The organism is Eisenbergiella sp. OF01-20 (assembly GCF_003478085.1).
Taxonomy (GTDB): domain Bacteria; phylum Bacillota; class Clostridia; order Lachnospirales; family Lachnospiraceae; genus Eisenbergiella.
This window is the reverse complement of the sequence record NZ_QUES01000043.1, coordinates 1-49,587: the sequence shown is the minus strand read 5'-3', so window position 1 is coordinate 49,587 and position 49,587 is coordinate 1. Positions and strand designations below refer to the sequence as shown.

The window sequence follows — 49,587 nt, the reverse complement described above, 5'->3', positions numbered from 1 at the left end:
GCGTCAAGTGTGTCAGATGAGGCTGACACACTTGACCGGTCTCATCTCCATGGCCTGAGAGGAGCTGGTGAACATTCCTTTTCCGTCCCGGGGACACCACTCTGCCAGCGGGCGGAAGGCCATTTTGCTCCTGCGAAGTTTGAATGTATTATTTTTATGAAACAGGCAGGAACTGCATTTTTATGCAATCACTGCCTATTTTCTTCAAAACCTCATTTAAAAACATCCCTTTTTTCCATATTTGCAGAATCCGTGTTCCTTTATTTTTTTGCCAGATTTTTAATATCCTCCAAGGCCCTTACTTCTCCCCGTAAAGTTATCTCAGGCCCTTTCACCGGTTTCAGCCAATGCACCGCATTACGGATTATCTTCTGGATTTCCTTGTTATAATACACTGGAAATTCCTCATGCCCGGGAGCCAGGAAAAAGATTTTCCCTGCGCCCTTATGCCAGCTGACACCACTTCTTAATACATCTCCGCCTTCATACCAGCTGATAAAAATAATCTCGTCCGGAGTTGGCATACCATACGGTTCACCATACATTTCACTGACAGGGATTTCCACATATTCTTTTTCCATCCCTTCCACTATCTGGTGGCTTCGATTTACCACCCACATTCTCTCCATCTCCCCCACTTCCCGGTATTTTCCCACATCGGAGCTTTCTCCCAAAAGCCGCTTGGCCGGTTTTGATCCCATACTGGCATGGAGCAGAAGAAGTCCCATCCCCTGGAGAACTGCCTGGGTAACCCGCGCGGCCGCTTCCTCCGATACCTGTTCATCATACAGATGGCTCCACCAAACCAGTACATCCGTGTGATCAATTATTTCCTTGGAAAGGCCATTTTCGGGCATGGAAAGGCAGCATTCCCTTATCTCCAAATCGGCTTCTTCCCCCAGGAATCCGGCAATATAATGATTGATATCTTCCGGATATAAGGCGATTGCCCTGGGCTCCAGCCCTGCGTCCAGTCCTTCACTCCATACGGTAACTCTGATTTTCTCCATTTTTCTACCCTTTCAAGGCCCCGGAGGCCATACCTGCAATTATATATTTCTGCATGCCTATATAAAGAATCAATATCGGCATTAAAGTAAGAACTATGACTGCGCATATCTTACCCCAGTCCTGGCTCAAAAATCCCCAATAGTTATAAACAGTTAGAATCATTCCCCATTTTCTGGAACTGTTAAGTATATAAAGCGGGGTTATAAAATCATTCCAGGAGCTGATAAAGGTTAGAGTCGATGCCGTTATAGTAATTGGACGCAACAGAGGAAAAATTACCTGAAAAAACACCCTTCCCGTCCCAGCCCCATCAATTATACTGGCTTCATCCAGTTCAATAGGGATATTGGACATAAAATTATAAAAAAGAAAGGAGGCAAACGGAATTCCCATAGCCACATACACAATAATGATTCCTGCATATGTCCCGCTCAGATGTACCCGTTTAAGTACCTGCAGAGTTGTAATATAATTCATAGGAGCTATCAACCCTGCAAAAAACAGGTAGAACACAGCCTTATGCAGTTTCGTTCTTCTCCGATGTATAACAAAAGCCGCCATAGCACTTATGGTAATACAAAAAATAACGCACAATCCGGAAAGAAGAATACTGTTAAAAAAAGCTCTCAGCATATTTCCTTCTTCTATTACAATCCGGTAATTATCCCAAATCCACCCTTCTTTGGGCAGGCTTAGAGACATAGACACGGCTTCCCTCTCGTTTTTAAAGGAATTAAGAAGGATTACCGCGAAGGGAATCAGGACCACCAGGCTGAATATCCATCCGATGGCAGCGGAAAGAAAGCTGTTTTGTTTCTTTTTTTGGCTCCTGGTCATAGTATCATCCCTCCTTCGGCGCAATAATTTTCAGCGTTGCAAGCGCGATAAGCGTGGTTACTATAAAAATGAAAGTAGAAAGAGCATTGGATAGCCCGTAAGCTCCCATTCCATAGGTTTTAAATACAAATGTGTTAATAACCTGTGTACTGTTCCCCGGCCCTCCATTGGTAAGAGACATAACAATATCAAATACTTTAAGGCCATGAATAGTATTAAGTATCAGGTTGATAGTAATTGACGGAAGCAGAAACGGAAGTGTAATATAGCGGAATAATGCAATTTTTCCCGCTCCATCCAACTGTGCCGCTTCATAATAATCTTTATCAATCATCTGCAGGCCCGCCAGAAAAATAACCATATTTAATCCAATAGACTTCCATACCTCCACAGCGATAACAGCTCCTAATGCCGTATGTTTATTGGTTAACCATCCGCGAGCCAGGGCTTCCAGCCCCATCCCGCCCAGAATGGTATTAAGTACGCCGTCCGGTGCCAGGATAGAGGTAAAAACTATACCGATAATCAAAGAAGAAATAGCGAACGGCATGAAGTATATGCCCCGTAATATCTGCTGAGTCTTAAATGGCCTGTTAAAGAACAGAGCAAGAGACAGCCCAAATACAATTTTTCCAAATGTGGCAAACACCGTAAAGACGAACGTATTTTTTATCGCCAGCAAATAACTGTTTTTAGGATTAAATATTTCAATATAATTGCGCAGTCCCACAAATTTAATCTCTGAGGACATGGAATTCCAGTTCGTAAAGGAAAAACCAATCCCTACCACTACAGGAAGGATAAAAAAGACGCAATAAACAAACAGTGCCGGTGACAAAAACCAGGTTTTATAGATTTTCTTTTTATACATCAGGCCGTCCCTTCCTTTATCTCCTGCTACTGAGTCACACCGAACATGGTAGCTCTGTCATTATCTATCTGTGCAATGACTTCCTCCGGCGTTTTATCACCGATAAACATTTCAATGTATGCTTTGCCAATGGGATCTGCACTATAGAATGGAATAGATGCGGCAAAATCAGGCCCTGTTACATTATCACATGCCTCCATGATCGAATTCCAGAGAACATTTTCATTCAGCGTAACGTCCGCAAAGGCGCAGTTGGGAGAACCTGATGAGTCATACAAATACTGTACATTCTCTTTCCTTGCTACAAATTCAAAGTACTGCAGCGCTTCATCGATATGCTTTGATTCTTTATTAATGACACGCGCCAGATTACCGCCGTTATTGGAAAACGTATTATTACCTGCCAGAGGAATGAGTCCCATTTTCCACTGATCCGCGCCGATTTCCGGATATTTCCTCCACAGATCCTCCGCCGCTCCTATATTGGTTACCATCATACCGAATTCTCCGCTTGCCATTTTTTCACTTCTATCTGCCCATGTATAGGACAGCCAATCTTCTTCTTCACCAAAATATCCTGCCTGTACAAGCTGGTTAAGCTGTTCGGTAAAGGTAAGCAGTTCCGGATAATCCGCAAATTTGCCTTCCGGTGTACTCAGTTTTTCATACATATCCGGATATTTCCTGTTCAAATAGTCACCCATCTGGAGCACCCATACGCAGCCGTGCCATGCATCCGCACCGGGTTCAAAAATAGGTGTGATCCCCATGTCCATATAGATATCACAAAGCGCAACCAGTTCCTCAAAGGTAGTGGGGATATCTTTTCCTGTCTTTTCCAGAAGATCCATATTATAAAGGAAACCATAGCCATCAATAGAACTGGTATTTAAAAATACCACCTTGCCTTCATAGGTACAGCATTCCTTTCCCCATTCCGTATATCTGGATACCCATTCCTGCCCGGAAAGGTCGTACGCATATTTATCCGGCGAATATTCCAGAAGACCTCTGCCCGTATTCGCATAGAAAATATCAACACCTTCTCCTGATGCCAGCTTCGCCTTTACAATATTTGTGTATTGATCATTAGGATTCAGCTGGAAATCGATTTTAATACCCGTTTCCGCAGTGAACTCCTCCGCAACCTTCCTGTCCCAATCCTTAATCCAATCCTGTGCGGCAGCTACCGTCAATGTAACATCACTTTTCGCTTCTTCCGCTTCCGATTCTGCCCCTGACGCATTTCCTGTCGCTGTCTGTGTGCCCTCCCCGCTGCTTTCGGTCTGTCCGCATCCGGCCAGAGTCCCTGCAGCAATGATGCCTGCCATTAAAATTGCCGTTCCTTTCTTCCCCATCATAATACAAACCTCCTTTTCTTTTTCATTCCCGCGGGCAATGAGCCGAACGGATGCACGCGTGCATCCACTTGGCAACTGCAACGAGGGTCAGACACCTCGTCAGCTTGCTGCGGGATATCTGACTCCGTTTCCCTCAAGGTGAGTTCAGTATACAAGGCAGAAAGCAAATGTGGAATGCACAAAACAAACCGGAACAGGTGGATAATATTTTCCCTTATATCACTGCTCCCGATCCCCAGAACAGCCTATATCTCTGCTTTTTCCGGCAAAAACTGTAAAAGGCCACCTATTATAACTTCCGCTCCATTTACCGGCAGATTTTTCATGTGAAAGGTAAGATTATTTTTATAAAAGAAACGCATACGCAGATAGATATTCAAAAGCCCCATACCATCCATCGTAAGCTGTGGTACATTTCCGGTTTTCTCTATATTTTGTATTTTTTCTCTCATTTCATTTAGCTTTTCCTCCGGGAATCCCGAACCGTTATCTCTTACGGATACATACCATTTTTCCTCATCCTTCCAGGCCCTGATTTCTATTTTCCAGACAGGAATATTGTCAGTAGCGTATTTTACCGCATTTTCTACTAAAGGTTGTATAACTAGTTTGGGAATCTTCAGACCAAACATTTCCTTAGGTACCCTGCTGTCAAAAAGAATATCTTCCATATACCGCATCTTAATAATATCAATATAATTACATGTATGTTCCCATTCTGCTTCCAGCTTCACCGGCTTCAGGGATTCACTGGATATATACGACAGCATATCTGAAAGGTTTCGGCAGGCCCATCTTACGTTTTCCTTTTCCCCGTTATCTGCCATAATACTGATTACCGTTAGCGTATTATACAAAAAGTGCGGATTCATCTGCGCCTGAAGTGCAAGCATCCTGGAATGTATCTCCATATTCTTAGCCGATACCGTCTCTTCCAGCGATTCATGCAGTCGCACCACCATCATATTGAATACATCATTCAACTGTTCCAGTTCGTTTACTCCAGAATTAATATGAAATTGACTTCCGGTACTCAGATTTTCCAGGGTAAGGGACTGTACGGAATGATAAAGTTTATTGATAGGAACGGTATAAATGCGCGACATATACATAGAGAACACAGCGCTTCCCATAAGAAGAAGAAAACCTAAAAATAAAATTTGCCATAGCAGTTTCCGAATAGGCTCCATCAGTATACTTCTCGGCATGATAAGCATGACTCTCCATTCTGAAAAATCACATACCGCTTCAAAAACAAACTCCCTGCTACCCGTTGCCGGATTTTTCCTCAGTATATTATGGTTTCCATCCGTTTCCAATGTATCGGCAACCGAACCGTAATATTCCAGCAAACTGTAATCCAAATTCCGAGGATATACAAGTCCTCCGTCTTTATCCAGTATCACTACCATCCTCTTTTCTCCGCTGCCGTCCTTTATGTAAGCGGTGGATTTCACAATGGTATCTATGGTATCATAAGCCACCTGGATTTCCACCACACCGCTTACCTTTCCTCCTATCAGTTGTCCGAATCCTCTGCAAAGGGATATTACCTGAGCCGGATAACTGTTCAACTCACTCTCATGTGTAGCTACAATATGAAGCTTACCATCCTTTTCCACCGCCCTGTCCAGCCAGGAAATCCCTTCCATCTGGCTTTGGGTCAGTTCCGTATAATTATATTCCTGCCCAAAGGTAACACGGTGCCCTGACAAATCCAATATATTCATCTGATAAAAGGGAAGCTTTGGGCCTGTAATAGAATACATAAGCTGATTAAACCGGTTGGTAAGCCGGTATGTCGTCACCGCATCAGGACTCGTTGGCAAATCGGTCAAAAACAGACGTCTTACTTCATTGGAGAATACAATTTTTTCCGACAGAAGGCTGTTCTGTCTCAGTTCGTCATCCAGCCTTTCCCCGATATTCCCGGAAAGCTGCAACATGGAAGAGGTAACCTCATCCTTCATGAGAACGTATGTCTGCATAATATATACCGCAATAAAAACAGTAATCACCACTGCAAGACCTGCTGCAAATGCATAAAACATATTCCTCTGAATCGAATTTGTTTTTTTCCTCATACCCTATCCTCCAAATATAACCGCCTGATTTTTTTTACTACACATTTATATCACAATCAAGTATGTATTATTATGTATAATTAAGCAATATTTTTTCAGTTTCATTTGTATATAATCACGGATTATGTTATACTTTCCAATAAATTTACTATATATGTGTATTTATTATTATTCAGGAGGTCTCACAGCATGTCCGGTTATTACCGCGTTATACTGGCTGAAGATGAACCACGTATCCTACAGTTCATGGAAAAGAAAATAAAAGAACTGGATCCCCGTTTTGAAATTGCAGCAACTGCAAGAAACGGAATGGATGCCCTGGCTTTGGCAGAGGAAATACGCCCACAGGTTCTTTTTTCCGATGTTAAAATGCCCGTTATGGACGGCCTTACGCTTCTTTCCCGCATGAAAGAAACCTGTCCTGAAACCAAATGTATTATAGTAAGCGGTTACAGGGATTTTGATTATGTCAGAGAAGCGTTACGTATGGACGCTGTGGATTATCTTCTTAAACCCATAACAGACCACGAACTGGCACGTATTCTGAAATCACTGGCCAGGGAGTTTGATGATGCCTCTCAGGAGGAAGAAGCCTACACGATAGCTTCTGCCGTTTCTAACAAACTGGATACGGAACAGGCTTCCCATTTTTCTCCCGGGATACAATTCCGGATGCTTCTTCTGTGTATCGGCCCCCTGATGAACAATGCCTCCCAGATTTCCCATTCCCGGATATATATGAACATATGGAAAAAAATTGATTTGCAATCGCTCCTTGAGCAAAATCAAATTGTATGGAAACGAAAGTGGGTTTGTTATGGCTGGAGTGTAAACCAAAAATATATTGTATGGGATAGTCAGGAAAAAGTACCTGCCGAAACAGCTCTTTCCGGTTTTCTGAAAACCACCGGAGAATACACAAATGGATATCCTGTAAATCTGTGTATCCTGCCCGGTGAGGTTACTATCCATCAACTGCACCAGGGAGCACTCATGCTGCAGGAAACCCTGAACCGCACCCTTGTTATCGGTAAAAGCAATCTGATCAAAGAGGAGGAATGCGGTATATCCCATACCTTTTCCCAGCTATTACCCCCAATACAGCTGCAGCTTCTTAAAAACCTGATTGCCAGCAACCGCCGGGAAGATATCCGCAGATGGATTAATGAACTTCTGAGCACCTGGGAAGAGCAACAATATCCCCAGAAAGTAATCGAAAATGGCCTCCGGCAGCTTCTTCGCGCTTTTATTTCCACCCAGTCAGAACCGGATGAGTTGAAACTCTATCTGGCAGAATATAGTATTCTTGGCAGCCTTTCTGTATGCCGCTCCTTCCCTGATATATACACGGATATCAGGGAAGGCGCGGAACAACTACTGGATCAGGAAAATTCTCTTAAGGATTATTCTGCCAGAACCGCAGATGATATGGAAACCTATATCCGTCAACATTATACAGAAGATATTTCCCTGGAGTCCATGGCTGATATGATAGGCTTTAATCCCATATATCTGAACCGTATATTTAAAAGGGAAAAGAATTCCACCCCTATACAATTTCTTATCAATCTCCGGATGGAAAGGGCCAAAGAGCTCATTCGGCAACATACCGACTGGGATTTTTCCCTGATTTCTGAAAGCATAGGATATCATGATACCCATTACTTCAGCAGAGCATTTAAAAAAGCGGAAGGAATCTCCCCTTCCGAATACCGGAGCCTTTTCCTTAAACAGTAATAAAGTAAGGCCTCCGTCCTGTTCGCCGGGACAGAGGCCTTATACAGGAAATGTTTTATATAATTTTACTGTTCGCCGGACTTTTGTCCACCGGAAATTTCCTCCATACGATCCAAAATACGATAGCCAGCGAAATCCATGGGACATACATAGCCAGGTTAAAAGATACACATCCTGCAATTTTTCCAACTAACCAGCCACAGAGCATTCCCCCCGTTGAAGTGAAAATCCCCACCAGGCTGGATACCCTTGCTGAACATTCCGGAAACCATTCACAAGAAATGGCAAAGGTCATAGGGTAGATGGCACCGGTGGAAATACCCAGCCAAAGTACTGCAGACAACCAGACGGCCGGCGTCTGTAAAAGCATCCCGAAAGCCATCGCCAGGATTCCGGAAATACTTCCTGCAAGAATAACCCTGCGGGGAGAAATTTTGTGTGACAGCCGTGCACAGATAAACCTGCTGATAACCATACCAACCCAATAAAAAGTCATACAAACCGAAGTATACTCCGGTGTATATAGAATTCTGTTTTCTGTTTGTAAATAGGTTTGAAACCAGATGCTGAAGGTATTCTGATGGCCTCCCATATAAAGAAAGCTCATAATACACAATGCCGCCATGCCTTTATAATGCATCAGGCCGGCCAGTGTTATTTCATTTCTCCCTTCTTCGCCTTTTCCAGTTTCTTCATTATCAGCAGGTTCCTTTATTATCCCCAGTATTCCGAAGTAAGCAGCACCAGTTATAAATACAAGTATGGATAACCACAGATAGGAAAATCGCCAAGTCAGGCCTGCTCTTCCAAGGAGCATAGGATACAAGGGCCCCAAAAGAGAGCCAAGGCCATAAAAGGTATGAACCATATTAATGTATCTGGCCCGTTCCTCTCCGTACAAATCTGATACAAATGCCGTAATTATCAGATTCAGGATACTGCCGAATATTCCCAAAATCACCATAAGGATTAAAAGTATCAGAAATGCAGGCATTTTGCTAATGAAAGTGAGGGTAAATCCCATCCCCATAAATACAGCACCCATCATACGGCTTTTCCTGAATCTGTCTCCCAGCCAACCGGTAACTGCCATCGCTCCCAGATTTCCAAGGCTGGTAAACACGGAAAAAAGGCCGGCCTGGGATAAAGAAAGCTGGTAATCCTGAATAATTCTGGGAAGAGCCGTACTGAACATTGTCCCGGTTACCGCAAATATAACCATAAAATAATAGGCATAGATCGTAAACAGAATTTTTTTCTTTTTCCCTTTCCGATTCATAATTACCTCAGTTCCTGTGTATAATGTCTGTAAAAATCCTGAACATCCACTGCTTTACCGCTTTGTATACTCTCAATTGCCGCAAACACAAGGGCACAGCACTGCAGGTTGTCCTCTGCTTCTGTCGCCGGTTTCTTTCCTCCCTCCAGCCACTTTACAAAATGAGAAAGAATCAGGGCATGATCCCAATATTCGCTTTCAATTAACGGAATACGGGCTGTTACGGGCATAGGATATCCTTTATCACTTTTTACTGTTACCATTTTGTGATCCGCTTCAATAGCTGCCTCCCGGCATTCTACCCTGAGGTACTCATCACTCCAGCCGTCATGGTTAACTCCATTGGCAAAGGATTCCTCCAAAACGGCACGCACTCCGTTCTCCATTTCCAGAATAACCAAGCCGCTTGGAGCATTTGACGGCCCTCCGATCCGGCAATTGGCATACACCGTTTTGGCATTACAGCCGCAAATTCCCCGAATTGTGTCCAGATTATGGATAAGCGCACCTGAAACCAGGGTTTCCGCCCTGTCTTCCCTGCGGATTTCTTTATTTCCTGCCATCACAAGCCGGCTTACTATATAATCGATTTCCCCGTATACACCGGATTTGACCAAAGCTTCCACCGTCTGCTTTTCGACTTCAAAACGGTGACTCATAGTAACAGCAAGTTTTTTTCCTGCCGCTTTGACTTTATTCCGAATACGTACACATGCTTCCATATCATTTCCAAGCGGTTTTTCACATAGAATATCCAGACCTGCTTCTAAGGCAGTATCGATTACTGCTTCATGGTATTCGGGAGGTACCACTACATTTACAAAATCAGCTTTATTTTCCTTCAATGCCTGCCGCAAATCCGTATAACATTTTTCTTTCGGAAGTCCGCCAATCACCTCTGCATTCTTTAATGCGGTTTCATTCACATCCACAGCAGCTACCAACCGGGCAAAACTGTCCACACGCGGTATAATAGTTTGCAGCCAATACGTCCCAAAACCTCCGGTTCCAACCTGAATCATTTTTTTTATTTCTGACATAACCTCTCCTCCAATTCTTTTTAACGGTAATTCCCGCTTGTACTCATTCTATCCGTACATCAGAAAGGAGTAAATGCACAAAACAAAACAGGTAAGGTGCACAAAATTACACCTTACCTGCCAGAATCACTTTATTGGTGATGCTTTATCATCCCCGCCGCTTTCGCAATTTCCAGTACAATAATAGGAATAAATGCCAGCCCCAGCGCCGTCAGGTACAGATGTGCCGGAAGGGCCGTCAGGCCGAAAACAAGGGCAAAGGGCGGAATAAAGGTGATCAGCGCAATCAGTATCAGGGAGAGCGCCGCCGCACCGTTTAAATAGGTATTGGTAAAGAAGCCGGTCTTGAAAAGAGAGTGGCTGGAACGCATGTTAAACGCATGGAACACCTGGGTGGTCGCCAATACCATAAAGGCCATGGTACGTCCGGCCTCTATGGTTCCGGTTTCCTTCCATCCAAGCCAGAAACCGAATAAGGTCAGCGCCGCAAACATAGCTCCCTGCAGTACGATCCGAATCCCCAGGCCATGGGCAAATATGCCTTCATTCTTCGGCTTCGGACTCTTTTCCATCACATCGTCAGGAACCTTTTCCATGCCCAGCGCAATAGCGGGAAGACTGTCGGTTACCAGGTTGATCCACAGAAGCTGCATAGAGAGTAGGGGGCTCTGTTTCCAGAACAGCATGGAAAGGAATACGGTTAGTACCTCTCCGATGTTGGTGCCAAGCAAAAAGGCCACCGCATGCTTGATATTTCCGTAAATACCGCGTCCTTCTTTTACGGCGGATACAATCGTCGTAAAGTTGTCATCCGTCAGTGTCATATCCGCGGCGCCCTTTGCCACATCGGTACCGGTAATTCCCATGGCACAGCCGATATCCGCGGCCTTTAAGGCCGGCGCATCGTTCACGCCGTCACCGGTCATCGCAACGATTTCCCCCTGATTCTGCCATGCCTTCACAATGCGGATTTTATCTTCCGGAGACACACGGGCATATACCGAAATATGCCGTACCTTTCCGGTCAGTTCTTCCTCGCTCATTGCCGCCAGCTGTGCGCCGGTAATCGCGTTGTCGCCTTCCTCCAGGATGCCCAGATCCCGGGCAATCGCCGAAGCGGTAACCACATGGTCGCCGGTGATCATAACAGGCTTGATACCCGCCTTCCTGCACACCGCAACCGCATCGCGTACCTCCGGGCGGGGCGGATCGATCATCCCTACCAGCCCCATAAAGGTAAGCCCGTTTTCCAGTTCTTCGATAGAAGGATTTTCAGGTACTTCTTCTATTTCCTTATACCCTACCGCCAGAACACGGAGGGCATTGGAACTCATGGTATTCACCAGCTCCTGGGCCTTATCCATATCCCCCCGGGTACAGATGGGGAGCATGGAATCGAAAGCACCCTTGGTAATGACTACATTCCTGCCATGCATTCTGCAGACCACGGTCATCAGCTTTCTGTCGGAGTCAAAAGGAAGCTCGGTAAGCCGTGGATATTCCTGAGCCAGCTTTTCCTTGGGACTTCCGTTTTTCATGGCCGCATATACAATGGAGGTTTCCGTTGGATCTCCGATATGCTGTACCTCTCCGTCCTTTTCGATTACAGAACCGTCACAGCAGAGGGCGCCGTATTCCAGAAGCTTTTTAATCTCAGGGGAATCCTGTCCGGATATGTCCGCAAGGCTGCCGCTCTGTGCATCATAGGCTTTTACCAGGGTCATACGGTTCTGGGTGAGGGTTCCTGTTTTATCGGAACAGATAACGGATGCACTTCCCAGCGTTTCCACGGCGGGCAGCCTTCTTATAATGGCATTCTGCTTCACCATCCGCTGGACCCCGATGGAAAGGACAATGGTGACGATTGCGGGAAGTCCTTCCGGGATAGCCGAAACGGCAAGGGAAACCGCCGTCATAAAAATTTCCATAACCGCCATGCCGTCAATCAGGCCGATAATAAAGATGACCGCACACACGGCAATTGCCAGAAAGCCCAGATATTTTCCAAGCTGGGCCAGTTTTTGCTGCAAAGGGGTCTGGCTGTCCGTTTCCCCTTCCAGAAGCCCTGCAATATGTCCCATTTCCGTGTTCATCCCGGTAGCCGTAACCACCGCACGTGCACGTCCGTATGCCACGCTGCAGCCGGAGTAGATCATATTCGCCCGATCTCCCAAAGGCGCTTTTTCTTCTATTTGAAGGGCGGCATTCTTTTCACTGGGAACGGATTCCCCCGTCAGTGCGGATTCTTCCGATTTCAGGCTCGCCGATTCTATCAGCCTGGCATCGGCAGGGATATTATCGCCGGCTTCCACCAGGATGATATCTCCGGGCACCACCTGCACGGCGTCAATCACGACCTCTTTGCCGTCGCGGATCACTCTTGCCCGCGGCGCCGACATGTTCTGCAGCGCTTCCATGGCTTTTTCCGCCTTGCTTTCCTGCACCATGCCCATGATGGCATTGAGGACGACAATCAGCAGAATCAGAAGAGGTTCAAAAAATTCGGACGAATCATGTCCGTTGCACGCAACCACAAATGATACCGCTGCGGCGGCGATCAGGATGAGTATCATCACATCCTTGAACTGTTCAAAAAAACGCTGCAGATTGGTTTTTTTCTTTTTGGCCCTAAGCTGGTTGGGGCCGTATTCCTGCAGGAGTTCCTGTGCCCGGGCGCTTGTAAGCCCCTCTGTCCTGCTGCTGTGCAGGCCGTTTATTACCGAGTCCAACGGTTCACTATACTGTGTCATATCATTCTCCTCCTCCCTTTTTCAGGGAACCGGCAGGCATATGCATGGCCTGCTCAATAATGGTCATTATCTGCTCCATGGAAAGAAGCTGTTTCCTGGACTGGGCCAGCAGTCCAAAAATCAGAATCCGTATGGTTTCCTCCGGATAGGCCGTCGTGAGTATTTTTTCCTTTACCCCCTGTTCAAGCAGACGGCTGATCTGCTCCTGCAGTAAATCGTTGGCATCCTGGGCAATGGAATTTCGGGAAAAGACCTCCAGCATGTTCGCCAGATTCTCTTCTTCATCTCCGGAAAACTGGTCGATCATATCCATATACAATGCCAGGAATTCCGAGGCCTTCTGATAAAAAGTGAGAGCGTCATCCGCGAGGATCCTTTCGGAAGCCTCCCGCAGCTCGGTCATTACCACGCTCACCACCTCATTCACGATCTCTTCCTTGGATTTGAAATAATAGTAGAACAGGCCTTTGGCGACTCCCACCTTATCCACGATCTGGCTGACCTGCGTATTTTTAATGCCGTTTTTGTCAAACAGCTCCCGGGCTGCCTCCACCAGTTCCGCCCGGCGTATTTCCGGTTCCTTGCTTATCCGCATCCTGTCACCTGCCTTCCGCCTTTTTGTGTATTATAACAATTGACTGACTTTTTGTAAATAGTAAGTCAATTTTATTTTCATAACTTTTTATGGATCATTTTCTCCCAAAGAATTATTTTTATCAATTAAGATTCTTTAAAGAATTCTTTTATACATTTAATAAGTTTTTTTGAATTGCGACACACTTCTGACACAATTATCCGGTATCATAAATGACAGATAGATGAACAACAGCTCACAAGTTTTGTTGAAACTATCTCCCCCCTCATAAGATAAGAAGCCTCCACATTTTGTGGAGGCTTCTTATTTTTCATGTTTTGACATTGATGATGAATGAACAGATGCAATTTTTTATCTTGTTTTTTTATCAGAAACAGCCAGTTCACCGCAGGCATAACGCAGCAGTTCGTCCGGCGTGGGGGCCTCTCCTTTTCTGGGGACCTTATTCTGCCAGGCGCCTGTAACGCCGTCATCAGGGGTATTCCGGTAGGAATAATCCAGCGCTGCCTGCATCTCCTGCTTTACTTCCTGTACACTCACTCCATATTCTTTTGCCACTTTTCGGTAAATCTTTTTTTTATTCATTGTATATTCTCCTATGGCATGTGTATATTATATGCATCTTTCTTTTACAATTATAGACGATTTAAGCGTATGTTTCAACAATATCAGACGCTATAAATATTCGAAAATCTGACTATTGTATATTATTATTATCACATGGGAGGAGGCGGATGATAATGGACGAAAAATTTATTCGTGACCGGATTACCGAACTTCGACTCCAGAAGGATGTTCCGGAAAGAAAAATGAGTGTAGATTTAGGGCACAGCACAAGTTATATTCACAGTATTGCCTCCGGCCGTGCCTTACCTTCTATGCCGGAATTCCTCTACATATGTGATTATCTGGGTGTTACTCCTATAGAATTCTTCAACGAGTCGGAGCGTACCACGCAATTGCAGCAAAGAGCAATGCAATACATACGTCAGCTGGACGAGGATGAGGCCCGGCTGATTGTAGATCTTCTGGAAAGGATAAAAAAAATAAAGTAATATTCCGTATTCCGGCAGCTGCACCCGGTTTATTAAGTTGGATGCAGTTACCGGAATACCGGTCTTTTTTTATAATATCGACAGATTCCCTCAAAAGTTAAGCCGTTTTATAACATATAATCGGAAGCTGTTTTTGCTGACAGCTTCTGTTTTCTGTTTCCTTTCCGGACAAAATCAAAGGAAAACAGGATCATCAGCTCGTGGGCCAGCAGGGGGAAGGCCGCCAGGAAGGTCAGACGCAGCCATTCCCTTAAGGACAGATGGGCCGTCCCGAAGGCCGCCGTGAGAAAAGGGATTTCTGTTACGGCAAACTGCAGGAGGAAACCAAGGACACAGGCTGCTATCATCAGCTTATTGTCAAAATGTTTCATTTTAAAAACGGATTTGCGCACATCCCTCATGCCCACCGCATGAAACAGCTGGGACATCCCCAGGACCGTAAACGCATAGGTCTGCGCCCGGTTCAATATGGCTTCATGCTGGAGCACCGTAGCAAAATTGGCTATAGTAAGAGGGATCTGTTTCTCCAGAATCACCGCATAGGGAATGGTAAAAAAGGCCGCAAGGCTGATCCCTGCAATCAGCAGGCCGTAAAAGCCGGTGCAGGCCAAACCTCCTCCCGCAAACAGGCTCTCTTTGGGATCCCGGGGCGGCCGTTTCATCAGGCTGTCGGCATCATTATTATCCACTCCGAGCGCCAGTGCCGGAAGGGAATCGGTAATCAGGTTAATCCAAAGGATATGGCTGGATTTCAGGGGAGATGCCAGGCCGCACAGAACCGCCAGGAACATGGTCATTATTTCTCCCAGGTTGGAGGAAAGAAGGAAAATGACGGATTTCTTAATATTTTCGTAAACCCCCCGCCCTTCCACAATGGCTTTTTCTATGGTAGCGAAATTATCGTCTGTGAGTATAATATCCGAAGCCTGCTTGGCCACATCCGTTCCTGTCATCCCCATGGCAATGCCGATATCCGCCGCTTTGAGGGAAGGCGCGTCGTTGACGCCGTCGCCTGTCATAGCCACAATATTCCCCTTTTCCTTAAAACCTTTTACAATACGTACCTTGTGTTCCGGGGAAACCCTGGCAAATACCCGTACCGTATCCAGTTTGTGCAGGAAACTTTCCTCATCCAGACGGGCAACCGCATCTCCGGTGAGGCACTGCTCCGGACGGTTCACTATCCCCAGCTGCTTCCCGATGGCGAAGGCGGTATCCACATGATCGCCGGTGATCATCACGGTGGATACCCCTGCATCCCGGAAACGTGCCACCGCATCGGCAGCTTCGGGACGCGCCGGATCCTTCATCCCCACCATCCCTACAAAGGTAAGCCCTTCTTCCACCGGCCCGCTGCCGCCGGCCCGCATGGCAATCGCCAGCGTACGCAGGGCCTGGGAGGACATGTTCTCCACCGCCTGTCTGATTTGCCTTCTCTGCTGCTCCGTCATGGCTGCGGTCCTGCCGTATAGCAGAATACTGCTGCATTTTTTCAGGATCTCGTCGGGCGCCCCTTTTGTATAGGTAACCGTCTGGTTTCCTCTCTGATGGAAGGTGGACATCATCTTGCGGTTGGAATCAAAAGCCAGCTCCTTTGTGCGGGGAAATTCCTTTTCCAGTTCCTCCCTGCGCATACCGAACCGGGCCGACAGGTCCAGCAGGGCCAGTTCGGTGGGATCCCCGATGCGTTCTCCCCCGTCCAGCACCCCATCGTTGCACAGAGTCATTCCTTTTAAAAATTCCCTGTGTTCTTCCTTTCCCAGATCTTTTTTCCCCAGCAGCTTCTGGTTGGTGAAGCAGCTTTCTACGGTCATTTTATTCTGGGTGAGGGTGCCGGTCTTGTCGGAGCAGACCACGCTCACCGCTCCCAGCGTTTCCACGGAAGGAAGCTTTCTGACTATGGTATGTACCTTTACCATCTTGGTCACGCTCAACGCCAGGCAGATAGTGACCACTGCCGGAAGCCCTTCCGGAACTGCGGCTACTGCCAGGGATATGGCCGTGATCAGCATTTCTATCAGATTTCTTTTCTGTACCAGTGCGATGACGAAAAGAGCCGCACAGAGAAGCAGGGACAGAATGCTCAGCAGTTTTCCCAGCTCTCCCAGCCTTTTCTGCAGCGGAGTGAGTTCTTCATGGCTTTCATTGATGAGGGAGGCGATTTTTCCGATTTCCGTATCCATACCGGTGGCGGTCACGATACCTTCTCCCCGGCCATAGGTCACTATGGTGGACATATAAGCCATATTATAGCGATCCCCCAGAGGGATATGGGTTTCCTTCCCTGCCCTTGTCTCCCTCTTCCCGGCCGCTTCCAGCCCTTTTCCCTTCCCCGCAAACTCCTCCCTGCGTGCGGGAGCCGCCCCTTTGGCAACAAAAGAAGCGTCCTTTTCAATAGGTACCGATTCCCCTGTCAGGGCCGACTCCTCCACCTTCAGGCTGCTTGTTCTGGTAAGGCGCAGATCCGCCGGGATCTGGCAGCCGGCATCCAGGCATACAATGTCCCCCACCACAAGCTGGGACGCCGGAATCTCTTTTTCCCTTCCCTCCCGGATCACATAGGCATGCGGGCTTGTCAGCTTTTTCAGGGAATCCAGGGCCTTCTGGGCTTTTCCCTCCTGTATCATGCCTACAAAAGCGTTCATCAGCACCACCACCGCAATGATCACGGCATCGCTCACTTCATGGAGCAGGAGGGATATAACAGCCGCTGCAAGAAGCACATATATCAGCGGATCATTCAGCTGTTCCAGAAAAGACTCCACCACCGTCTTTTTCCGCGGTTCCTTCAGCTCATTCTTCCCGTTCTCCTGATAACGCCTTGCGGCTTCCTTTTCCGACAGTCCTTTGTCTATATCACTGTCCAGCTGTACACATGTTTCTCTGATGCTCTTTGTCTCAAACACAATCCCACTCCTTTATCTTGTCCTGGAAAGTGACTGCACGTTTCCAACAGCCCCTTTCCTCCAGCAACAGTTCAGATAAGCCTCAACTGTCATGTCTTATATACCTTATGAAAAGAAGGACAGGAATATGTCCGGGCCGGAAATTTTTATGACAGGCCCTCTGTGCAGCTGTATACTTTTCAAAGTTTTTCTTAAAAAGCTTAAGAATTTCTTATATGTGTTGACAGTATATATTATACAAAATATAATATACTTAATTCATAGATATGCCTGTATGAAATATATATAGAAAGAAGGAGGGATTACATGATATATCCGCTCAGTACACCGCTGCTGGAATTCCTGATTTTATCTGTCGTTTCCAGAGATGACAGCTACGGCTACGAAATAAGCCAGCAGCTGAAAACCGTATCAAACACGAAGGATTCCACGCTGTATCCCATATTGAAAAGGCTTCAGGAAAACGGCCTGGTGGATACCTATGACCAGCAATTCCAGGGACGCAACCGGAGATATTACCGGATTACGCCGGACGGGCGGGGAACCTGCGAATACCTGGACAACGAATGGAAAAAGTACGTGGATGCTATCAACGAAATTGCCCATGGAGGTGAGGAAAAGTGAACAAGACCGAATATATGAGCGCGCTGGAAAAGCGGCTTCGGATTTTGCCCAAAGAAAATTATAATGAGGCTATGGCTTATTTTGAAGAGTATTTTGAAGACGCCGGGCCGGAAAGAGAACAGCAGGCCATCGAGGATCTGGGAAGCCCGGACACGGCGGCGGAACAGATCATCACCAATATGGCTATCCAAAAAGCTTCCGTTCCCCAAAAGGGGCTCCGCAAAAATATGAATGCCCTGTGGATCGGTATCCTCGCCGTCTGCGCGGTTCCCATAGCTCTTCCTTTTGCCGTGCTGTTCCTGGGAGTGATTGTCCTGTTAATACTCTGTGTGCTTCTGGTGCTTGCAGCCTTTATCATGGCGGCCCTCGCCTTTGTTGTATGCGGCCCCATTGCCGTAGCCGCCAGCTTTACCGTCCTGTTCAGCGCACCTGCCACTGCGCTCAGCTGTTTTGGTGCCGGCCTGTTCTGCACCGGACTTGGACTTTTGGCCGTATATGGTGTATTAAAACTCTGCCGCCTTATCCTGATCAGCCTGGTAAAGCTTTTCGGAAATATCTTAAAAATGAAAGGAGAGCGTCATGCGTAAACGCAATAAATTTTTTATACTCTGCGGCTCCCTGTGTGCTGCCGGACTGCTCCTGTCCGTCATAGGCTGGGTACTGGGAGGCCGCTTCAACGGCGTCGGTTTCCAGCCCGGAAACGGTCTTACCGTCTATTCCCTGAATAATACTGCCAGTGAGGGACCGTCCGTCCTGTCCGATACCATCGACGATTTGGATGCCTTCACCAGCCTGGATATTCAGATGGATTATGCCGATATCACCATACAGCCTTCCGACCATTACGGGCTGGAATACCAGCTTGTGGCCTGGAGCGCTCCCGATATCCAGGTAAAAGACGGGAAACTCACTGTCAGGGAAAGCAAACAAAGCAGCGGACAGGTCGTTTTCCTGTCCGGCTTCTCCACCTCTTTTTCCGTGGATTGGCCCTCTGCCAAAGAATATGTGACCATTTACGTTCCCGCAGATACACAGCTTGGCTCCCTGACCGTTTCCACCTCCTCCGGGGACACCAGCCTTTCCGCACTGCATGCCGGGGATCTTACCCTGGTAAATGACTACGGAAATGCAACCCTTACGGACATTGCCTGTACCGATATGGATCTCACTCTCAACTCCGGCAAATTCAAAGGAGAAAATTTGAGCGGGAATACGCTGAAGGTAACAAACGACTACGGCGACTGCACCCTGGACAAAGCGGATATCAAAACAAGCACGGATCTGATACTCAACAGCGGCACCCTCAAACTAAAACAGGCCGCCTTGGGACAGCTTACGGTCACCAGCGATTACGGCTCTGTGGATATGAACGGAGTTACCGCTGCCGATGCCAGCCTTAATCTAAACAGCGGGGATATGGATGCAGAAGCCTTCAGCTTCCGGAATCTTACCGTCAAATCCGATTACGGCCATGTGGACATCACTCCCGTCCTGACCCAAACCTATGGTTATGATTTAAAGACCGACTACGGTGAAATCAAAGTAGGCAGCCACAAGCTCGGCGATGTTTATTATACCTTTGAAAACGAATATGAAAACTGGATCCGCATCGAATGCAGCTCCGGAGACATCACAATCCGGAATTAATAAAATAACGGCGCAGCAAAGTGAATTCCTTCACTGCTGCGCCGTTTCTCATGAAACAGGAGGATGATTCACGAAGCGAGGCATCCTCCTGTTCCTCAGGTTTCTCTCTGAAAAAGTCAAACTGCCCCCAGCAAGAAGGCGGCAAGCTCTCCCAACTTCTTTGTATCTACCAGAGCCGGTATGTCTTTTTCCGTATGAAGCACTTTTTCCGTCAGTTCAAATATACCGGAGGAAGTTATCGCCACTGCCGGTACGCCGGAAAAGGAAAACAGGGTGTGATCCCCCTGCGGCCACGGCTCGGTTTCTGAAAAACCTTCCAAACGGGATGCAAAGCTTCTTATACTGCTGCTCAGCTTTTCAGGACATTCATAAAACGAATAGGTAATATCCTTCCCTTTCAGCCCCGCCCCATCCACATTAAATGCACAGACATAATCCTCCGGCCTGGATAAATGGGAAGCCAGATATGCCATTTCCCCCGGCGTAGAGTAATAATCTTCTCCGTTAAAAAGGACGAACTCCAGCCGGTACGGATACGTTTTTCCCTGCAGCTGTGAAGCCATGGCAAGCAGTACCGCCGTCCCGGAGGCATTATCCAAAGCGCCCGGCGTCATGTTGCCGGTATCAATATGGGCGGAAAAGCAGACCTTATGCGCGCCGCTTCCATAGGAAGCAATCACATTTGCCCCCTTCGCCGCTTTTCTTTCCGCATCCAGCTTCAATACCGCCCGGATACCGCTGTCAAGCAGGGGAAGATTTTCCGGCAGGACAATCCCGCAGGGCAGTTCAAAATCCCCATCCTCAATGATAGGCAGATACTGTCCGGCGGAAAGGCTTACGGTAAGAACCGCCAGCGCACCGCCGTTTTCCAAAAGGGAAATGATTTCCTTATGCTCATCCGGATTCCAGAAAACAAAGCTTTTGGGCATGAACGGTTCGGATGCCAGTCCGTCACAAAGCAATACAATTTTTCCGGATAGCGGGGCTTTCCGCAGTTCTTCCAGAGAACCTGCCCGGATGATTTCCCCCTGTACCCCGCAGCCTTTGGAATAAGGCGCGGGCATCACAGGGATCTCCTTTCCCTCTGCCTTTAGAGTACCCCCGTTCCTGCTCCAGTCCATGCAGTCAAATTCCTGCAGCTGCGTGGTGAGGCCATAGGCTTCGAATTGCCTGCGGGCATAAGAAACCGCGTCCCGGTTTGCCTGTGAGCCGGTGGGACGCGGGCCGATTTCTTCGCACAGGGCTTGTAAATGCCGTTGGATTTCATTTTTTTGATCCATATTTTCCTCCATGTAGGTGGGAACGTGAATTTTGCGTCCCCGGATTTGTTCTTTTATTATAGCAATGGAGGAAACGGTTCTCTTGACCGCAACGGACATTCTCCTGCGGGATACACACTCTGTGATCTTGCCGCCGGACCGGCGGACAGCATAGAAATGTCCGGCTTCAGCGGATGTCATAAACGCTTCTTACCTTCAGCCCCTGCGGGGTTCCGGAAAGTATCCGTACGGTTTTTTCTCCGCCGTCCATATCAAAATAATTGTCAGATAAAATCAGATCCTCGTTTTCATTTTGAATCTCTACGCCCCTGGCATAGCACCTGGACTGTACTGTTATCATTTCTTCGCTGCAGCTTACCGTTAATTGAGGATCCTCAAATTCAAAATATTTGGGCATAGTGAATAATACACTGCCATTTGAAACAACGTTTGCCGCGCTTAGCGGACCATCCTTAGGTTCAGACAAAGGGGCTATATCCACAAGAGAATAACTTACATATTCCCTTGCCGCATCCAGCAGGGGAAGCTCCCATTTTTGGGTCCAGGCTGCGGAAAAAGACGGTACCGACAGCGTTACGCTTTCCCTGCTTTTCTCCCTGCCGTCAGCGCTTCGCACCGACCAGATGATCTCCACCTGCTTTTCTTCAAAAGTTTCGTTGGAAACATTGAATTTAACAGACTTATTAAAATCCGGCTTCTCCGCATTGATATTTCTTTCCTGGGTCATCCGGCTTTCTTCTTCACAGGACAGGAGAACCGGAGCAAAAAATCTCTTTGCGTAATAATGCAGGGCTTTCCACCTTCCATAATAATCAATAGAGGACCAGGAGGCTCCCGGCCAGATATCGTTCAGCTGCCAGTAAATGGCTCCCATGCACCGGCCCCTGTGCCTGCGCAGATGCTCCACCCCGTTTTTTACGGCTTCGGCCTGAAGAAGCTGGGAGGCATACAGCAGGTGTTCAAATTTGGCAGGATAAAGGTATTCCTGCCCCATATATGTCATGATTTTCCCGTTTGCGGAATTATTTCTCTGGTGCTTCTCCATGACATAAGAAAAAATATTCCTGTCTCCCGGCAGGGTAAAGCTTTCCACCGTTTTCATCGCCGGAAAGGACTGGAACCCGAATTCGGAAAGATAGCGGAAATAGAATTTACGGAACTCCGTAATGGGCTTTCCCCCATGCCACACGTCCCAATAATGCACATCTCCCCTGTCATAAGAATTGGGATCGTCAAAACCGCCGCCGGAAGAAGGGCTTGCCGGCCAGTAAAAGGTATCCGGATCGTATTCCTTCAGCAGCTTGGGGATAATATATTTATACATCTTAAAATAATCACTCATCTGTTTGGGTGTATTTCCCCATCCTCCGCCGGCCACAAACATTTCCATTTCATTATTTCCGCACCAAAGCGCAAGGCAGGCATGGTGGCGTATTCTCCGGATATTGTCGATGAATTCCGCCCGGATATTCTCCTCAAACGCATCCGTCAGCTCATAAACCGCGCAGGCAAACATGAAATCCTGCCAGACCATAAGTCCCATTTCATCACAAAGATCCAGAAAAGAATCCTCCGGGTAATACCCGCCTCCCCAGACACGGATGGTGTTGAAGTTGGCCATAACGCAGCTTTCCAGCAGCTTTCTGGTTCTTTCCTCCTGAATGCGGCCAAAAATATTATCCTGGGGAATATAATCCGCTCCCATTGCAAAAACCTGCTGCCCGTTGATTTCTGTGGCAAAGCTTTCCCCATAAGCATCCTTTTCCCTGCAAATGGTTATGGTGCGCAGGCCGATCCTTTTTTTCCAGGTATCCAGAAGATATTCCCCCGAAAACAACCGGATTTCCACCTCATAGAGGTTAGGGCTTCCCAAGCCGTTGGGCCACCAGAGCATAGGCTTCTCTATCGCAAGTTCTCCAGGAGAGTCTGCCGCATCGATCTGCCCGCCGTCCGGGGCTGTTATCCGGGCGTGATAGGACAAGGGCATCTCATCCCTGCCGCTTTTCCCGGTTTTCACCGATAGATTCAGACAGACGCGCCCTTCCTCATGTTTCTGCCTGATATGGACCTCTTCAATCCAGGCGGCATCCCTATAGGATATGGTCACATCCCTAAGAATCCCCCCGTCCGGGATCCTGGGGCCCCAGTCCCACCCGAACATGGAATGCGCTTTCCTTATGTGGGCAAACCCATCCATGGCATCAATACAGCCTTCCGCCCGGATCGTTTCCTGGCGCTCCCGGATATAGGCAACGGCCGGGTAAAAATGGATTTCCAGCAGGTTATCCTCCTTCAGAATCCCGGTAACATCATACTCATAAATACGGTGCATGTTTTCCGTATTTCCCAGCAGTTTCCCATTAAGATGGATTTCCGTCAGGGTATCCAGGCTGTCGAACCGGAGAAAGGCTTTCGTATAGGTATTCTCCCCTTTTCGGAATGTACACCGGTATATAAAATGATTTTCCATAATAGCCAGTGCTTTCTTCTCATTATCCCTCCAGTAGGGATCTTCCAGCCTTCCCCCATCGATTAAATCCTGGTAAATAGAACCGGGGACTTTGGCCGGCAGCCAGGTATCCTCTCCCTCCATCTTCATCTGCCAGTGTTGATGCAATTGCTGTATCTTCATATTCAGCTCCCATCCGCCTGCTTGGGCAGGCTTTCAAATATTCACATATCCCTGCCGATGATATCGGTCAGGGCCTCCAGGATGTTGGCCGCAGACCACATATTATAAGTGAACCAGGAGGCATAAGGCGTGCCGTCGCTGTCCCTTTCCGTTACCAGCCCGTCACTGGGGCACCACCGTTCCGATACCACCCCATATCTGCCGTATCCGGTTTTTTCCGGATAACATTCCAGATTCTGCATCATCCAGGCGGTGCTGTCATCCGCCCTGGACTGGTGGTAGGGATCCCCCGTCTTATCCGCCAGGTATCGCAGATCATCGTCCACGATCACACCCATGGGATGGATGTGGGGATTGGAAATGCTGGTAACGGAACCTCCGCAGGAATTCCAGCCGGTTTTTACCGGGGCATATTCCGGTCTTGTCCGATAACCGTACCTCCACAAATATTCGTACTGCGCGCCGCTTTCCAAATCCTTCAGGTACTCTTTTTCTCCGGTTATTTCATGAAGCAGCCTGGTTCCCCGGATAAAGGCCAGATTGCCTTCCTCATCCACGGCCTTCCAGGTATCCATAGGCGTCCCGTAGCAATTGAGATCCCTTACATACTTCCGGTAGAAGCCTTCCGCTTTCCGGGCGCTTTCCAGATAAGCCTCCTGTCCTGTCAGGGAATACGCATAAGCCATACAGGGAAGGAACCAGCAGCCGGCAAAGCCGTCCCAGTCCAGCACCTTTTTCTCCTCCGTACTGTACGTATAACCATAATTTCCATCTTCTGCCTGCAGCGTACTGATGGTATTTAGCACCTTTAAGCAAGTATCAAGCCAGTGGACGGGATATGGCTTTCCTCTGTCTTTCAGAAAACAGATGGTTTTCAGGATTTCATGGACAGCCTTCCCATTGTTATAAGCGCAATGGCAGTCTGAGGCGATGTGATACCAAATCCACCATCCGTTTACCAGAGAGCCGGAGGAATCAACGGGGGCTACCAAATCATTCAGCAGGCCGGAAACCGGATTATAGGCTCCCACTACCTGTTCGATCAATGCCTCCCCTGTTTTCGCCTTCCCGAAAGCGCTTTCGGGAAGCTGCAGCAGTTCCCTGGCCGCAACCAGAGGGCAGGCAAGCTCACCGATACCTGTCCAGCCGATTTCATATACCGGACGCCAGGCTTTCAGTAAGGTATTTTCTGAAGGCTTACAGGACATATCCGTATATGCCTGCCATTCCTCATTCCAGTTCAGCCCGGTAAACGCATCCACCATCGCTGCGGCCGCTTCCCGGAAGTTCTTTTTAAATACCGCTCTCTCATGCTTTTTACCGTACTCCTCCCGTATCATAAGATGGATTCCTTCTTTCCCGCCGTTTGAATACAGGTAAATGGAACCGCCGGCTTCCGCCTCCGCGGCGGATTCCGCAGTCGGCTCCCCCGCGTTTGTCTTATCCACAAAGGTGACGGGAAAATTTTCGTATCCCAGGGAAACTCCCACCAGTGACGGCAGGCCCGCCTCTATTCCATTATGGATATGGCCGCCCGGCACATTACAGTAAGGATCGATGGCAATCCCCACAGCTAACTCTCCCAACGTCATTGCCGTAAGAGGCATTGCCGCCCTGTCCGCCCGGAATGCCCAAAAAGGGGAACAGAACCTTGTCCCCGGATAACGGCTTGTCAGGCTGGGGAATTCTCCCGGCTTTACCCGGTCAATATTATTGTCCCCGTAAAGATTACATGGAATTACATGAAAGCCTTCCTTTTCCTCTCCCTCAAGCCAAAAGCGCAGTCGGGTTTCAAAGGTTGCCTTTTCTTCCAGCCGGTAATCATAACCGTATTCCGTTTCCGTTAGCCGCAGGGAATAAGACGCCTCTTCTGTTTTATAGAAAAACCCGGTTTCCGTTACGTACTCCTGCGGTATGTCGTACCAGTTTCCTTCTTTATAATAGCCGCCCTTCAGGGAAAGACCCGCCGCTTTTATTTTTTTCATTCCGCTTTTCTCCTGCTTTTCATTTTCACATATTCACGGGGCGTCATTCCTTCATGTTTCACGAACGCCCTCTTAAATGTGATTTCATTTTCATACCCGCAAAGCTGCGCCACAGCAGGCACATCGTAATCTTCCTGCTCAAACAGCTGCTTGGCACGCTCCACACGGAGCCTGTGCAGGTAATCGATAAAATTCATTTTCATCGTCTCTTTAAAAACCTTGGAAACGGTAGGTCTGGACACCTTAAAATAATCGGCAATATCCTGCTGGGAAAGGCCTGAAGAAGTAAAATGTGCTTTGACATACTCCACAATATCATAACCCAGAGATTTCAGATTCCGGTTTTTATAATACTCCTCCTTCAGTCCGGCCAGAATCATAAGAAGCGAATCCCACATCTTATCCACATCCTGTGCTTCCTCCGCCTCCCCATATCCACAGGCGTCTCTTGGCAGCGTGTTCTGCATATCCATGGCAAACCGGTAAAATACCTCAAAAAGCAAGCCTGTCACCTTTCCCGCTTCGCCGGGAAGCAGCCGTCTTTTCTCGTTTTCTTGCCGGATCTGCCCGCAGATTTCCTCCGCTTCTTCAAAATTCCCAATCCTCATATAATTAATAATTTTTATTTCCAGTTCCAGCGGGTAGTAATACCGAACCCTGTCCGGATCATTTCCTCCCAGCATTTTTTCCCTCGCTTCCTCATAGGACCTGTGAATTCCCTGGAATCCATGATGGGGCTGTCCGAAATATAATTCCACATCCATATCCGGAAGCAGCTCATCCACCATGATGCACAGCTGCTCCGCTTTTCCCCGCAGGGCATCCTTTCCCTGGGCGGAAGGAAGGATCAGATAATACATGCCCTGGGTATGATACATCGCCACAGGAAATCCGTCCCTGCAGCAATCCATCTGAAGCTGCAGCAAAGCCCTTATAAACGCCTTCTGCCTATCCTCTTCCCAAAACGGAAACAAAACCGCAAGATAAGCCATATCCTCCGTAAAATCCAGATGGTACTGCCTTATATGCTCTTTTATTTTTTCCTTCTCACAGGTTCCCGCCAGCAGGCCGCCCAGAAAATCATCCTTTCCGATTTCATAATATTGATTGGCCAGGGATTCCATCCCTTCTTTTTCGTTATTCAACTCCAGATAGGATTTTTCAATATCCTCAAGCCCGTAAATGCGGTGGGGCTTCTTCATTCCGAACCGCTCCGCCAGTATGCTGACCGGCCTGTGGGTCAGCCTTGCCAGAAGGTAAGAGGCTGCGAATGCAAGAATTAAAAAGCCCGCACAGCCCAAAAGCATGAAATAAGCCGTCTGGTTTCCGCTGTTAAGATAACTCATATCCACCGTAAACTCATAAGTCCAACGGTACATCCCCGAGGGCACGGTCTTAGCGTAAATCTGTTCCCCGGACTCTTTTACATTCCCGTTATTCCACTCATAAACAGGGTTCCCGTCAAAAGTAAGAACAAAATGAAGCGTATCTGAAACATTATTTTTAATAAATTTTTCAAACAGTCTGCCATCCACATATACAAACAGGATCTGGCTCGGCTTGTCATCGTATTTCAGCTGTTTCACAATGATAAAATTACCATATCCCGCTTTCACCTTATCGTCCGTATACAGCACCTGTGTACTGTAATTTCCTTCCAGTGCCGTCTGCAGATTATAAAGGAGCCGGGGGTACAAATCTACGGAATTCAGGTATCGTTCGCATTCCCAGAAGGATACCCTGTCTATAGCCATATTCTTGCGGGGAAAAAGTATTGCAGTGGATTTGGCGATTTTGAGGATATCATTCGCATTCCCTATGGTCTGGGAAATTTCCTGCTTTTTTAAAGTATCCATCCGGGAATACAAAATAGCAGACTGCGCCCCGGCATAGCGGATCCAGCTGCTGGACGCTATCTGGGTGGCAATCATATCCACCGTGGAAAATTTTTCATCAATAACCTGCGTCATCCGTTCCACTTTACGCAAAAGTTCCTGCTCCACGGATGCCTGTCTCCCTCTTTCCAGCTGATAAGAAATAATTCCATAAAAAACAAGTATCAGCGCCGCCATAAGCAGAAAAAATGTCAAAAAAAGAGTTTTGAAAAATTTATTCTTGCCAACCCCCAACATAACCCACCATCCCCCAATTGATACAGCTATTATACACATACGCCGGATGAAGTACAACGAATCCGAATCCAGAACAATCCAGACAGGTCTGAACCGTGAATAGTAACCTGGACTGTTACCCGTACTCCGCTCCGGCGTTCAATTTTTCCAGCAAAACCTACTGCCGGGCTCTTGTATATCTTTCCTGTGTAATGGTTATCAGTTCATCCAGCCCAAGCGCTTTCATATCGCTGATATACGTATCCCAGTCCTCCAGAGAAGCTTGTCCCAGAATCAGCTTGGTAAGCAATTCCTGGTAATAGGTATCAAAATCTGCTTTGATTTCAGTCATTCTTTCTGTCTCTTCTTCTGTTGCGGCTGCCAGATTGGCCTCCGTGTCCATCATGGCAAAGCTGTATTTATCCTCGTTCTCATAAATATCCCGAATCACTGCGGCCTTCTCTTCAAACCCGGTGTCCGGATAGCCCATGGTAAGGCCGGCCTGTGCACAGGTAATCAATTCCTGGGCCCTGTCCGTCACCTCCACCCGGGGAAGGATGGAATTATTGACCCATAGAGCAGGCAGCTTTGACATAATCTGCACTTCACTGATATCATTGGCCGGCAGCTTCTTTTTCTTGCCATCCTCCGTTATTTCATAGGTATAGCCTTCAATGCCGAACTCGGAAAGCACGCTGTACTCTTCGCTGGCCAGATAATCAAGAAGCCGGCCTACCGCTTCTTTATCTGCATTGGAAGTTACGGCAAATTCATAGGTTCCTTTTTGTATGCCGTTCTGTCTGGTAACAAGAGGATCGATGCCTTCTACACCGGTACACAGCGTCCCCACGAAGTAAGGCGCCGCCTGTCCTTCCTTTACAATAACCCCCGGTTCATCCCAGGTGGAAATCCACCAACTGCTTATCATGGAGACTTTGTTCTCCGCCTTTTTTTCGTTTCCCTGGCCTGATGTTTCCAAAAGTCCGGCATCGCAGAGCTTCTTCATAAAAGTGATATAATCCTTTACCCCATCCTGATACCAGGGGCTTGTTGCCTTGCCGGTTTCATAATCCACAAAGCAGGCTTGGGTTCCCAGCCCGAAAAACTGTGCAATCCCGTTACCGAAGGTATTATAATCCACCGCAACAATTTCATCCGGCTCCCCGTTTTCATTGGCATCCTGTGCCTGGAAGGCGGTCAGCACTTGAAACAGCTCCTCCGTGGTCTCCGGCATTTCCAGCTCCAGCTTGTCCAGCCAGTCCTTCCGTATCATAGGCCCGGTAAAACCGCCCCATACCTCCCCGTTGTAATCACCCACCGTGCAGGCGGAAAGCCAATAAATATTTCCGTCCTCCATCGTATTGAGTTTCTCAACTTCCGCTCCCACACCGTTGGTAAAAAATTCCCTGGCTGTTCCGTCAGAATAATTATTCCAGATATCATTCAGGGCAACCAGTTTGCCCTGGTTAACCAAATTCATCAGCGTTTTATAATCCACCGTTCTTTTATTGCTTGTACTTCCATTAATATTAACAATATCACAGGTAAGGCCCGCCGCAATCTGGGTTTGAACCACTGTTTCATACTGATCCTCCGGGATTAAATCCAGCTCCAGACGGATTCCCCTTTCTGCCAGATCCGACGTCAGCCGCTGCCACATTTTGCTGTCCCCGTTTACCCAATCCGACAGATAAACCGCATTACCGGAATCATCCGTCGCTTTGTTGTCCACCCCCAGAATTGTGATGGCCGCCAGCTCTTCCCCGTTCCGGTCTGCATCCTGCGTCCCTGCCGTACCGGTTTCCCCGGATTGTACCGCTGTCTCTTTCCGGCACCCTGTCAGTGTGCCTGCAATCATCGCTGCTGCTAAAACTGCCGCCCATACCTTGTGTAAATTCTTTGTTCTTCGCATAACTGCCTCCTTCGTTTATTAAATTTAATTGGTTATTCTTTCAAAGAGCCCAATACCATTCCTTTTACAAAATATTTCTGGAAGAAAGGATAGGTACATAATACGGGTAGTGTGGTAAATATAATCATGGCATATTTCAGCTGGGCATTGGAGAGCTGTCTCATCGCCAGTTCCTTGGCCGTCGCCGCATCCATCACCTGGGTGAGGGTCTGCTTGGATTCCACCAATATCCTGCGCAGGTACATCTGCAGAGGCTGCCACTGTGTGTGAGGCAGGTAAAGCATGGCGGAAAACCAGCTGTTCCAGACACCTACAATCGTATAAACGGCGAGCACCGCAAAAATGGGTTTTCCCAAAGGAACAAATACCTTGAGAAGCACCTGCACCAAACTGGCTCCGTCAATCCTGGCCGCCTCCGTAAGGGATTCCGGTATGGAACGAAAATATGCCTTTACCAGGATAATGTTCCATATGGAGAAGCAGGCCGGAATAATCTGGGAAAGGGGGTTGTCATATAACCCCAGCTTCACCATCAGAAGGAAAGAAGGAATAGTGCCTCCTGCAAAATACATAGGTATCAGGAGAAACATGGTTAAGAATTTTCTTCCTATCAATTTTTTATAATTCAGGCCAAACGCCACTACCGTACTTGTGGCAATCATGAGTACGGTGGTGGGAAGCACGTACAGGATAGTATTGGTATAGGCCCTCCACATCTTGGTGTCGGTAATCAGAACTTCAAAGGCGGAGAGATTGAAGCCCTTCGGCAACAGGTAAACCCGCATGGTAGCGGCATAAGCCGGGTCACTCAGGGATAAAATCAGGACATAATACATAGGATAGAGAGTAATAAGGGCGGCGACGGCGGCCAGAATATACAGGACGGCGGTTACGGCCTGGTTCCCCTCTTTGATTTTGTTTTTATTCTGCTTTTTCATCCTTACTCCTTTCTCCCCTTTCTACCACAGACCGAAGCCCGTCAGCTTATTGCTGATTTTATTCGCCGCATAGGTAAAAGCGAAACCGATAATTGCCGTAAAAAGCCCTGCTGCCGTCGTGTAGCTGTATTGTCCCTCCAGAATACCAAGCCGGTAGGTATAGGTCCCGATAACATCCGCCACATCATAAGTGGCCGGTGTATACAGCAGCAATATCAGTTCCGAGTTGGTTGCAAGGATAGCGCCCACCGTCGTGATCAGGTTGATGGCGATTACCGCCTGCAGACCGGGTATGGTAACATGCCATATCTGCTGCCAGCGGTTGGCGCCGTCCAGCTTTGCCGCCTCATAAAGCCCGGGATCGATGGAAGAAATAATGGAGCAATACAAAATACTTCCGAATCCGAAATTTTTCCATACATTGGTTATGGTATACAGCCAGGGAAAAGCGGCGGGATCCACATGATAATTTTTCCGGTCAAAACCCATTACCGTAAGAAGGTTGGTTACAATCCCGTCCGTATCAATAAAGGAAATAACCATCCCGGCAACCACCACCGTGGAAATGAAGTAAGGCATATAGCTGGCCGTCTGGATAAACTTTTTAAAACGGGTATGCTTGATTTGATCCAGCAGCAGCGCAAAGAAAATAGGAGCTGTAAAACCAAATAAAAGATTCAGGCCGCTCAGTATCAGGGTATTTTTAATCAGCCTGGAAAAATAGTGGCCGGAAATGAATTTATCAAACCATCTCAGGCCGACCCATTTCACTCCTTCTCCTAAAAACGGCGCTCCCGGAACATAATCCTGAAAAGCAATGACCAGCCCGTACATAGGTATGTAACAAAAAATAAGTATCAGTATCAGTGTGGGAAGCATCAGGCCGTAAATCTGCAGGTTTTCCTTTATGACCCCTCTTCCGTATTTCTTTTTTTCTCCGGATCCCTTTGGCCTGTCCCAAAAGACCGCCGTCCTCTCTTTCATAATGATCCTCCAATCCTTTTGACAGACATCCTCTTTTTTCCGTATTCCTTCGGTTTGGGATACCCGTTTGACTGGCCCCAGTATAAAGCGCCTCTGCCTGCCTTTTCAACTGCCAGAAAATTCTCCGGCGCACAAAATGTTCTTCCAGGCTTTCCGGAACATTTTGTACATTGCGGAACATTTTGTAATTTTGGATGCTCATAAACAGTTAAAAATATTATTGTATTTCAGACAGTTTTGTGATAGGCTGAACATAAGCATAAACTTCTGTGAATCTGGGCTTTTTGCCGTCTTTCTTCTATTTCTATTCAGAGACTCTATGCTTATAATCCATTGAAACAGGCAGGAGCCATCTGGAAGAAAAGGAAATATGGCATTCCCTTTCCGCTGCTTCCTGCAACCATTGCAAAAGAAAGGAGCAGTTAATGGGCGAAACACAAAAAGAACGATATGTCGTAAGAAATCACAAGGATACTGTATTCCGGTTGGAAGTTGAGGGGTTGTTTGTTAGGCCCGAAAATATGATTGGTAATGACTTGCTTGAGTCTTAACATAGCGAGAGGAATAATAAACTATATGAATAGTGAACATGAAATTGTACTATATCAGGTAGATAACACAAATATTTGTGTTAGTGTCTATTATAAGGATGAGACATTTTGGCTATCGCAAAAAGTCATGGCAGAGTTGTTTGATTGCAGCACAGATAACATTTCTCTGCACTTGAAAAATATATTTCATGAAGAAGAATTAGATGAGACGGCAACTACCGAGATTTTCTCGGTAGTTCAAAGAGAAGGGACACGTGATGTCACTCGAAAGGTAAAATGCTACAATTTGGATGCGATAATTGCAGTAGGATATCGTGTGAATTCTAAAAAGGCAACCCGCTTTCGTCGGATGCATCTGAAAAGAAAGTGACCTCACTGGATCTGGAATGAGTTTTTAGCCGCACAAAGGGCGGAGGTTATAGCTATGTCGATTTTTGAATATAACGAAGAAGAAGAAATGAAAAAAATCCGTGCCGCAGAATACAGTGTCGGATGGCAGGCTGCCAGGATAAGCCGGGAAATGTTCAAGTCAAAAACCCCGCCATCATCGGCGGGGTTTTTGACTGCTCTATATCCTTTTCCCGCTCTTAACGCAGGAGAAAGTTCCGTATGCAGGACGTTTACTTAACTCAGCACGCTGTCCTCGCCTTCCGGAAGAATAAATGCCAGAATAATTCCCACCACGGCTGCCAGGGCCAGGCCGGAAATGGTAACGGCTCCGTATACCGGGATGCTGTCACAGCCGATACCCAGGACAAGGATGATCGCAGCCACCAGCAGGTTACGGCTGTTGCCGAAGTTCAGCCGGGAATTAATGAGGATACGCACGCCTACCGCGGAAATCATACCGTAGAGCACGATACTGATACCGCCGGTAACCGGGGAAGGAATACTGGTAATAAAGCCTCCGAATTTACCGAAAATACCGAGAATCATGGCAAATACCGCCGCAATGCGGATTACGGAAGGGTCATATACCTTGGTCACGGCGAGGACACCTGTGTTTTCCCCGTAGGTAGTGTTGGCGGGTCCGCCCAGGATACCGGCCAGGGCGGTGGCAAGGCCGTCTCCCAGGATTGTCCTGTGAACGCCGGGATCCACCATGAAGTTCTTGCCAACAACGGCACCGTTGGTGGTAATATCCCCCACGTGTTCAATCATGGTTACCAGCGCGATAGGCGCAATAGCCAGGATAGCATCCGGTTTGAACTGCGGGATGCAAAGCAGCTGGGATACGATATCCTTGTCCATAAAGGAAAGGAAATGAGCCTCCCTGACAGCGGTGAAATCACAGAAGCCAAGGGGCAGGCAGACCAGATAGCCCGCAATGATGGCGAACAGGATAGGCATCAGGTTAAAGATACCCTTTGCAAAAATGGAAACACAGATTACCACGGTGAGAATCACTACCGTAACCAGTACAGCCTTCAGGCTGAATTCTCCGTTATAATAAAATGCACTGTTAATTGCCGTGCTGCTCAGACGCAGCCCGATGACAATGATGATCGGACCCGTTACGATAGGGGGCAGCAGTTTATTTACCTTTTCATATCCGAAAATCTTAATCAGGCCGGCAAAAAGTACATAAACAAGACCGGCAATAATCAGCGCGCCTTTCACGGCCGCCAGCTTGTCCAGGAAATCGGGATCTCCCATTCTGGAGTCCCCGATAATTGCCATGATACCTGCCATAAAAGCGAAGCTGGAGCCCAGGAAAACGGGCACCTTTTTCTTTGTGATCCAGTGGAACAGCAATGTGCCCAGGCCGGCACAGAACAGTGTGATCGAGGTATTCAGCCCTGTCAATGCCGGAACCAGTACGGTGGCGCCGAACATGGCCAGGGTATGCTGAATGCCCAGAATCAGCTTTTGCCTCGTGGTCTTTTCACCCATAATTACATTTCCTCCTCATAAGTAAATTTACGTTACATTTGATTATTCAAAAGCCGCTTTGGCTCTTTGACTGGTGCGGTGTCAAAAACAGATTTCCGTCTGTGCCGGAATGGTTTTTGTCAGCAATTTCCCCTTTCGGAAGGAATAGAGGATTTCACTCTTTTTGTTCAGGACGTTGTAAAAGTTATCCCCGTTAAGAATAATGAAATCCGCCGGATTTTTTTCCCGGATTCCATAGCTGCCTCCCAAATGCAGGGTTTTGGCGGCATTATAGGTAATGAGCTTATAGGAATTCATGATGTCCTCATAACCCATCATCTGGCATACATGCAGGCCCATGAACACCGTATCCCGCATATTCCCGGTTCCCAGCGGGTACCAGGGGTCAAAAACATCATCATGACCAAAGGATACATTCAGCCCGGCCTCCAGCAGTTCCTTCACTCTTGTGACCCCCCGGCGTTTGGGATAGGTATCCGCCCGTCCCTGCAGATGGGTATTCACCAGCGGATTTGCCACAAAATTGATCCGGCTCATTTTTAACAGGCGCATCAGCCGGTTCACATAAGCATTATTATAGGAATGCATAGCCGTGGTATGGCTTGCCGTAACTTTATCAGACAGTTCCATCTCATAGGCCCTTGCCGCCAGCGTTTCCAGCCCTCTGGAGGCCTCGTCATCGATTTCATCACAGTGCACATCCACCAGCCGGTCATACCGGTATGCCAGATCCATGGCAAAATTCAGGGATTCCACGCTGTATTCCCGCGTAAACTCAAAATGGGGGATGGCGCCCACACAGTCGGCACCCATCTTTACCGCATTTTCCATCAGTTCTTTTCCATGGGGATAGCTCAAAATGCCTTCCTGGGGAAACGCAACCACCTGAATGGTAATTTCGTCCTTCAGTTCCTCCCGAAGCTCCAGCATGGCCTCCATAGCCACCAGTGTGGGATCCGTCACATCCACATGGGTCCTTACAAACTGAACCCCGTTTGCCGCCTGCATACGGATAGCTTTTCCTGCACGATCCTTTACATCCTGTCTGGTAAGCTTCTCTTTTCTTTTACTCCAGCACTCGATTCCTTCAAACAAAGTACCGGACATGTTCCATTCCGGATCCCCCGCGGTCAGACAGGTATCCAGATGCACATGGGACTCAATAAAAGGAGGCAGGATCATGCAGCCGGTCCCGTCGATAACCTCTTCTCCCGGCAGCGCCGAAAGCCCCTGCGCGATTGTTTCAAAAACACCGTCCGATACCCGGATATCCGTACAGTCCTCCCCGTTCTCCAGATGAATATTTGTAATCAGCATTTGTCAGTTTCCTTTCCTATTTACCGCTTCTCCCGCCAGATAACAGATACAGGCCACAGCCATGCCGTTAATGGACGCGATTCCAAAAGGTACCACATTGGCAACCACCGCGCCCAGTACTACGCCCGCAATGGCAAACCAGTTCACCTCCAGCGTATTTTCCTTATCCTGTGCATAATCCGCCTTATGGCAGAAGAATCCCAGAATGAGAATCGCCCCAACCGGAGGCAGGGTGCAGTTAAGGATGTTCAGCCAGCCGGTAAAATTGTTGTACAGCCAGATGGCGGTAATGGTCCCCAGCGCACCGGAAATCAGAACCAGCGGGCTTTTCTTGATCTTCGTAATGTTGGACAGGCCAAGCCCTGCGGAATACAGCGCGTTGTCATTGGTTGTCCAGATATTCAGCCCCAGTACAATGATAGCAAATACGGTGAGGTTCAGCGCGATCATAACCTCAAAAATATCGTTTCCGCCCACATACACCCCGCTGAAGGCGCCGAAGGAGAACATCAGGCTGTTGCCCAGGAAAAAGGCGATTATGGTCGTCCAGACAGCCGCCCCCGGCGTCTTGGCAAAACGGGCAAAATTCGGGGTGGCCGTACCGCCGCTGACGAAGGAACCGATAACCATGCCTGCGCCGGTTATCATACTCAGCCCCTGGCTTTCCGCAAATTTATCCGTCAGGCTGGCGTCGCCCGTGCGCACGGCAATAACCATAGCCGCAATTCCCAGCATGGCGATCAGAGGGACGGAAATATAGCTGACGATAGTCATGGCCCGGATTCCGAAAAAAGCGGATCCCGTCATACAGATCCCGGCGGCAGCCACAAGCAGCGGCACCATCCATGGCTTATCCGGTGCGAGGAGCCTGGCAACAGGGATAGCGAACATTGCCACGCCCACGCCGAACCATCCTATCTGTGTGAAGCTGATCAGCGCGGAAGGCAGGTAAGACCCCTTTTTACCAAAAGAATGCTGGGCCAGCAAATCCATGGACAATCCGGTTTTACAGCCAACATAGGCCAGTAATGCCGTATAAATACCAAGAATTGCGCCGCCCAGCAGCAACGATCCGATAAAACCATTGAAATCAAGTCCGGCCCCCAGCTCCTGGCCGGTCCACATGCTTGCCGAAAAAAAAGTGAACCCCAGCATAATCATGAACATCGTCACGATATTCCGGCGGGCATGCCCCGGAACGGGCATCAGAGAATAATCCGCATCAACTTTACCTTTTTGTTCCTTTGTGCTCAAGTCTTTCTCTCCTCTCCTGTCTTTTCCCACGTTTCAGGGTAGCTTTCCCCAAAAAATTCTTTTCCATAAATAGTACCATATCCGGCGATAGTTAACAACGGTAAATTTTGTGGAAAGCGTATTAATTTTTTTGTGGGAAATGGCGAAAAATATGGCTGGGGGTGTAGATGAAAAGTGAGTGCCGCCCCCATCAGGAAACTCTGATTGTAATCTTTCACCTGATCCGATACAATAGATAAAAGACACGGATTCCGGAGGAAGAGTGAAAATGAAAGAAAAACTATATACCATCCCTTTAAATGATGCCATGAATGCAGAGGACGAATGCCCCTTCTGTTTTATCGAACGGAATGTGGAGCAGGATATCATGGATTACGTACTCGGTTCCTGCGCTTCCTATATGGAAAGCGACACAAGGGAGGCCACGGACAAGGCCGGCTTCTGCCGGATACATTACAAGAAAATGTTTGATTACGGCAACACCCTTGGAAACGGCTGGATCCTCAAGACCCATTACAAAAAGCTCATCGCGGAAATGAAGGAGCAGTTTTCTCATTTTACACCGGGCAAAACTTCCCTTATGGACAAGCTGAAGGGAAAGCCCTCCGAAGCCAATCCCATTGCCTCCTGGGTGGCGGAAAAAGAAAAAACCTGTTATATCTGCGACTTTTTTACAAAGGAATACGCCCGCTACATGGATACCTTTTTCTACCTATATAAAAACGATGATGCCTTTAGGGAGAAACTCAAAAAAAGCAAAGGCTTCTGCCTTCACCATTTCGGCGACTTATGCAGCCATGCGGACTCCCATCTGAATGATGCGGAGAAAAAAGACTTCTATCCGGTGGTATTACATCTCATGGAAGAAAACATGGAACGTGTCTCGGGGGATGTGGACTGGCTGATAGAGAAATTTGACTACCGCAATAAGGATGCGGACTGGAAAAATTCCAAAGATGCAGTGCAGAGGGGAATGCAGAAGATCAAGGGCGGATATCCGGGGGATCCGGTATATAAAATGAATAAATGAATACAGGGAAGCCGGCCGGGATGCGGACAGGAAGATCCAAAAGGAAAGAGCCCAAACAGGGTCGTAGCGGCCAGCACTACTGCCACCTCAGTGGCAATCACGGTTTTCTGCCTATAAATATCTGATCTACAATAGTATTTCGTCCCTCTTTTCCGGTTAAAGATCTTTCCATCGCTTTACTGGATAGGGCAATCTAAACGTCGGTATAGAAGCGCCCCGGACCGTGATGGGTTCGGGGCGTGTTTCAAAACAAGTCGCTGTGGGTTCCGGTTCTGGTTAATGACAAGGTCAAAATCTCCTGCTCAATTTTATAGATAAGCAACCAGTCAGCAGTGATGTGGCATTCTTTGTGCCCTTCGTAATTACCGGTTAGATTATGATCTTTAAACTTGGGCGGCAACGGCTGTTCGCTGCATAAAATCTCTAAAACATCTTGCAGTAGTTGAGGATTATACCCACGTTTGATAATCGTTTTATAATCCTTCTTAAATTTAGTTGAATATCTTACGTCAAGCATTTAAGTCCTCCATCAGTTCCGTAACACTATGGAAAGACTTGCTAAGATTGCGCCCGTGATTTACGTCATCAATCGCAGCTAAAGTTTCGGCGTTGGGAACATCAAGAGCTACCTCAAACGGGATTCTTTGCTGCCGCACCATTGTTTTTGCAAAAATATTGAAAGCCGTTGTCATATTTAATCCGAGTTCGTTGCAAAGACGGTCGAATTGTAGCTTTAAGTTGTCATCCATGCGGATATTGATATTTGTTTGAGCCATTTAATTTCCTCCTTTCTCTTTGTGTATATTATGCCACTTTTTATTTACACTGTCAACACAATGCAAATAAAATTATTTACAACACTAACAGTACACAAAGTTATGTGGCATATTGCATGCCCATAATTCACAAATTCCTTCCCGGTTCATATAGATATCCAGCTTTCGTATTCTTTGTCTTTGGCAACAGAACCTTTTTTGTACTCACCCTACCACATTGTGCGGAAAAAAACAGAGGGGAACCGGGCCCCATATTGGAAAACTTAAAAACCGATTCTTCCCTGTATGTCAGAAGAAGTGTGGCAAATAATCTGAATGACATTTCCAAAACCCATCCGGATCTCGTAATGGATCTTGCAGAGAAGTGGTATGGAAAAAATGATAGCACTGACTGGATTCTGCGGCCAACAGCTGTTTCCATTGGAGAAGATATTCTTTTTTCTTTTACGGTTTTGGCTGAAAGCGACATAAAAGCCAGAATAGAATATGGGATCGATTATGTGAAAGCATATGCGAAGTGGAGTAAATGTATTTATGGGAGGATATAAAGAAGGGCGGCAGCCCGGTTCGGAGGGATCCGGTTCCGGGACTGTCGCCCTTTTGGACGAGGACAGAACTCAGTCAGCTTCTAAGCCGGGTTTCCCGGTATTTTCCGGGAGTAATGCCGACAACGCCGCTGAATTTTCTTATAAAGCTGGAGGAGTTGACGAACCCTATTTCCTTTACAATTGCTTCAACAGTGAGATCCGTGTCAACCAAAAGCTGCTTGCCAAGCCGATCCGCTGTGTATTGATATACTTCAGAACGATAATCCCATACTTTTCCTTAAAAATACGGCACAGATAGGAGGCGGATACACCGAATTCATGAGACATGCCGGTGATGGAAAGCTGCTGGTTTTGCAGATTGCCGTCAATATAATCCTGAATCCGTTCTACGATAGATAGGGATTCCTGGCGCTTCGGTGTTCCTCTTTCATGAGAAGTTCATCCTTCATTATAGAGCAGATGAACGGAAACGGGGAAAGTAGTTTCGTATCTGCTGATAGAAACGGCTGCCGTTATCCTCTTCCATATGGTACAGGTTTTTTCCATCGTCCTTGAGGCTCCGGCCTCTTATTTTCTGGGACGCCTGCATGTAGGAAATGGAAACAAGACTGAGCTGCGGATATATTGTTCCGAACCCTATGGTGGCCGTAATGCTGAATCGCTGTGTAAACCGGTCCTGGAGCCCGGCCAAAAACGGCTGATAGAGCAAGATATCATCTTTGTCCAGTGTCAGCATCAAATCGATCTGATTGGAATCCCTCCCTTCAATGGCATAGAGGGTAATTCCCTCTCGGGAAGAGGCTTCCAGAAAGGAAAGATATTCCTGAGCCGTCAGTTCCTTCCCTTCCCCGGAACCGTCTATCAGATATATGATACCGGCAGTCCTCCCTATGGGTATCCGTCCGTGGATCGCTTTCTGGAGGAGGGGTTTTCCGTTTTTCCGTCTGTTTTTATGGATCCGGATCAGGCGGGTCATATGCCGGGTTACATGGTGGAAGCGCAGTATATCGCAGAAAAGCTGCATTATCCGGGAAAAATAGGAGGTGTGCTGTGTACGCACTGGGATGCCTTTGACGAAGAACGGAAGCGGTATCTGTTGAAAGGTATCAGGGAGGAGGAGCCGCTACGTCCCTGTTTGGGCTCTTTCCTTTCGGATCTTCCTGTCCGCATCCCGGCCGGCTTCCGCCCCGTATTGTACCGCCGCTGCTTCTTGCTTTCATTCGTTACGTTCACAGTGTATCAAGGTTGATGCTTCGTTGCCTGCGGCGGGGTATTTGACTTCCCACCTGTAGCTCCCGGACGGCACACCGGAAACTGTCAGATAACCGTCACCTGTTTTTTCATATCCCCGGAATTCCTCCCCGTCCAGATAACAGCATTTCCCTTCCTCATAAGGCAGGCAGACATCCGCCTGCGCTCCGACAGGGATATCCGTACGCATAATAAGCGAATTCCCCTCCCTGCGGCATTCCAGCCTGACGTTCCCCCGTACGGTAAAAAGGGAGCCTTCCACCCGGTTTATCTTTGCATGCAGCCATGGGCGGATCCTGAGCCGGCGATATCCCGGTTCCAGGGGCATGATCCCCAGCACGGACCGGCACAGCCACTCCTTCACATGGCCCATCATGGCGTGGTTTCGGGAACGTCCCAGCCCGTTCCACAGCTCGGTATAGTTCCAGTATTCCGGCAATGTGGTAAGCCCCTGCTCCACATGATGCCTGTAGCTGGGAGCTGTGGGGTTCATGACCATGCGGTAAACCGTCTCATTTTCCCCATAGGAGGCCAGCGCATGAAATACCTGTTTCAGTCCCACTTCCCCGCAGGAGAGATGATCCTCCCGTGCGGCCACCGCCTTCAGCAGGCCGCGCAGGGCTTCTTCCCTATTCTCCGGCTTCCCTATACCGGAAAACAGAACACAGCCATAGCTGGCCTGGCTTTTGTTTCCATAACTTTCCTCTTCAGGTTGCCAGCATTCCCTGTCTCCATAAAAACCGGCCCTTATCCGCTCCGCCATTTCCAGATAATGTCCTTTAGCTTCCTGTTCGTCCAGAACATCCGCAATTTCTGCCATGGTTATAGCCTGGAGATAAAAAGCACAGGTCGCCACAAGAGACACCGGTGTATTTTCATGCAGCTGCCCCCACTCCCCCATCTGGGCATACCCTTTCAGCACACCGTTCACGGACTGCCGCTCCAGATGAGCCACATAGGCCTGCATCATTGTGAAATTCTGCCGCAGGATTTCCTCGTCACCGTATTCCATGTAATAATACCAGGGAGTCATCACACAGGCGCCTCCCCAGTTAGGATCCTTGAACAATCCGCCGATCCGGAAATACTCCGGTGCGATTCCCGGCACAAAACCTTCTTCCTCCGTCTCCCGGTTTGCAAACCGGTCAAAAGCAAAACCCGGATATCTCCGGCGGTCCGCCTCCGTCAGTTCTTCCCCGACGGATTCTGCCGTAACCTGGGAATCCTGCATATCGTACATGATTTTCGGGATCCAGCTGCGGATATCATAGCCGGCTGCTATGGAGGAAAACATCAGCTGCGTGGTTTCCAGCCAGCCCAGCTTTTCTATCTGCGGACAGTCTGTAAAGCTGAACATCATGTTGCTTTCAATGGAACGGTCCGTCATGCGGCTGATCGCATTCAGTATGGCATTGTCCGTTTCAAAATCCGAATGCTTCTCATTCATCAGTCTTACGGCGCAGCCTTCGAAATTCTGCGTCCCGGGTATCCCGGGGAATCCGCTCACTTCCGCGTATTGGAAGCCATGATAACAAAAATGGGGATGCCATTGTTCACTGCCTGTCCCCGCGATGATATAGCTGTCCTTCACCCTGCATCGATACAGGGTGTCACAGCTTTGGGTACAGGAGGCCTGATCCACACCGCTGCCATCCGCCTTTTGCACCTCCCCCGGATACAGTTCTATCTTCCGTCCCGCATACGCTTCCGTGTCATGCAGCTTCAGGCGGATAAAACCGGCGCTGTTTTTTCCCATATCCACAAGCCAGTTTCCGTTGGGAAGCCTGGTCACGCTTTTTGCAGGCCAGCTTTCCCAGATGCGGACCGGCGGGAATTCCCTCGCCGCAAGTTTTCCCCGGGGAGGCTCCATCCGTACCGCATTCTGCCAGCTTCCGGTATCCCCCGCTGGCGTATTCCAGCCTTTCTCCCGCAGGGCTTTCAAAGCATCATAGTCCTCTCCTCCATACCAGTTCTGGAACGTCACCGGGCTTTCCCCGATTTTCCAGGTCTCGCCGCTGACGGCTGCGGTTTCCACGGTCCCGTCCGTCAGCGTAAGCTCCACCTGGGCAAGCAGCTTTTTGTCGCCGCAGATCCCTTTCTTCAGGAAAATGGTATCCTCCTTCTGGTATCTGTGTTTTTCCGATAAGGTACCGTCCGCTTTTTTCATAACCGGATCCACGGCAAAATTCACATACTGCCCGTTTCCCAGCGTCACGCCCAGAACATTCCTCCCCTCCCTCAGAAAAGGCGTAATGTCATAGGTCACATAATATACCCTGCGGTTAAAGGAACTTTCTCCCGGCTCATACAGGTTTTCCGAAAGCGGTTCCCCGTTCATCTCCGCCCGGAACAGCCCCAGGCCGCTGATATAAAGCCTGGCTTTTTTCACCCGGCCGCACAATGGCGCCGTAAACGGCCCGGCAACCGCCAGGGCCGCGGATTTATCTCCCGCAAAAGCATCCCCCTGCCCTATCCATCCGGCTTTCCAATCCGTTTCCTCCAGCAGGCCCATTTCAAAAAAGGCGGGCCTGCTCCAGTCCGATTCAAGTCCCCACGCATCCCATACCTTAGCCTTCCAGAATACCTCCTGCCTGGAGCGCAGCGGCTTTCCTTCATAACGAATGGCATAATTCCGTCCGGTTTCCATCTTTCCGCTGTCCCACAGATCCGCCTTCCCTTCTTCCAGCAGCTCCGCCCGGGAAGCGGCAAGTATCCGGCAGGCGGTCTGCCTGTCCCCTCTTTTTCCCGAATGCAGGGAATAGCTGAAGCAAGGGGCCGTACATCCCAGGCCGATGGGATTCTTTATATTTTGCGTCAATAGTGTTGTAAGTTTCATAGGTAACCTCTTTTCCCGGTATGTATATTCATCCCTTTACGGAACCCACTGTCATTCCCTTTACAAAGTATTTCTGGGCAAAAGGATATATCAGCATGATCGGGATCAGCGCAATAAAAATCTGCGCACAGCGGATCGTCCTGTCATCCACCAGGGAAAGCTCCCGTATCTGCTCCATGCTCAAAAGGCTCATATCCCTCTGTACCACCACCGTATACAGAAAAGAGGCAAGCGGATAGCTTTCCGGGAAATTGGAAAAAATCAGTCCGTCGAAATAGCTGTTCCAATGGGTAATGAAACAGAAAAGGGTAAGCGTGGCAATCGACGGCTTGGCACAGGGCACATATATCCGGAAGCAGGTCTGGAACTGGTTGGCGCCGTCTATCAGCGCCGCTTCCTCCAGTTCACGGGGAATGCCGCGGAAGAAATTCAGCATGAGCACAATGTTGTACACCGGAACCGCCATCGGCAGAATCAGCGCCCAGATTGTATCCATCAGATGCAGATTCTGTATTAACAGATAACCGGGGATGAGACCGCCGGAAAAAAGCATCGTGAAGAAGAAAATCCAGGAATAAAAGCTGCGCAGCCTCAGCTGTGTCCGTTCCTTGGATAACGGATAAGCCACCAGAATCGTCAGCAGCATGGAAAAGGGGACCCCGATCCCTACCCTCTCCACCGATTTCAGCAGAGAATTCCAGAAATCCTTTTTTCCTATGACATAGCTGTAGGCATAGGTATTGAATTCCACCGGCAGGACGGAAACCTTCCCCGCCGCCACTGCCGTGGCGCTGGAAAAGGACATAGCCAGGATATTCAGCAGCGGAAACAGGCACAAAGCCGACAAAAGGATCAGTACGGTATAATTAATTATCTGAAAGACAAGACGTCCCTTAGTCATTTTTTTCAATGTTGTGCCCTCCCTTAAAAGATCCGGTAATCTGCAAACCGATAGGCAAGCCAGTAGGAAACCGAAATGAACATGGTTGATATGATCGACTTAAACAGCCCCACCGCCGTAGCCGGCCCGTACTGGGCATCGATAAGGCCCAGGCGGTATACAAAGGTATCCAGGATATCCCCGGATTCATACACCGCTTTGCTGTAAAGGTTGAAGATCTGGTCAAAACCCGCATTCAGCACATTTCCCAGACTGAGTACCATCATCAGCACGATGATCATCCGCATGCCCGGAAGGGTTACATGCCATACTTGCTTCCAGCGGTTGGCTCCGTCTATCTGCGCCGCTTCATACAGATCCGTGTCTATTCCCAGAATGGCGGCCAGATAAACAATGGCCCCGTATCCGAAATTTTTCCAGATATCCGTCACGATCAGGGTTGGCTTGAAATAACGGTTGTCTCCCAGGAAAAAAACGCTTTTTCCCCCCAGCGCCGTAAGTATTTGGTTGACAATACCGGAGCTGGGCGAAAGCATATCCAGAAAAATACCGCCCAAAACCACCCAGGACAAAAAATAAGGCAGATACACGATGGTCTGCACGGTTCTCTTAAAGCCGCTGCGATTCACTTCATTCAGCAGCAGTGCAAAAATGATAGGTACCGCCAGCCCCAGAAGGATTTTCCAGAAAGCGATGACTATGGTATTTTTCAGCGCCTGATCAAAACCAGGCAGGCTGAACACATAAGTGAAGTTCCCCAGCCCCACCCACTGCTGGTCTCCGAACATCCCCTTGCTCGGAATAAACTTTTGGAAAGCGATAATCAGCCCTGCCATAGGGGTATAGCTGAAAACGGCTACCAGGATGAGTCCCGGAAGCAGCATCAGATGCAGCGGCAGCTCCCTCTTAAAAACAGCGACGGTATATTTGCTTTTTCCTTTTTTCTTTGCTGAAGCCATACGGTTCCTCCCACACCACACATAAAAATGGTTCTTTTTTATAACGCAAACATCGCAGGAACCAAATGGCCTCCCTCCCGCTGCCGGCGCGTCGTGTCCGGGATTGAAAAGGAATTTTTTTCAGTCATTTCAGACCATGGAGAGGAGACCGATCAAGTGTGTCAGCCTCACCTGACACACTTGATGCCCTCGGGCTCATCGGAATGTACGGTCTGACTGACTGAAAAAAATCCTTTTCAATCCCGGACACGACGCGCCGGCAGCGGGAGGGAGGCCATTTGGCTCCTGCGATGTTTGCGTTTGTAACTATTCAGTCAGGCCAGCGCACTTGCCGCGCTGGCCGTAAGAAAGAGATTTAAGAGTACCATTCGTTCACTTCGTCCGTCATCTCCTGACCGCCTGCCGTTTTCCACTGTTCCACCACGGAATCAAAAGAATCCAGAGGCTCCTGGCCGGCGATGATTTTGATGAACACCTGATCCAGCATATCATCCAGCGTGGTTTTCTTCGTGGTCATAATCTCACCGGGAGCGCCGAAGAACTGATCATATACCAATTCCACATTGCTGTCGTTCTGATAGGACATCAGCTGCTGCTGAGAGCCGTCCGCCCCGAATACACGGTTCCATCCCCAAAGCTGGGTATCTCCGTTCTGCGCCTTATAGCTGTATTCCCACATGCTGTACTGTTCCCCGGTAAGCTCGCCGGGATCGCCGGTTTTTAAAGGCTCTTCAATCGCCTTTGCCGTAACCTGGTTTTTATTAGGGCTGTTGATGGTTACCGGGGTAAGCCTCCATACACCCTCCAGCCCGTCCCCGGGATTGGCATATACCGCATACTCATTCTTTTCGGGATCCAGCACTTTTTCACAATATAAGTTCAGCATCTCAACCAAAGCTTCCGGATGGGCACAGTCCTTGCTTACCGCATACCAGTTTGCCGTACACATATGGATACCGGGTTTGATGGTATCGCCCGCATTCTTTACAGGCAGCGCATAGGGGCGCCAGTCCGCTTCCGGATCGGCATCCACCACATCCTGCAGCGGCCACAGGGAGCCTGCATGATAGCCGTACATAGCCCCGCATTTTCCGCTGACAAGCGCTTCCTTTGCCTTGTCATTGTCGTTTACATAAAATTCCGGATCAAGTAGCCCCTCCTGGAAAAGCTCCGCAAGGCTTCCCAGCGCCTCCTTCATTTCCGGAGTGGTACTGCCGTATACCAGCTTTCCGCTTCCGTCATCAATCCAATATTTGGGATAGGCCCCATAGGCGTTGCACCAGCCCTTGATATCAAAATTGTTGCCGTAAATATCGGAGCTGAGTGCCAGACCCGATCCGCCGCTGCCGGCATGCTCCTTGAACGCTGCCAGGATGTTTTTGAGTTCCTCCAGTGTTTCCGGTGCCTCCAGCCCCAGCTCGTCCAGCCAGTCCTGGCGCAGCCAAAGCATCTGTGCCGTCTCAATATCACAGTCCACATAGGGAATCCCGTACTGCACGCCGTCATAGGTACATGCCTGAATCGCAGCATCCCCGCCCGCCGCAATCAATTCCTTGACAAAATCACTGGCGTACTCGTCAAAATAAGGTTTCATATCCACCACCAGACCGGCTTCCACAAGCTGCTTTAAGTCTGTCTTATTCACACATACGATATCCGGAATCGTACCTGCCGCCATAGCCGCATTGAATTTCTGCGTCTGAAGCTCTGCGCTGGAGGCAATCCACAGATATTTCACATCATAGCCAAGCCTTTCCGCGATCAAATCCGTCCAGAGATTATCCTCATAGCTGGCCCCTTCCATTCTTGCAAAAATATCCGTTTCCATCAGCGAATCCTGCGCCCTGCTGAAGGTGATCGGAACCAGTCCGCTGCCGTCCTCCCCGGATGCTTCCTCCCCGCCAGCTGCCGTGCTTCCCTGGTTTTCCGTGGTCCGGCCCGCGTTATCCGCCGCCGCCGGCGTGTCCGCTCCTTTCCCCGCACAGCCTGCCAGCAATGTCACCGACATCGCGGCAGCCATAACAATTGCCATCATTTTTTTAGCCATTTTCATTCCCTCCTTGTAATTTTCACAACATAGTCCCCTTTTAATAAAGTACAATTTGTATGTTTTGTGTGTTTCTATTATATATTTCTAACATCTCTATATCACTCTATACAAAACTTGCTTTATATGACCTTTTCTGCCCGTTTCACACTGCCGTTCCTGAAAAGTATCATGTGGGATCCGGATCAAAAAAAAGCACGGTAACTAATTCTTACCGTGCCTTCCATCCATATTCTGTTCCCGTCACTGTTCCCCCCTTACCGTTACCTGTTCTTTTCCTTCAGATAAGGATTTCCTCGTTTTTTCGGAACTCCAACGGTGTTTTCCCAAAGTGCTCCCGGAAACTCCTGTAAAAATTATTCATGTTGCTGTAGCCTGTCTCCTCCATGATCCTTTCCATGCTGAGTTTGGTACCCCGCAGCAGTTCCACGGCTTTGCGCAGGCGCAGATCACGGAGGAGGTACCGGTAGGTATACCCGCTTTCTTTCACGATATACCGTTTCAGATCCGTTTCACTCATATGGAACTGCAGACTCAGCTCATCGAGGGTTATTGTCTTAAGGCTGCTGCGCATTGACTGGATAATGGCAGGCAGCACATATACCTCGTCCGTCAGTTCCTCCTTCAAATGCAGTTCCTGCAGATGCTCCCGCATGACAATCCCCAGAAATATACAGGCGCCGCTTTTCATCAGCAGGTTGCTGGCATGCTGCCCTCTGGCCGACTCATCCATCATTTTTTCCACCCAGCGGTCCAGCTTCGCATCGTTGCTGCATACAAATACCAGCACCCGGTTGCTGTGCTTGGTATAGAGTATTTTCCAGAAAAAATCCGCCAGGATATTCTGTTCCATCAGAATCCCGGAAAAAGCGTTGGAAAAAGAGCTTACACGCATCAGGATATTGATGATCACATCCTCGTCATGTCCGGAAAAAACCGTATGCCGGATACCCGGCGTGATGATGCAGAAATTACCCGACTGCAGCTCATATTTTTCATCATTCAAATACAAAGTAACCCTCCCCCGGTATACATAGATAATCTTAATAAACTCCAGCCGGTGAAGGAACGGCGGGCAGTACCGGAGGTGATTAAAGCATACCACCTCTTTCACATTTTCCGTAAAAAAATCCGACTCGGTAAGAACCGTGCCCATCCGTGAAGGCGCCTCTGTGGGTATCTCACGGATACCGGCCTTATGATAACGGCGCACCAGCTCGTCCCAGTCCGTTACCGGCTGTTCCCAAAGCTCCCTGCACCGCCTGTATAAGCTTTTATAAACGATCTCTTCCTTTCCCAATCCGTCACTGAGATTCATTTGATTCCTCCTGCCGTCCTCTACTCCTTAATAAGTCCGCATAAATTCCGCCTGCCCCTTTTTCTTGCGGTATACAAGCGGTGTTAACCCATATATAGCTTTAAAATTCCTGTAAAAATTACTTTGATCCGTATATCCCACCAACGCTATGATCTTCTCTATGTTACATTCCGTCTTAAGCAGCAGCTCCGCCGCACTTTTCATCTTCATTTCCATTATTAAATGGCTGAAAGAAGCGCCGGTTTCCCTGCGGAAATAGCGGCTTAAATACCCTTCACTCACATAGAACTCACGGGCCAGTGATGCCAGGGAAACGCTGTCCAGATGGGTTTTCATATACAGCAGGTACCGGGCGAGGGGATATTGTCCCCTGTCCCCTTTTTTCTTTAACCGGACCACATCCTTTTCATCCCACCGCATAATATAAGCGAAAATAGACATCATCATGCTTTTTATCACCAGACGGCTCTTGACCGGCTGAAGCACCGCCTCCTCATAAAGTTCCATCACACTTTCTTCCAGCAGAACGTCCGGGCTGCTGGAAAACAACAGCACCTCCCCTCCCGGCTTGTGATACAGCATTTTCCAGAAAAAATCGGCAATACTTCCCCCGTCATTCGTTTCCAGCAGTTCCCAGAAGGATTCGGCAAAGGTGCTTCTGCGGATCAGCAGATTCAGCACGATATCCTCATCGGCGCAGGAAAATACGGTCTGCTCCACACCCGGCGCCACAATACAGGCATTGCCCTCCGTCATTTTAATCCAGTGCCCGTCGATAAAAAATCGGCAGCTTCCCCGGAATGCATAAATAATTTTAATAAATTCCAGCTTATGCAGAAAGGCAGGGCAGTACCTGGCATTGATAATGACATTGACCTCTCCCCACATTTCCCGGGAAAAATATTCCTCTTCCGTAAAAAAGGCGGCAATAGGCGTGGGCGGCTCGGAAGGAAGCCGCCGCCCATCCCCTCCGTCCGCCCCGGCAAAGCGGGAACAGAATTCCTCCCAGCTTTCCACGGGTTTTTCAAACGCGGCCGGCCGGTAAAAATACAGTTCCCGGTATAAATCATTTTCATTTATAGGTTCAAACTGCTGCAGAAATTCTTCCCGGTTCATATGGATATCCCGCTTTCGTATTCTTTGTCTTTGGCGTTAAGCCCTTTTTTGTACCCATCATACCACAGTGTGCGAAAAAAAACAGGGGGAACCTGGCGGGGTGCAGATAAAAAAGTATGGCGTCCCCCGGGCCTGCTTCCCTGTGCGGCCA

Annotated in this window: 40 protein-coding genes; 9 read left to right on the top strand and 31 right to left on the bottom strand. The window is 48.3% G+C overall.

Annotated features, from left to right (window positions below):
• Positions 1-260 precede the first annotated feature (260 nt).
• The 5 genes from DXA36_RS28745 to DXA36_RS28725 form a co-directional block, all read right to left on the bottom strand.
• Complete coding sequence (locus DXA36_RS28745; protein ID WP_118682710.1) at positions 261-1,010, bottom strand: ThuA domain-containing protein; 750 nt, start codon at positions 1,008-1,010, stop codon at positions 261-263.
• 4 nt (positions 1,011-1,014) lie between these two features.
• The gene (locus DXA36_RS28740) at positions 1,015-1,848 is read right to left on the bottom strand and encodes a carbohydrate ABC transporter permease (protein WP_118682709.1); all 834 of its coding nucleotides are present in this window, start codon (positions 1,846-1,848) and stop codon (positions 1,015-1,017) included.
• A 4-nt stretch (positions 1,849-1,852) separates the two neighbouring features.
• On the bottom strand, positions 1,853-2,719 hold the full coding sequence (locus DXA36_RS28735; RefSeq protein WP_118682708.1) for a carbohydrate ABC transporter permease: 867 nt from the start codon (positions 2,717-2,719) through the stop codon (positions 1,853-1,855).
• A gap of 26 nt (positions 2,720-2,745) precedes the next feature.
• Complete coding sequence (locus DXA36_RS28730; RefSeq protein WP_118682707.1) at positions 2,746-4,080, bottom strand: ABC transporter substrate-binding protein; 1,335 nt, start codon at positions 4,078-4,080, stop codon at positions 2,746-2,748.
• A gap of 245 nt (positions 4,081-4,325) precedes the next feature.
• Positions 4,326-6,164, bottom strand: coding sequence for a cache domain-containing sensor histidine kinase (locus DXA36_RS28725; protein ID WP_118682706.1), 1,839 nt, complete (start codon positions 6,162-6,164; stop codon positions 4,326-4,328).
• A gap of 189 nt (positions 6,165-6,353) precedes the next feature.
• Between DXA36_RS28725 and DXA36_RS28720 the strand changes: the two genes are divergently transcribed.
• Positions 6,354-7,901 carry a response regulator gene (locus DXA36_RS28720; protein ID WP_118682705.1) on the top strand — a complete coding sequence of 516 codons (1,548 nt, stop codon included), beginning with the start codon at positions 6,354-6,356 and terminating at the stop codon, positions 7,899-7,901.
• Positions 7,902-7,956: 55 nt separating this feature from the next.
• Here DXA36_RS28720 and DXA36_RS28715 read toward each other — a convergent pair whose 3' ends face one another.
• The 5 genes from DXA36_RS28715 to DXA36_RS28695 form a co-directional block, all read right to left on the bottom strand.
• A complete protein-coding gene (locus tag DXA36_RS28715) occupies positions 7,957-9,180 on the bottom strand; it encodes an MFS transporter (RefSeq protein WP_118682704.1) in 1,224 nt (407 codons plus the stop codon).
• A 2-nt stretch (positions 9,181-9,182) separates the two neighbouring features.
• On the bottom strand, positions 9,183-10,220 hold the full coding sequence (locus DXA36_RS28710) for a Gfo/Idh/MocA family protein (RefSeq protein WP_118682703.1): 1,038 nt from the start codon (positions 10,218-10,220) through the stop codon (positions 9,183-9,185).
• 131 nt (positions 10,221-10,351) lie between these two features.
• On the bottom strand, positions 10,352-12,970 hold the full coding sequence (locus tag DXA36_RS28705) for a calcium-translocating P-type ATPase, PMCA-type (RefSeq protein ID WP_118682702.1): 2,619 nt from the start codon (positions 12,968-12,970) through the stop codon (positions 10,352-10,354).
• Between the two features lies 1 nt (position 12,971).
• Positions 12,972-13,565 carry a TetR/AcrR family transcriptional regulator gene (locus DXA36_RS28700; protein ID WP_118682701.1) on the bottom strand — a complete coding sequence of 198 codons (594 nt, stop codon included), beginning with the start codon at positions 13,563-13,565 and terminating at the stop codon, positions 12,972-12,974.
• 351 nt (positions 13,566-13,916) lie between these two features.
• Positions 13,917-14,150, bottom strand: a complete 234-nt coding sequence (locus DXA36_RS28695; RefSeq protein ID WP_118682700.1) for a sporulation initiation factor Spo0A C-terminal domain-containing protein — start codon at positions 14,148-14,150, stop codon at positions 13,917-13,919.
• Positions 14,151-14,305: 155 nt separating this feature from the next.
• On the opposite strand from DXA36_RS28695, the gene DXA36_RS28690 reads away from it, so the two are divergent.
• The gene (locus DXA36_RS28690) at positions 14,306-14,620 is read left to right on the top strand and encodes a helix-turn-helix domain-containing protein (RefSeq protein WP_118682712.1); all 315 of its coding nucleotides are present in this window, start codon (positions 14,306-14,308) and stop codon (positions 14,618-14,620) included.
• Positions 14,621-14,727: 107 nt separating this feature from the next.
• Here the strand turns inward: DXA36_RS28690 and DXA36_RS28685 are convergent, their stop codons facing one another.
• Positions 14,728-17,526 (bottom strand): cation-translocating P-type ATPase, encoded by a 2,799-nt coding sequence (locus DXA36_RS28685; RefSeq protein WP_118682699.1) that lies wholly within the window; start codon positions 17,524-17,526, stop codon positions 14,728-14,730.
• 306 nt (positions 17,527-17,832) lie between these two features.
• On the opposite strand from DXA36_RS28685, the gene DXA36_RS28680 reads away from it, so the two are divergent.
• The 3 genes from DXA36_RS28680 to DXA36_RS28670 are packed head-to-tail and all read left to right on the top strand — an operon-like array spanning position 17,833 to position 19,797.
• Entirely contained in the window at positions 17,833-18,150 is a 318-nt protein-coding gene (locus DXA36_RS28680; RefSeq protein ID WP_118682698.1) for a PadR family transcriptional regulator, read from the top strand.
• Entirely contained in the window at positions 18,147-18,737 is a 591-nt protein-coding gene (locus DXA36_RS28675) for a DUF1700 domain-containing protein (protein ID WP_118682697.1), read from the top strand. Before DXA36_RS28680 ends, DXA36_RS28675 begins: the two co-directional genes overlap by 4 nt.
• Positions 18,730-19,797 carry a DUF4097 family beta strand repeat-containing protein gene (locus tag DXA36_RS28670; protein ID WP_118682696.1) on the top strand — a complete coding sequence of 356 codons (1,068 nt, stop codon included), beginning with the start codon at positions 18,730-18,732 and terminating at the stop codon, positions 19,795-19,797. Before DXA36_RS28675 ends, DXA36_RS28670 begins: the two co-directional genes overlap by 8 nt.
• A gap of 116 nt (positions 19,798-19,913) precedes the next feature.
• Here the strand turns inward: DXA36_RS28670 and DXA36_RS28665 are convergent, their stop codons facing one another.
• From DXA36_RS28665 to DXA36_RS28635, 7 genes are all read right to left on the bottom strand, one after another.
• Positions 19,914-21,077: a M28 family peptidase gene (locus DXA36_RS28665; protein WP_182479308.1), complete on the bottom strand. Its 1,164-nt coding sequence runs from the start codon at positions 21,075-21,077 to the stop codon at positions 19,914-19,916.
• A 166-nt stretch (positions 21,078-21,243) separates the two neighbouring features.
• Positions 21,244-23,709 carry a beta-mannosidase gene (locus tag DXA36_RS28660; protein WP_118682694.1) on the bottom strand — a complete coding sequence of 822 codons (2,466 nt, stop codon included), beginning with the start codon at positions 23,707-23,709 and terminating at the stop codon, positions 21,244-21,246.
• A 41-nt stretch (positions 23,710-23,750) separates the two neighbouring features.
• Positions 23,751-25,694, bottom strand: coding sequence for a hypothetical protein (locus tag DXA36_RS28655; protein WP_118682693.1), 1,944 nt, complete (start codon positions 25,692-25,694; stop codon positions 23,751-23,753).
• Positions 25,691-27,826, bottom strand: coding sequence for a helix-turn-helix domain-containing protein (locus tag DXA36_RS28650; RefSeq protein WP_182479307.1), 2,136 nt, complete (start codon positions 27,824-27,826; stop codon positions 25,691-25,693). Before DXA36_RS28650 ends, DXA36_RS28655 begins: the two co-directional genes overlap by 4 nt.
• A 157-nt stretch (positions 27,827-27,983) precedes the next feature.
• Positions 27,984-29,717: an extracellular solute-binding protein gene (locus DXA36_RS28645; protein ID WP_118682691.1), complete on the bottom strand. Its 1,734-nt coding sequence runs from the start codon at positions 29,715-29,717 to the stop codon at positions 27,984-27,986.
• Between the two features lie 32 nt (positions 29,718-29,749).
• Positions 29,750-30,655 (bottom strand): carbohydrate ABC transporter permease, encoded by a 906-nt coding sequence (locus DXA36_RS28640; protein WP_118682690.1) that lies wholly within the window; start codon positions 30,653-30,655, stop codon positions 29,750-29,752.
• A gap of 21 nt (positions 30,656-30,676) precedes the next feature.
• Positions 30,677-31,639: an ABC transporter permease gene (locus tag DXA36_RS28635; RefSeq protein ID WP_118682689.1), complete on the bottom strand. Its 963-nt coding sequence runs from the start codon at positions 31,637-31,639 to the stop codon at positions 30,677-30,679.
• Between the two features lie 576 nt (positions 31,640-32,215).
• Between DXA36_RS28635 and DXA36_RS28630 the strand changes: the two genes are divergently transcribed.
• Together DXA36_RS28630 and DXA36_RS28625 are read left to right on the top strand one after the other, a co-directional pair.
• Complete coding sequence (locus DXA36_RS28630) at positions 32,216-32,560, top strand: virulence RhuM family protein (RefSeq protein WP_118682688.1); 345 nt, start codon at positions 32,216-32,218, stop codon at positions 32,558-32,560.
• Between the two features lie 54 nt (positions 32,561-32,614).
• The gene (locus DXA36_RS28625) at positions 32,615-32,818 is read left to right on the top strand and encodes a hypothetical protein (RefSeq protein ID WP_118682687.1); all 204 of its coding nucleotides are present in this window, start codon (positions 32,615-32,617) and stop codon (positions 32,816-32,818) included.
• On the opposite strand, the gene DXA36_RS28620 is transcribed toward DXA36_RS28625, so the two are convergent.
• The 3 genes from DXA36_RS28620 to codB all read right to left on the bottom strand — a co-directional run bounded on the left by DXA36_RS28620 (position 32,815) and on the right by codB (position 36,654).
• Entirely contained in the window at positions 32,815-34,083 is a 1,269-nt protein-coding gene (locus DXA36_RS28620) for a uracil-xanthine permease family protein (protein WP_118682686.1), read from the bottom strand. The genes DXA36_RS28625 and DXA36_RS28620 overlap by 4 nt on opposite strands.
• An 81-nt stretch (positions 34,084-34,164) precedes the next feature.
• Positions 34,165-35,400, bottom strand: coding sequence for a cytosine deaminase (gene codA, locus DXA36_RS28615; RefSeq protein WP_118682685.1), 1,236 nt, complete (start codon positions 35,398-35,400; stop codon positions 34,165-34,167).
• 3 nt (positions 35,401-35,403) lie between these two features.
• Positions 35,404-36,654 carry a cytosine permease gene (codB, locus tag DXA36_RS28610; RefSeq protein WP_118682684.1) on the bottom strand — a complete coding sequence of 417 codons (1,251 nt, stop codon included), beginning with the start codon at positions 36,652-36,654 and terminating at the stop codon, positions 35,404-35,406.
• Between the two features lie 268 nt (positions 36,655-36,922).
• Between codB and DXA36_RS28605 the strand changes: the two genes are divergently transcribed.
• Complete coding sequence (locus DXA36_RS28605; RefSeq protein WP_118682683.1) at positions 36,923-37,684, top strand: DUF6062 family protein; 762 nt, start codon at positions 36,923-36,925, stop codon at positions 37,682-37,684.
• A 244-nt stretch (positions 37,685-37,928) separates the two neighbouring features.
• On the opposite strand, the gene DXA36_RS28600 is transcribed toward DXA36_RS28605, so the two are convergent.
• On the bottom strand, positions 37,929-38,201 hold the full coding sequence (locus DXA36_RS28600) for a type II toxin-antitoxin system RelE/ParE family toxin (RefSeq protein WP_118682682.1): 273 nt from the start codon (positions 38,199-38,201) through the stop codon (positions 37,929-37,931).
• Positions 38,194-38,460, bottom strand: coding sequence for a type II toxin-antitoxin system RelB/DinJ family antitoxin (locus tag DXA36_RS28595; RefSeq protein ID WP_118682681.1), 267 nt, complete (start codon positions 38,458-38,460; stop codon positions 38,194-38,196). The genes DXA36_RS28600 and DXA36_RS28595 overlap by 8 nt, the downstream gene beginning before the upstream one ends.
• 254 nt (positions 38,461-38,714) lie before the next feature.
• Here DXA36_RS28595 and DXA36_RS28590 point away from each other — a divergent pair, with 254 nt between their 5' ends.
• On the top strand, positions 38,715-39,008 hold the full coding sequence (locus DXA36_RS28590) for a hypothetical protein (protein WP_118682680.1): 294 nt from the start codon (positions 38,715-38,717) through the stop codon (positions 39,006-39,008).
• A gap of 73 nt (positions 39,009-39,081) precedes the next feature.
• Here the strand turns inward: DXA36_RS28590 and DXA36_RS34460 are convergent, their stop codons facing one another.
• From DXA36_RS34460 to DXA36_RS28545, 8 genes are all read right to left on the bottom strand, one after another.
• A complete protein-coding gene (locus DXA36_RS34460) occupies positions 39,082-39,219 on the bottom strand; it encodes a helix-turn-helix domain-containing protein (protein WP_118682679.1) in 138 nt (45 codons plus the stop codon).
• Positions 39,220-39,456: 237 nt separating this feature from the next.
• Complete coding sequence (locus DXA36_RS28580) at positions 39,457-40,068, bottom strand: hypothetical protein (protein ID WP_147366657.1); 612 nt, start codon at positions 40,066-40,068, stop codon at positions 39,457-39,459.
• 156 nt (positions 40,069-40,224) lie between these two features.
• The gene (locus DXA36_RS28570; protein WP_118682676.1) at positions 40,225-43,095 is read right to left on the bottom strand and encodes an alpha-L-rhamnosidase; all 2,871 of its coding nucleotides are present in this window, start codon (positions 43,093-43,095) and stop codon (positions 40,225-40,227) included.
• 28 nt (positions 43,096-43,123) lie between these two features.
• Complete coding sequence (locus tag DXA36_RS28565; protein ID WP_118682711.1) at positions 43,124-43,996, bottom strand: carbohydrate ABC transporter permease; 873 nt, start codon at positions 43,994-43,996, stop codon at positions 43,124-43,126.
• 23 nt (positions 43,997-44,019) lie between these two features.
• Positions 44,020-44,955, bottom strand: coding sequence for an ABC transporter permease (locus DXA36_RS28560; protein WP_118682675.1), 936 nt, complete (start codon positions 44,953-44,955; stop codon positions 44,020-44,022).
• Between the two features lie 355 nt (positions 44,956-45,310).
• Positions 45,311-47,002: an extracellular solute-binding protein gene (locus DXA36_RS28555; RefSeq protein ID WP_118682674.1), complete on the bottom strand. Its 1,692-nt coding sequence runs from the start codon at positions 47,000-47,002 to the stop codon at positions 45,311-45,313.
• Positions 47,003-47,282: 280 nt separating this feature from the next.
• Positions 47,283-48,320 carry an AraC family transcriptional regulator gene (locus tag DXA36_RS28550; RefSeq protein ID WP_118682673.1) on the bottom strand — a complete coding sequence of 346 codons (1,038 nt, stop codon included), beginning with the start codon at positions 48,318-48,320 and terminating at the stop codon, positions 47,283-47,285.
• A 27-nt stretch (positions 48,321-48,347) separates the two neighbouring features.
• Positions 48,348-49,436, bottom strand: coding sequence for an AraC family transcriptional regulator (locus DXA36_RS28545; RefSeq protein ID WP_118682672.1), 1,089 nt, complete (start codon positions 49,434-49,436; stop codon positions 48,348-48,350).
• Positions 49,437-49,587 lie beyond the last annotated feature (151 nt).

Coding starts and splice junctions, on each gene's coding strand:
- DXA36_RS28745 (WP_118682710.1), bottom strand. CDS start 1,010: ATGGAGAAAATCAGAGTTACCGTATGGAGTGAAGGACTGGACGCAGGG.
- DXA36_RS28740 (WP_118682709.1), bottom strand. CDS start 1,848: ATGACCAGGAGCCAAAAAAAGAAACAAAACAGCTTTCTTTCCGCTGCC.
- DXA36_RS28735 (WP_118682708.1), bottom strand. CDS start 2,719: ATGTATAAAAAGAAAATCTATAAAACCTGGTTTTTGTCACCGGCACTG.
- DXA36_RS28730 (WP_118682707.1), bottom strand. CDS start 4,080: ATGATGGGGAAGAAAGGAACGGCAATTTTAATGGCAGGCATCATTGCT.
- DXA36_RS28725 (WP_118682706.1), bottom strand. CDS start 6,164: ATGAGGAAAAAAACAAATTCGATTCAGAGGAATATGTTTTATGCATTT.
- DXA36_RS28720 (WP_118682705.1), top strand. CDS start 6,354: ATGTCCGGTTATTACCGCGTTATACTGGCTGAAGATGAACCACGTATC.
- DXA36_RS28715 (WP_118682704.1), bottom strand. CDS start 9,180: ATGAATCGGAAAGGGAAAAAGAAAAAAATTCTGTTTACGATCTATGCC.
- DXA36_RS28710 (WP_118682703.1), bottom strand. CDS start 10,220: ATGTCAGAAATAAAAAAAATGATTCAGGTTGGAACCGGAGGTTTTGGG.
- DXA36_RS28705 (WP_118682702.1), bottom strand. CDS start 12,970: ATGACACAGTATAGTGAACCGTTGGACTCGGTAATAAACGGCCTGCAC.
- DXA36_RS28700 (WP_118682701.1), bottom strand. CDS start 13,565: ATGCGGATAAGCAAGGAACCGGAAATACGCCGGGCGGAACTGGTGGAG.
- DXA36_RS28695 (WP_118682700.1), bottom strand. CDS start 14,150: ATGAATAAAAAAAAGATTTACCGAAAAGTGGCAAAAGAATATGGAGTG.
- DXA36_RS28690 (WP_118682712.1), top strand. CDS start 14,306: ATGGACGAAAAATTTATTCGTGACCGGATTACCGAACTTCGACTCCAG.
- DXA36_RS28680 (WP_118682698.1), top strand. CDS start 17,833: ATGATATATCCGCTCAGTACACCGCTGCTGGAATTCCTGATTTTATCT.
- DXA36_RS28670 (WP_118682696.1), top strand. CDS start 18,730: ATGCGTAAACGCAATAAATTTTTTATACTCTGCGGCTCCCTGTGTGCT.
- DXA36_RS28665 (WP_182479308.1), bottom strand. CDS start 21,077: ATGGATCAAAAAAATGAAATCCAACGGCATTTACAAGCCCTGTGCGAA.
- DXA36_RS28660 (WP_118682694.1), bottom strand. CDS start 23,709: ATGAAGATACAGCAATTGCATCAACACTGGCAGATGAAGATGGAGGGA.
- DXA36_RS28655 (WP_118682693.1), bottom strand. CDS start 25,694: ATGAAAAAAATAAAAGCGGCGGGTCTTTCCCTGAAGGGCGGCTATTAT.
- DXA36_RS28650 (WP_182479307.1), bottom strand. CDS start 27,826: ATGTTGGGGGTTGGCAAGAATAAATTTTTCAAAACTCTTTTTTTGACA.
- DXA36_RS28645 (WP_118682691.1), bottom strand. CDS start 29,717: ATGCGAAGAACAAAGAATTTACACAAGGTATGGGCGGCAGTTTTAGCA.
- DXA36_RS28640 (WP_118682690.1), bottom strand. CDS start 30,655: ATGAAAAAGCAGAATAAAAACAAAATCAAAGAGGGGAACCAGGCCGTA.
- DXA36_RS28635 (WP_118682689.1), bottom strand. CDS start 31,639: ATGAAAGAGAGGACGGCGGTCTTTTGGGACAGGCCAAAGGGATCCGGA.
- DXA36_RS28630 (WP_118682688.1), top strand. CDS start 32,216: ATGAATAGTGAACATGAAATTGTACTATATCAGGTAGATAACACAAAT.
- DXA36_RS28625 (WP_118682687.1), top strand. CDS start 32,615: ATGTCGATTTTTGAATATAACGAAGAAGAAGAAATGAAAAAAATCCGT.
- DXA36_RS28620 (WP_118682686.1), bottom strand. CDS start 34,083: ATGGGTGAAAAGACCACGAGGCAAAAGCTGATTCTGGGCATTCAGCAT.
- codA (WP_118682685.1), bottom strand. CDS start 35,400: ATGCTGATTACAAATATTCATCTGGAGAACGGGGAGGACTGTACGGAT.
- DXA36_RS28605 (WP_118682683.1), top strand. CDS start 36,923: ATGAAAGAAAAACTATATACCATCCCTTTAAATGATGCCATGAATGCA.
- DXA36_RS28600 (WP_118682682.1), bottom strand. CDS start 38,201: ATGCTTGACGTAAGATATTCAACTAAATTTAAGAAGGATTATAAAACG.
- DXA36_RS28595 (WP_118682681.1), bottom strand. CDS start 38,460: ATGGCTCAAACAAATATCAATATCCGCATGGATGACAACTTAAAGCTA.
- DXA36_RS28570 (WP_118682676.1), bottom strand. CDS start 43,095: ATGAAACTTACAACACTATTGACGCAAAATATAAAGAATCCCATCGGC.
- DXA36_RS28565 (WP_118682711.1), bottom strand. CDS start 43,996: ATGACTAAGGGACGTCTTGTCTTTCAGATAATTAATTATACCGTACTG.
- DXA36_RS28560 (WP_118682675.1), bottom strand. CDS start 44,955: ATGGCTTCAGCAAAGAAAAAAGGAAAAAGCAAATATACCGTCGCTGTT.
- DXA36_RS28555 (WP_118682674.1), bottom strand. CDS start 47,002: ATGGCTAAAAAAATGATGGCAATTGTTATGGCTGCCGCGATGTCGGTG.
- DXA36_RS28550 (WP_118682673.1), bottom strand. CDS start 48,320: ATGAATCTCAGTGACGGATTGGGAAAGGAAGAGATCGTTTATAAAAGC.
- DXA36_RS28545 (WP_118682672.1), bottom strand. CDS start 49,436: ATGAACCGGGAAGAATTTCTGCAGCAGTTTGAACCTATAAATGAAAAT.